At 44.6% G+C, this 57,229-nt stretch carries 58 protein-coding genes and 1 pseudogene (1 of these 59 only partly in view); 31 read left to right on the forward strand and 28 right to left on the reverse strand.

Translation table 11 applies throughout. The features are described 5' to 3' along the window. Positions 1-98: 98 nt before the first annotated feature. Positions 99-740: pseudogene (locus MJ612_RS09835) on the forward strand (DUF4238 domain-containing protein); the annotation flags it as partial. A 78-nt stretch (positions 741-818) separates the two neighbouring features. Here MJ612_RS09835 and MJ612_RS09840 read toward each other — a convergent pair. From MJ612_RS09840 to MJ612_RS09870, 7 genes are all read right to left on the reverse strand, one after another. Then, positions 819-2,120 (reverse strand): sensor histidine kinase, encoded by a 1,302-nt coding sequence (locus tag MJ612_RS09840; protein WP_187033307.1) that lies wholly within the window; start codon positions 2,118-2,120, stop codon positions 819-821. Further along, complete coding sequence (locus tag MJ612_RS09845; RefSeq protein ID WP_187033308.1) at positions 2,104-3,483, reverse strand: sigma-54-dependent transcriptional regulator; 1,380 nt, start codon at positions 3,481-3,483, stop codon at positions 2,104-2,106. The genes MJ612_RS09840 and MJ612_RS09845 overlap by 17 nt, the downstream gene beginning before the upstream one ends. A 126-nt stretch (positions 3,484-3,609) precedes the next feature. Further along, positions 3,610-4,791, reverse strand: a complete 1,182-nt coding sequence (locus tag MJ612_RS09850) for an ABC transporter permease (protein ID WP_187033309.1) — start codon at positions 4,789-4,791, stop codon at positions 3,610-3,612. Beyond that, positions 4,788-6,029, reverse strand: a complete 1,242-nt coding sequence (locus tag MJ612_RS09855; protein ID WP_187033310.1) for an ABC transporter permease — start codon at positions 6,027-6,029, stop codon at positions 4,788-4,790. The genes MJ612_RS09850 and MJ612_RS09855 overlap by 4 nt, the downstream gene beginning before the upstream one ends. Positions 6,030-6,033: 4 nt before the next feature. After that, a complete protein-coding gene (locus MJ612_RS09860; RefSeq protein ID WP_187033311.1) occupies positions 6,034-6,732 on the reverse strand; it encodes an ABC transporter ATP-binding protein in 699 nt (232 codons plus the stop codon). 26 nt (positions 6,733-6,758) lie between these two features. Then, on the reverse strand, positions 6,759-8,237 hold the full coding sequence (locus tag MJ612_RS09865) for a TolC family protein (protein ID WP_187033312.1): 1,479 nt from the start codon (positions 8,235-8,237) through the stop codon (positions 6,759-6,761). A gap of 39 nt (positions 8,238-8,276) precedes the next feature. Continuing rightward, positions 8,277-9,521, reverse strand: a complete 1,245-nt coding sequence (locus MJ612_RS09870) for an efflux RND transporter periplasmic adaptor subunit (RefSeq protein WP_187033313.1) — start codon at positions 9,519-9,521, stop codon at positions 8,277-8,279. 379 nt (positions 9,522-9,900) lie between these two features. On the opposite strand from MJ612_RS09870, the gene MJ612_RS09875 reads away from it, so the two are divergent. The 4 genes from MJ612_RS09875 to MJ612_RS09890 all read left to right on the forward strand — a co-directional run bounded on the left by MJ612_RS09875 (position 9,901) and on the right by MJ612_RS09890 (position 14,405). Then, a complete protein-coding gene (locus tag MJ612_RS09875) occupies positions 9,901-10,200 on the forward strand; it encodes a hypothetical protein (RefSeq protein WP_187033314.1) in 300 nt (99 codons plus the stop codon). Positions 10,201-10,294: 94 nt separating this feature from the next. After that, positions 10,295-10,798 carry a hypothetical protein gene (locus tag MJ612_RS09880; RefSeq protein WP_187033315.1) on the forward strand — a complete coding sequence of 168 codons (504 nt, stop codon included), beginning with the start codon at positions 10,295-10,297 and terminating at the stop codon, positions 10,796-10,798. A 366-nt stretch (positions 10,799-11,164) separates the two neighbouring features. After that, positions 11,165-12,757 carry a hypothetical protein gene (locus MJ612_RS09885; RefSeq protein ID WP_187033316.1) on the forward strand — a complete coding sequence of 531 codons (1,593 nt, stop codon included), beginning with the start codon at positions 11,165-11,167 and terminating at the stop codon, positions 12,755-12,757. Then, entirely contained in the window at positions 12,732-14,405 is a 1,674-nt protein-coding gene (locus MJ612_RS09890) for a hypothetical protein (RefSeq protein WP_187033317.1), read from the forward strand. Before MJ612_RS09885 ends, MJ612_RS09890 begins: the two co-directional genes overlap by 26 nt. Before the next feature lie 76 nt (positions 14,406-14,481). On the opposite strand, the gene MJ612_RS09895 is transcribed toward MJ612_RS09890, so the two are convergent. The 6 genes from MJ612_RS09895 to MJ612_RS09920 form a co-directional block, all read right to left on the reverse strand. Then, on the reverse strand, positions 14,482-14,838 hold the full coding sequence (locus MJ612_RS09895; RefSeq protein ID WP_187033318.1) for a hypothetical protein: 357 nt from the start codon (positions 14,836-14,838) through the stop codon (positions 14,482-14,484). 102 nt (positions 14,839-14,940) lie between these two features. Beyond that, positions 14,941-15,693: an SDR family NAD(P)-dependent oxidoreductase gene (locus MJ612_RS09900; protein ID WP_187033319.1), complete on the reverse strand. Its 753-nt coding sequence runs from the start codon at positions 15,691-15,693 to the stop codon at positions 14,941-14,943. A gap of 7 nt (positions 15,694-15,700) precedes the next feature. Then, positions 15,701-16,471, reverse strand: a complete 771-nt coding sequence (porT, locus tag MJ612_RS09905; protein ID WP_187033320.1) for a type IX secretion/gliding motility protein PorT/SprT — start codon at positions 16,469-16,471, stop codon at positions 15,701-15,703. Continuing rightward, positions 16,420-17,142: a bifunctional demethylmenaquinone methyltransferase/2-methoxy-6-polyprenyl-1,4-benzoquinol methylase UbiE gene (gene ubiE / locus MJ612_RS09910; protein ID WP_187033321.1), complete on the reverse strand. Its 723-nt coding sequence runs from the start codon at positions 17,140-17,142 to the stop codon at positions 16,420-16,422. Before ubiE ends, porT begins: the two co-directional genes overlap by 52 nt. Positions 17,143-17,275: 133 nt before the next feature. Next, positions 17,276-19,228, reverse strand: coding sequence for an OmpA family protein (locus MJ612_RS09915; protein ID WP_187033322.1), 1,953 nt, complete (start codon positions 19,226-19,228; stop codon positions 17,276-17,278). A 373-nt stretch (positions 19,229-19,601) separates the two neighbouring features. Next, a complete protein-coding gene (locus tag MJ612_RS09920) occupies positions 19,602-20,894 on the reverse strand; it encodes a tetratricopeptide repeat protein (protein WP_187033323.1) in 1,293 nt (430 codons plus the stop codon). Between the two features lie 110 nt (positions 20,895-21,004). Here MJ612_RS09920 and yihA point away from each other — a divergent pair, with 110 nt between their 5' ends. The 4 genes from yihA (at position 21,005) to MJ612_RS09940 (ending at position 22,919) form a co-directional block, all read left to right on the forward strand. After that, the gene (gene yihA / locus MJ612_RS09925) at positions 21,005-21,607 is read left to right on the forward strand and encodes a ribosome biogenesis GTP-binding protein YihA/YsxC (RefSeq protein ID WP_187033324.1); all 603 of its coding nucleotides are present in this window, start codon (positions 21,005-21,007) and stop codon (positions 21,605-21,607) included. 37 nt (positions 21,608-21,644) lie between these two features. Continuing rightward, positions 21,645-22,049 (forward strand): energy transducer TonB, encoded by a 405-nt coding sequence (locus MJ612_RS09930; RefSeq protein WP_187033325.1) that lies wholly within the window; start codon positions 21,645-21,647, stop codon positions 22,047-22,049. A gap of 21 nt (positions 22,050-22,070) precedes the next feature. After that, positions 22,071-22,544 (forward strand): DUF5606 family protein, encoded by a 474-nt coding sequence (locus MJ612_RS09935; RefSeq protein WP_187033326.1) that lies wholly within the window; start codon positions 22,071-22,073, stop codon positions 22,542-22,544. A gap of 63 nt (positions 22,545-22,607) precedes the next feature. Further along, positions 22,608-22,919 (forward strand): hypothetical protein, encoded by a 312-nt coding sequence (locus MJ612_RS09940; RefSeq protein ID WP_187033327.1) that lies wholly within the window; start codon positions 22,608-22,610, stop codon positions 22,917-22,919. A 9-nt stretch (positions 22,920-22,928) separates the two neighbouring features. Here MJ612_RS09940 and fbp read toward each other — a convergent pair whose 3' ends face one another. Further along, complete coding sequence (gene fbp, locus MJ612_RS09945; RefSeq protein ID WP_187033328.1) at positions 22,929-23,933, reverse strand: class 1 fructose-bisphosphatase; 1,005 nt, start codon at positions 23,931-23,933, stop codon at positions 22,929-22,931. A gap of 100 nt (positions 23,934-24,033) precedes the next feature. Here fbp and MJ612_RS09950 point away from each other — a divergent pair, with 100 nt between their 5' ends. The 5 genes from MJ612_RS09950 to MJ612_RS09970 all read left to right on the forward strand — a co-directional run bounded on the left by MJ612_RS09950 (position 24,034) and on the right by MJ612_RS09970 (position 28,012). After that, positions 24,034-25,293 carry an aspartate kinase gene (locus MJ612_RS09950; protein WP_187033329.1) on the forward strand — a complete coding sequence of 420 codons (1,260 nt, stop codon included), beginning with the start codon at positions 24,034-24,036 and terminating at the stop codon, positions 25,291-25,293. 206 nt (positions 25,294-25,499) lie between these two features. After that, the gene (locus tag MJ612_RS09955; RefSeq protein WP_187033330.1) at positions 25,500-25,655 is read left to right on the forward strand and encodes a hypothetical protein; all 156 of its coding nucleotides are present in this window, start codon (positions 25,500-25,502) and stop codon (positions 25,653-25,655) included. Positions 25,656-25,745: 90 nt separating this feature from the next. Continuing rightward, on the forward strand, positions 25,746-26,519 hold the full coding sequence (locus MJ612_RS09960) for an enoyl-CoA hydratase-related protein (protein WP_187033331.1): 774 nt from the start codon (positions 25,746-25,748) through the stop codon (positions 26,517-26,519). 334 nt (positions 26,520-26,853) lie between these two features. Further along, positions 26,854-27,348, forward strand: a complete 495-nt coding sequence (locus MJ612_RS09965) for a Fur family transcriptional regulator (protein WP_250419114.1) — start codon at positions 26,854-26,856, stop codon at positions 27,346-27,348. Positions 27,349-27,382: 34 nt separating this feature from the next. After that, positions 27,383-28,012: a peroxiredoxin gene (locus MJ612_RS09970; RefSeq protein WP_187033332.1), complete on the forward strand. Its 630-nt coding sequence runs from the start codon at positions 27,383-27,385 to the stop codon at positions 28,010-28,012. Between the two features lie 80 nt (positions 28,013-28,092). Here the strand turns inward: MJ612_RS09970 and crcB are convergent, their stop codons facing one another. The 3 genes from crcB to MJ612_RS09985 form a co-directional block, all read right to left on the reverse strand. Further along, entirely contained in the window at positions 28,093-28,464 is a 372-nt protein-coding gene (crcB, locus tag MJ612_RS09975) for a fluoride efflux transporter CrcB (RefSeq protein WP_187033333.1), read from the reverse strand. A gap of 15 nt (positions 28,465-28,479) precedes the next feature. Further along, complete coding sequence (locus MJ612_RS09980) at positions 28,480-28,911, reverse strand: VOC family protein (protein WP_187033334.1); 432 nt, start codon at positions 28,909-28,911, stop codon at positions 28,480-28,482. Between the two features lie 98 nt (positions 28,912-29,009). Further along, complete coding sequence (locus MJ612_RS09985; protein WP_187033335.1) at positions 29,010-29,633, reverse strand: HAD family hydrolase; 624 nt, start codon at positions 29,631-29,633, stop codon at positions 29,010-29,012. Between the two features lie 116 nt (positions 29,634-29,749). On the opposite strand from MJ612_RS09985, the gene MJ612_RS09990 reads away from it, so the two are divergent. Together MJ612_RS09990 and rsgA are read left to right on the forward strand one after the other, a co-directional pair. Continuing rightward, positions 29,750-30,994, forward strand: a complete 1,245-nt coding sequence (locus MJ612_RS09990) for a 3-deoxy-D-manno-octulosonic acid transferase (protein ID WP_187033336.1) — start codon at positions 29,750-29,752, stop codon at positions 30,992-30,994. A 1-nt stretch (position 30,995) separates the two neighbouring features. Next, positions 30,996-31,919 (forward strand): ribosome small subunit-dependent GTPase A, encoded by a 924-nt coding sequence (gene rsgA, locus MJ612_RS09995; RefSeq protein WP_187033337.1) that lies wholly within the window; start codon positions 30,996-30,998, stop codon positions 31,917-31,919. A gap of 26 nt (positions 31,920-31,945) precedes the next feature. Here the strand turns inward: rsgA and MJ612_RS10000 are convergent, their stop codons facing one another. Next, positions 31,946-32,371: a hypothetical protein gene (locus MJ612_RS10000; protein WP_187033338.1), complete on the reverse strand. Its 426-nt coding sequence runs from the start codon at positions 32,369-32,371 to the stop codon at positions 31,946-31,948. A 194-nt stretch (positions 32,372-32,565) separates the two neighbouring features. Here MJ612_RS10000 and MJ612_RS10005 point away from each other — a divergent pair, with 194 nt between their 5' ends. Next, on the forward strand, positions 32,566-33,267 hold the full coding sequence (locus tag MJ612_RS10005) for an SDR family oxidoreductase (RefSeq protein ID WP_187033339.1): 702 nt from the start codon (positions 32,566-32,568) through the stop codon (positions 33,265-33,267). 7 nt (positions 33,268-33,274) lie between these two features. Here MJ612_RS10005 and MJ612_RS10010 read toward each other — a convergent pair whose 3' ends face one another. Then, on the reverse strand, positions 33,275-33,937 hold the full coding sequence (locus tag MJ612_RS10010; RefSeq protein WP_187033340.1) for a fasciclin domain-containing protein: 663 nt from the start codon (positions 33,935-33,937) through the stop codon (positions 33,275-33,277). A 129-nt stretch (positions 33,938-34,066) separates the two neighbouring features. Between MJ612_RS10010 and MJ612_RS10015 the strand changes: the two genes are divergently transcribed. Then, positions 34,067-34,525 (forward strand): peptidylprolyl isomerase, encoded by a 459-nt coding sequence (locus tag MJ612_RS10015; protein ID WP_187033341.1) that lies wholly within the window; start codon positions 34,067-34,069, stop codon positions 34,523-34,525. Positions 34,526-34,612: 87 nt separating this feature from the next. On the opposite strand, the gene MJ612_RS10020 is transcribed toward MJ612_RS10015, so the two are convergent. Next, positions 34,613-35,344 (reverse strand): hypothetical protein, encoded by a 732-nt coding sequence (locus tag MJ612_RS10020; RefSeq protein ID WP_187033342.1) that lies wholly within the window; start codon positions 35,342-35,344, stop codon positions 34,613-34,615. Between the two features lie 209 nt (positions 35,345-35,553). On the opposite strand from MJ612_RS10020, the gene MJ612_RS10025 reads away from it, so the two are divergent. The 5 genes from MJ612_RS10025 (at position 35,554) to MJ612_RS10045 (ending at position 39,318) form a co-directional block, all read left to right on the forward strand. After that, positions 35,554-35,949 (forward strand): hypothetical protein, encoded by a 396-nt coding sequence (locus MJ612_RS10025; RefSeq protein ID WP_187033343.1) that lies wholly within the window; start codon positions 35,554-35,556, stop codon positions 35,947-35,949. Between the two features lie 412 nt (positions 35,950-36,361). Then, entirely contained in the window at positions 36,362-37,426 is a 1,065-nt protein-coding gene (locus MJ612_RS10030; protein WP_187033344.1) for an alpha/beta fold hydrolase, read from the forward strand. A 138-nt stretch (positions 37,427-37,564) separates the two neighbouring features. After that, complete coding sequence (locus MJ612_RS10035) at positions 37,565-38,071, forward strand: GNAT family N-acetyltransferase (RefSeq protein ID WP_187033345.1); 507 nt, start codon at positions 37,565-37,567, stop codon at positions 38,069-38,071. A 41-nt stretch (positions 38,072-38,112) separates the two neighbouring features. Beyond that, complete coding sequence (locus tag MJ612_RS10040) at positions 38,113-38,916, forward strand: class I SAM-dependent methyltransferase (RefSeq protein WP_187033346.1); 804 nt, start codon at positions 38,113-38,115, stop codon at positions 38,914-38,916. A gap of 3 nt (positions 38,917-38,919) precedes the next feature. Continuing rightward, entirely contained in the window at positions 38,920-39,318 is a 399-nt protein-coding gene (locus MJ612_RS10045; protein ID WP_187033347.1) for an NUDIX hydrolase, read from the forward strand. Positions 39,319-39,376: 58 nt separating this feature from the next. Here the strand turns inward: MJ612_RS10045 and MJ612_RS10050 are convergent, their stop codons facing one another. From MJ612_RS10050 to MJ612_RS10075, 6 genes are all read right to left on the reverse strand, one after another. Then, positions 39,377-40,900: a sigma 54-interacting transcriptional regulator gene (locus MJ612_RS10050; protein WP_187033348.1), complete on the reverse strand. Its 1,524-nt coding sequence runs from the start codon at positions 40,898-40,900 to the stop codon at positions 39,377-39,379. A 157-nt stretch (positions 40,901-41,057) separates the two neighbouring features. After that, positions 41,058-42,158 carry a vWA domain-containing protein gene (locus MJ612_RS10055; RefSeq protein WP_187033349.1) on the reverse strand — a complete coding sequence of 367 codons (1,101 nt, stop codon included), beginning with the start codon at positions 42,156-42,158 and terminating at the stop codon, positions 41,058-41,060. Positions 42,159-42,306: 148 nt separating this feature from the next. Further along, complete coding sequence (locus tag MJ612_RS10060; protein ID WP_187033350.1) at positions 42,307-43,287, reverse strand: acyl-ACP desaturase; 981 nt, start codon at positions 43,285-43,287, stop codon at positions 42,307-42,309. Between the two features lie 193 nt (positions 43,288-43,480). Further along, positions 43,481-44,425: a glycosyltransferase family 2 protein gene (locus tag MJ612_RS10065; protein WP_187033351.1), complete on the reverse strand. Its 945-nt coding sequence runs from the start codon at positions 44,423-44,425 to the stop codon at positions 43,481-43,483. An 880-nt stretch (positions 44,426-45,305) separates the two neighbouring features. After that, positions 45,306-46,412, reverse strand: a complete 1,107-nt coding sequence (locus MJ612_RS10070; protein WP_187033352.1) for a DegT/DnrJ/EryC1/StrS family aminotransferase — start codon at positions 46,410-46,412, stop codon at positions 45,306-45,308. A 2-nt stretch (positions 46,413-46,414) separates the two neighbouring features. After that, positions 46,415-46,849 (reverse strand): sugar 3,4-ketoisomerase, encoded by a 435-nt coding sequence (locus MJ612_RS10075; protein ID WP_250419115.1) that lies wholly within the window; start codon positions 46,847-46,849, stop codon positions 46,415-46,417. A 21-nt stretch (positions 46,850-46,870) separates the two neighbouring features. Between MJ612_RS10075 and MJ612_RS10080 the strand changes: the two genes are divergently transcribed. Further along, on the forward strand, positions 46,871-47,854 hold the full coding sequence (locus MJ612_RS10080) for a hypothetical protein (RefSeq protein ID WP_250419116.1): 984 nt from the start codon (positions 46,871-46,873) through the stop codon (positions 47,852-47,854). Between the two features lie 2 nt (positions 47,855-47,856). Beyond that, complete coding sequence (locus MJ612_RS10085; RefSeq protein ID WP_187033552.1) at positions 47,857-48,459, forward strand: IMPACT family protein; 603 nt, start codon at positions 47,857-47,859, stop codon at positions 48,457-48,459. 12 nt (positions 48,460-48,471) lie between these two features. On the opposite strand, the gene MJ612_RS10090 is transcribed toward MJ612_RS10085, so the two are convergent. Further along, positions 48,472-51,177 (reverse strand): hypothetical protein, encoded by a 2,706-nt coding sequence (locus MJ612_RS10090; protein ID WP_187033353.1) that lies wholly within the window; start codon positions 51,175-51,177, stop codon positions 48,472-48,474. Positions 51,178-51,320: 143 nt separating this feature from the next. Here MJ612_RS10090 and MJ612_RS10095 point away from each other — a divergent pair, with 143 nt between their 5' ends. Further along, a complete protein-coding gene (locus MJ612_RS10095) occupies positions 51,321-52,199 on the forward strand; it encodes a universal stress protein (protein WP_187033354.1) in 879 nt (292 codons plus the stop codon). Between the two features lies 1 nt (position 52,200). Here the strand turns inward: MJ612_RS10095 and MJ612_RS10100 are convergent, their stop codons facing one another. Next, positions 52,201-53,082, reverse strand: a complete 882-nt coding sequence (locus MJ612_RS10100) for an ATP-grasp domain-containing protein (RefSeq protein WP_250419117.1) — start codon at positions 53,080-53,082, stop codon at positions 52,201-52,203. A gap of 133 nt (positions 53,083-53,215) precedes the next feature. Between MJ612_RS10100 and MJ612_RS10105 the strand changes: the two genes are divergently transcribed. The 5 genes from MJ612_RS10105 to MJ612_RS10125 all read left to right on the forward strand — a co-directional run. Beyond that, a complete protein-coding gene (locus tag MJ612_RS10105; RefSeq protein ID WP_187033355.1) occupies positions 53,216-53,848 on the forward strand; it encodes a hypothetical protein in 633 nt (210 codons plus the stop codon). A gap of 126 nt (positions 53,849-53,974) precedes the next feature. After that, positions 53,975-54,427 (forward strand): D-aminoacyl-tRNA deacylase, encoded by a 453-nt coding sequence (gene dtd, locus MJ612_RS10110; RefSeq protein ID WP_187033356.1) that lies wholly within the window; start codon positions 53,975-53,977, stop codon positions 54,425-54,427. A 77-nt stretch (positions 54,428-54,504) separates the two neighbouring features. Next, positions 54,505-55,428 carry a hypothetical protein gene (locus MJ612_RS10115; protein ID WP_187033357.1) on the forward strand — a complete coding sequence of 308 codons (924 nt, stop codon included), beginning with the start codon at positions 54,505-54,507 and terminating at the stop codon, positions 55,426-55,428. 9 nt (positions 55,429-55,437) lie between these two features. Next, positions 55,438-55,764 (forward strand): nucleotide pyrophosphohydrolase, encoded by a 327-nt coding sequence (locus MJ612_RS10120; protein WP_187033358.1) that lies wholly within the window; start codon positions 55,438-55,440, stop codon positions 55,762-55,764. A gap of 328 nt (positions 55,765-56,092) precedes the next feature. Then, on the forward strand, positions 56,093-57,229 hold the 5' portion of the coding sequence (locus MJ612_RS10125; RefSeq protein ID WP_187033359.1) for a PD40 domain-containing protein. It continues 1,887 nt past the right edge of the window; the window shows 1,137 of its 3,024 coding nt (coding positions 1-1,137); the start codon lies at positions 56,093-56,095; its stop codon lies beyond the right edge, outside the window.

Below are 57,229 nucleotides of genomic sequence, written 5' to 3' on the forward strand. Positions count from 1 at the left end.
AAGTATAGCTTCTCCTGTTCATCTGGAAGTGGGGCTTTTTCTTTTGCTAGTAAAAATTACCTTTATGTCCCTGAAGTTGGAGGAGCAAGAAAACTAATGTTGAAGATTGGTTTAGTGGGATTGAATCTACATTGGCATCAGCTATAAATAGAATTGAGAAGGAAGATCAAGCTCCGCTTTTCAGAGAGACTGCAGATTTAATGAAGTTCATTTTTGCGATTATTTCATTCAAACATAGAAATGAATATAATCTTAACAATATCACAAAAAAGCTTGATGGTGATAAGGAACTTCAGTTTAAAGTCTCAGGTATACCAAATAGAGACTTAAATCTTATTGTCTTGGAAAACATGATTAATGCTTGTTATGAAGACTTTCATGAATACTCTCAATTTGAGCTAATTATATTTTCAACATCGAATGATAAGAGCCTTATTTACTGTGATCGACCCTTTATCGAAAATGTAGTAGATGGATATAGTTTTCTGCCATTAACAAATAAAAAGTTTATAGCTATAAGGCCAAGCCTCTATCAATCTACTTATACACGTGAAAAAAGTGGTGACCAATTCACGGATTCATTAAATTCTGCAATCGCAGGTCAATCGAGATATTGGATTCTGGCTGACAGTAGAGAGCTCTTGGAGAATTACATAGAAGAAGCTAAAAGTAGTTGTGCTGAGATTGAACCTGTTTATAAGCCTGTTAAATATTTGAGAGAAGGTAAGACATTAAAATAACTTCATACGAACACCTGTGTACCTCATACACTTGCTGCTCTTTGTACAAGTCTTCCCCAGCAATCAGTAAAAACACCCCTAAAACCTAACCATAAACGTAGTTAATCCCTTCTCCTGATCACTCTCCAGCGAAAACGGGAAACCGTGGTTTACCAGTATCTCCCGCACCATTGTTAAGCCTATACCTTGTCCGTATTCTTTAGTGCTGAAGAAGGGTGTGAACAGTGAAGCTCTTATATTTTCAGGGATGCCGGAGCCAGTATCTGTAATAGTAAGCTGGGCTGGGTTTGTCTGTGTATTTATAGTTATCTCCCCGCTCTCTCCTATCGCTTCCATCGCATTTTTTAGCACATTGAGTAATACTTGTTCCATCTGCTGCTGATCCAGAAGTATAATCAATGGTTGCGATGCTAACTGGAGTTTACAACAGATGCTGCGGCGCTGGAACTCTGGTTGCATCAGCAGGGCAAGGTTACGGAGCATTTCGTGCAAATCAGTTCGTACCTTTTTAGGCTGCGGTATGCGCACCACATTAGCGAAGTTGGCCATAAAGCGGCTCAGGTTGGTATTTCGGTCGATGGCTACCTGCAGGGCATTATCAAAGTCTTCGCGGTGGTCTGTGGCAAGTTGCGGGGCATAATACTGCAGCGAACCAAGTATAGAATTTACCGCACCCGCCGAATTATTCACCTCATGCGACATCATCCGGATCACCTTTTCGTAAGCCTGCCGCTCGTTCTGAAGTATAGCTTCGGTCAGTTCCTCAATCAATACAAAGTAATGCTGAAAGCCTCGGTCCAGGAAATGTGCGCGATGGCAGCGATACGTACGGATGCCATTTACCCGGAACGTAATGGAGCTGCCTGTTTGAAGCTGTGTAAGCTGCTCTGCCCATACTTTCGGTAACTGGCTTACGTGTTTGCCGATAAGATTAGACGCTGGTTGCTGTAAGTATAGTTCAGCAGCAGGGTTTATGTGTTCTACCTGGTTATCAAAGCCTAGTAAAATAATACCAGCCGGAGATGCCTGAATGAGTTTTTCGAGAAAGTAATGCTTTTCGGCCTGGGCTACACGCTCGTGCCGAAGCTGGTCTATCATGCGGTTATACACGTTTATCAGCTCGTCCAGCTCCTTCTGCCCCACTCCCATAAACTTTGTCGAGAAGTCTTTGTCCTTGATAGACTGGATACCGGCACGAATAAGGCTGAGCGGCTTAAAAAAAGTACTGTATAGTTGCGCCGTGATAAAGATGGAAACAAGTATAAGCACCTCCATCCCCAGGAACAGGTATACATTCTCCTTCAGCAGGAAATACGCCATTACCGCAAGCAGCACATGTATAACCGTGGCAAAAAGTATAAACTTAGTCCTGAGGCTCATACGGGATGTTAAACTTCTCGAGGCGGCGGTAAAGGGCAGCCCGGCTCAGGCCAAGTGCACGGGCTACTTTACTGATGTTGTTATGATAATGGTCCATCGACTTCCGAATCATGCTGGCTTCCATCTCGTCTAAGGTCATGGCGCCTACGGCTGGCAGGGCTTTGTCGGCAGGTTTAGCGGCGCTGCGTTGTGCCTGGGCCTGAAAATCTTCTGCTTCCAGCACATCGTTATCGCTTACCAGCACGGTACGTTCTACCAGGTTTTTCAGCTCCCGAATGTTGCCCGGCAATGCCTGTTCTTTCAGCCACTGCAATGCACTTTTGCTTATACTTAACTCTGGCCGGTTATATACTTTCTTCAGATTTCCCAGGAAGTACTGCACCAGCAACGGTATGTCATCGGCACGCTCGCGCAGCGATGGCAGCTTAACTGTGATCAGGTTGATGCGGTAAAAAAGGTCTTCCCGGAATTTGCCTTCGGCTACCATTTCTTCGAGGTTGCGGTTAGTAGCGCATACCACGCGTATATCAAGTTTACGTGAACGGCTGTCGCCAAGCACTTCGTAGGTACGGTCCTGTAGTACGCGCAGCAGTTTTACCTGGCTGTTCATGTCCAGTTCACCTATCTCATCCAAGAAAATAGTGCCTTTGTTTGCCATCTCAAAACGACCTACTCTATCGCCTTTGGCATCGGTAAAAGCGCCGCGTTTATGGCCAAACATCTCACTCTCAAACAGACTGGCTGAAATACCACCCAAGTTAACTTTAACAAATGGCTGGTTACGGCGCGGGCTGTTCTGGTGTATGGCTTCGGCTATCAGCTCTTTACCGGTTCCGCTTTGGCCTTCTATTAAAACAGAAGCATCGGTAGCAGCTATCTGGCCTATCTTTTTGAGTACTTTCAGCAGGTCCGGGTCCTGACCTACAATGTTGCCGAAGTTATACTGCTGATCAAGTTTTTTGCGTGTCAGGGCTTCATCAGAAATTTTGCTCTGCTCCGACAGACTGAGCGCCGTACAAACAGATTGCAGCAGGTACTCATTGCTCCAAGGCTTTGTGATAAAATCGGCAGCACCCAGGCGCATACCTTCCACTGCAAGGCTGATAGAACCCCAACCCGTGATAAGTATAGCCGGAAGGTTTGGATATTGTTTCTTGAACTGTTCAAGCAACAGTAAACCATCATGGCCTGTGGTTTCAATAGAAAAGTTCATGTCCATGATCACCAGCTGAAAAGGGTGCTGCTCCGCCAACTGAAGCGCTTCTTTAGGAGAGGCTGCTTCTTTGGTTTTATAGCCATTCTGTTTCAGCATCAGGCTAAGCGAGGCCCGCACAGCAACATCATCGTCAACAATCAGGATCATGGAATTAAAACAGATTTGTAAGTATAAAGATAGCTGATAATATATAGCTGAACATACACCAACCGGAATTTATAGCTGCAAACTGTTTCACTGCTATAAACTCCGGCTAGGGTATGTCAGGGTATGTTAATCTTCGTGCAAGGCAATGGCCGGATGTATCGCCGCTGCTTGGCGGCTTGGATAAAGTGCACAAATGGTTGTTAGCACGTAAATAAGAACTACAGCCCCGGCAAGTGCTATAAAGTATACTTCTGACTCCACATCAAATACCTGCAGTAAAGGAAACTGGACAGCGAACAACACACCGAAAATCAGTCCGAATGTTGCCAGTACCAACACTTCCCCGATAAACTGGCGATAGATTTGCCCGGAAGCAGCACCAAGTGCGCGGCGAAGTCCAATCTCGCTGTTGCGGCGGCTAATGTTGTACCACAACACTCCAAAAAGTCCGAGCGCTACATTCAGTATCAGGAAGCCACAAACCAGGCCCAGCGCGATCATCGGAACCAGGGTAAGTTTGGATTTATTCTGCCGCATTTTTTCAAGCGTTGCAACTTCCATCGTCCATTCTTTGCCAATGCCGGAGATCTCTTTTACCATCTTCTCTTCGAAATCTATGCCTGTGCCAGGCTTTACCCGGATCAGCAGTTCGTTCTCATATTTATCAGGATTCTTTTGAAGGTTGATGCGGGTAAAAACCGCCGGAAATTCAGCAGCATACTCACTGCCTGCACGGAAGTAATCGGTTACGCCCACCACCTGGTAAGTAGTCGTATCATTTACATGAATTACTTTACCAACAGGGTCCTCCTCGCCAAACAGGCCCTGCTGAAATGCCTTGTTTATCACGATCGGCTCGTGATGAGAGGCATTATCTGAGGCGCTGAACCAGCGGCCCTTACTTACCTGCAGCTGCATTACATCCTTATACTCATCCTGCACTTCATAAACATCTGACTCAATGCGCTTTATTTTGCCATATGAGAAGTCGTTATTCATCCGGCTGAAAGAAAACGGGGCATTGCTTGACGTAAAAGACGCCTGCTCTACCTGCGGAAAAGCACGCACACGTTGAATCACCTGTTCCACTATCTGCCGATTTTGGGCAGTTGAATCTGTACTTGGGCGCATGGTCAGCAGCCATACATTTTCGTGCTTAAAACCCAGTGGTTTAGTATAGTTGCTCACATTGTACACAATGAAGCTCAGCACCCCGAACAGCACCAGGAAGCAAAAGAATATTTCGGTGATCAGCAGGAAGTTACTCTTCTTCCGGTTCCAGATCAGTTTAAACAAGTGGCGTATCATTTCGAACCTCCTTTCAGTGCCTCTACGGCTTGTAAGCGTGACATTTTATAGGCCGGGTAAACACCGGAAATCAATCCAAACACAAGGCAAAGCAGCATACCAATACCGAACACCCGCAGGTTAAGACCCAGGTTTGCGTATACAATCATGCCGCTGTCGTTGATGAGCCAGAGCACGCCTGCCGATAATAGCAAGCCCAGCAAACCACCAAGCAACGTCAGGAAAATGTTCTCGATTATGAACTGCCCGATGATGGTGGAAGAAGAGGCGCCAAAAGCTTTGCGCACCCCGATCTCTGAAGAACGCTCCATAATGCGGCTGATGTTGATGCTGACCAAGTTGATGGTAGGCAGCAGCATGAACAGCAGGATCAGCACTGTTAATATCCCGTAAAGTATACCAATTCCGGTTTCTTGACCCTGACCTAAAAAGGTGCGGGCAAAGCTTTCGAGAAAAGTATCCGGGAAAGAGAAAAGTTTTGAGCCTTTTGTTGGTTGCTGGCGCTCCACTTCCTGCATCATAGCCGCATACTCCGCTTTTATTTCAGGTATATCGGATGCCTCACGCGCCTTGATAGTAGCAAAGTAAGTACCTCTCAGCCCTGGTTTGGAAAAGTCCTGGCTCTTAAGTGAAACCGGCACCCACACATCAGCATAAGACTGCACGCGCAACACCGGCACGTTCTCCACTACCCCAACAACTTTATACTTTACCTGGTCTACAACAATGTACTTGCCTATGGCCTCTGCCTTTCCGAAATACTGCTCGCGGGTGTTCTGGTTGATTACAGCAACTCTGTTGGCGCTCTTTACATCCTGTTGGGTATAAGCATTGCCCTCCAAAAAATTAAAGTCGAGTATGTCCCAGAACTCACGGTCTGTATACTTAATATCGATTGCCAATTTGCGGTTGTTGATGTAGCTGTTCACTTGAAAAGGCATGGAGTTGATGGATACCTTTTCGGGTGTCTTCATGGTGCGTACGTGGCGGTCAAAGAAACTGTAGCTGGCGGGCCCGCTGTTCGTATAGCCCTCTTTTACCTGCTCGCGAATCTGGTTAACAAACAGGATACGGTCCGTTTCACGCTCCGGCATTTGAGGCCCAAAGGTATGGTCAAAAAGGGAGGTCGCCACCATCAGCACCATCAGGGTAAAGCTGATGCCGAAGAGACTGATGAAGGTAAAGAACTTGCGACGCAAGAGCACCTTCCAGGCAATTTTAAAATAATTCTTTAGCATGGCTCTACGCGTTTTGGTAGTCAAATACTTTTGAGTCTGATACCTGCTGCCCATCGAAGAAGCGAACCAGGCGCTCTGTTTTATGCGCCATGTTCTCGTCGTGCGTTACCATAACTATAGTTGTTCCATCCAGCCGGTTCAGGTCCAGCAGAATGTTCATTACTTCCTCTCCCATCACTGAGTCCAGGTTACCAGTAGGCTCATCGGCAAGTATAATTTCCGGATTACCAACCAGTGCACGGGCAATGGCCACTCGCTGGCGCTGCCCACCTGACAGCTGATTCGGAAAATGTTTTGTGCGGGCGCTAAGGCCTACTTTCTCTAAAGCAGCTTTGGCTCTTTTGGTGCGCTCCGAACCCGAAATACCACTACGATACAGCAATGGCAGCTCTACATTGTCTAACACGCTCAGGTCGTTTACAAGGTGGTAGCTCTGGAATACAAAACCGATCTTTTCGTTGCGGATGTGTGCCAGTTCTTTATCCTTGTAAGTCTTGATAGGCTGACCATCTATAGTTACAATGCCAGAAGTAGGTATATCCAGCAAGCCCATAATGTTAAGTAAGGTTGATTTTCCGCAGCCCGATGGCCCCATAATAGAAAGGAACTCCCCTTTTGGTACTGTCAGGTTTACGTTCTGCAAAGCCACCGTTTCGATGGATTTGGTCTGGTAAACTTTTTCGATGTCTGATAGCGTGATCATAGTTTTAAATTTATGTCTTTTGTGAGTCAGTTTTTATAGTTAGTGTTTATCTCTGATACAATCGGTTGATGTTTTTCAAAATCATAAAGTGTTAACTGCCTTAAACTATAGTGTGCTGCCCAAAACTGGCTGAGCGAAGAAATGTAAGCGCGGCGAGCCTGATCTTTTTCCGCTAAGGCAATGTTCAGGTCTGTAATGCTGATGCGGCCAACTATAAAAATGTTCTTCGTGATCTCGTAGCGCTCCTGTGCAATGGCATCGGCATCGGCAGTGGTAGCAAGTCTGCGTTTTAAGGTAATGTACTGGTTTGCCTGCGCCAGCACAGCCTGCTCAAAAGTAGCTTCTTCCTGAGCTATGGTATGCTGCACCAGTTGCCTGTTCAGGTCAGCCACTTTATAGCTGGAGCGTTGCCGGCCCCAATCCATAAGCGGCATACTAAAACCTACCCTGGCCCGCTGCAGGTTTTCAGGCTGCAGGTACACATCCGTAAAGTTGTTCGCACTGTTCGACAACCCGAAGGTGGCAAAAACATTCATGTTCAATCCATTGTCGCCTTTGGCTTTGGCAACTATACTTTCGGCTTCCAGTAACCTGCGTTTAAAACTAATTTCCTCTTTTCGGTTCTTCTTTGCTTCCGCCAGGGCCATCTCCGCTGATACTACAGCTTCAGGAATGGCATCAGGTATAGTTAATTGCAAAGCGTCAGTATCTTTTAAGCCTACAAATGTTTTCAGGGCTAGTGTGGCATTCTGTTCATCCAGTGTTGCCTGGTCCTGATCAAGGGTAGCATTAAGCACCGCCAGGCGAAGTTGTAGCAGGTCGTTTTTAGAAAGGCGGCCCAGTTTATACTTCTCTTCTGCTATCTGGTACAGCGTATCGTTGTTAGCTAAATTCTGGATGGCAATGCGTTGGTTTACCTGCGCCAGCAAAAGGTCAAAGTACAGCTTGGTCGCTTCTACCGCTATGTCTTCCTTGTCCTCCAGGTACTGGCGCTGCGACTCCTGGTAACGCAACGGCTCTACTTTTTTAGCCCAGGCAAAAGGGTTGTAGGCAAACAGCGGCTGCTCCACGCCAATTATAGCCGGGTTACCGTTGTAGCGTGTAATGTCTCGGTCAAAATCGTCGAAACGCTGCATCAGCGATGTTACAAAAATGCTACCGCCGGTTGGGCCAATTAACTGGCGAAGCGTAAGGCCGGCATCGGCATTGTTGATAGTTACCGGTTTAAAATCTGTGGTACCGTCAGGCTGGATAACTGGTGTGTAGGTGCTGCTGAAATCTGCTAATGTACCGTTCATGCTCAGTTGCGGGCGGTAATCCGATTTGTAGCTGCGCCATTGCCAATAACTGCTTTCCTGGCTTACTTCGGCCTGCTTTGCTGCTGCAGACTGCTGTTGTGCCAATGTAATAACCTCCTGCAAACCTAAAGTTCGGGCGGGCTGGGCTATACTTTGTGCACAACAGAGCAGCAATACAAACACTAAACAGGTATAAATACTTTTCATAGATTTATTTTATACTTCGGTAGCTTTATTGATCTTAACCTACTTTATCTTTAGCTTCTGCACGTGCTCGTACTCCTTCATATCCGAGATCACGATCACATCGCCGGGCTGCACACCATTTTCCAGTTCCACAAAATCCACGTTACTCACGCCAACAGTTACTTCTTTTTTAATGGCCGCATCGCCCTGCACCACGAACACATGCTGCCCGGAATAATTAGTGAAGTATGGCCCGTTCTTTACCCGTAGCACATCGCTCCTGGAGGCTGTATTTACATACACATCGGCACGCAGGCTTGGGCGAAGTAACTGGTGGGCCTTATCCTGAAGCGCTACATAAAATGTGACAATGCCATTTGTAACAGTTGGCTCTACAGATGAAATAGTACCTTGTAAGTCTATCTCGTTAATGCGAACGGTGGCGCTGCTGCCTACCTTCAGCTGATCGGCATAAGTATCGGAAATGGTAGCTTTAATTTTATAGCTGCTGAGATCGGCAAGGCGGGCAATTACATCTCCTGCATTTACAGTGCTGCCTGTTTCGTTCTTTACCCAGGTTATCACTCCTTTATGCGTGGCCCTCACTTCGGCCTGTTCCATTTTGCGCTGCAGCTCTTCTATCGATCTGCCCTGCATCGCCAATGTATAACCCAGCTCCTGCTCGTCGGCTTTCAGTAGCTCGCGCTCGGTAGCCATGTCGTGTTGTATCTCGGTCAGTTCCTGCTGCGCTATTTTCAGATTCAGTTCTGCCTGCTTCACGCTTTCCTGGGTGGTGCCGCCAATTTTAAGCAGGTACTTTTCGTCTTCCAGCTGTGCCTGCAGGCTTTTTACTTTAAGTTGCTTTATGGCTAACTGCGATGCCAGGTTGTTCAGTGTTTTGCGAAGGTTTAGGCGCAGTTGCACGCTTTTATGCTGGTTCAGCTGCTGTTCGTCTTTCAGTTTATCGTAAGCCAATTGGGTAAAGGCCCTGTCGAGTAGCAGGATCTGGTCGCCGGGTTTAACGTGCTCTCCTGCTTTTAACAACACCTGCTCTATGCGCGCCTGTATCGGGCTGGTTATTACTAGTTCCTGCTCGGGCACCACCACTCCAGAAGCTGAAATAGTTGCCACAACCGGCCCACGCTCTACCACGGCCGTGCGCAGCACCTCATGGCTGATAGAGGGCGTGATCAGCGTCCGGAAACCCAGAACAGCAAAAACCAGAACGGCTAGTGCAATACCGATCTGCCAGTAGCGTCTGCGTTTGTTTGCTTGTTTTGTAGTGGCTGATAATTCGCGATCCATAGTTTTTTAAGTACTTATCACGAGAGCTATAGCCAACTTAAATGCCAGTTTTACATATTATTGATTTACAGGAAATTACACCAAAGGTTTATACTTTTTGAGCACTATAAGGTGTTCAATACTGAACAGGTGTGTTCAGTTTTAAGAGCTGTTTTTGAATGGTAACGAAAAGTATAGCTGAGGCTGAAATTGCAAGTATAAACTATAGTTGTTATACTTTACTTTTACTATATTACAGGAGCAAGCCAACCTATAGTTTTGCCTGATGCAAGAGTATAAGTCGGACTACGTATATAGTGCAGATAAGCGTATGTTGTGGATTATCTGGCAGTTGGCGGTAACTTTAAGTACAGAAAGAATTAAATAAAAGTATTTGTAAATGGGTTGGACAGTAATCTTGGAAGACTACAGGGGAAATGAAATAAAGAAGCTCTCCAAAGAGTTTACACCTACTTCATTTGCTCATCTTGAATCTGATAAGTTCAAGACTCTAAGGTATATTGACCCTTATGACGATACCACATTTAACTCTATTATGTGCAAGGAGTTGGTTTCTGACCTTAAAGAACTGTGGAAGGACGAATCAGCAGATGTAAGAAAACAGATAGAAGAGATACTTGAGTTAATATCTGCATGTATGGACGAGCCGCATACTTATGTGAAGTTCTATGGCGATTAAGAATAACTTCCGCCAACAATGTACACAAGTTACTCTCGGCTTCGCCTCAATCACCTTATGTACCAGCCGTTGCATGGCATTAATTGGATAGAACTTGAATATTGAAATAGATAACAAGGAGGTCATTCCATTAAGAGACTTTAAGTTGACTTGGAGATGGGAGAAAACTCATAACCCTGAAATCACTGAAACCGAGAAAGTACAGATAGAACCAGTTAGCGAAGCAGAATCAAAGAGGCTTAATAAGATTATTGACTTCTTTGAAAAGGAAGACAATTTGAATATGAGTTTTATTCCAACTGATTGGATAAGTGCAAGCTCTGAAAATAATGAGAAAATTGAGCAGTTCCGAAGCAAACTTACCTCAATCATTGAGCAATGGGATGAAAGAGTAATTGTAACATGGGACAGAACAACAACCCTTAGAACTTCTAAAGAAATCTTTCTTAAATATTGGGATGACTTCTGCTACCCTAGTTCAGATGACGTGACAATTATTTCAGAGAAAACGAATTGGGTAATGTTTTATAATCATATTGGAATTGCAAAAATCTGGACTAAAGAAAAAAACGAACACACAACAAAACCTATAAGTTAGCTACGCTAGCTTACAACAGAGAATTTAGCGGCTAGTTTAACAAAGCAAATAATTAGCTGCTGAATCAACAATTTCTATATGCTACCTAAAATAAATAAAATGACTGTGGTTAACACTTATCAGGTTACAGAAGGTATTATAAATGATCTACAGAACTTTAAGTTTGCCCAGCACGATATTCAGTAGCGTTTTGATTACAACCCAGTAATATCTTTTCTTCAGATAGGTAAAGTATTCTATTATAGTCAGATTAATTTAACATTCCCTGGCCCCTATAAACTTCAGCCCGGTTATAGTTTAGCTTCACTTGTAAACATTATATCTGATTTACGTTAGATAGTGGCAAGATTATATTCTTGACTACCTATGAAACTGATATACCTGCAAGCATTGCTTGCATTGATAACTATAAGTATAAGCGGGTGCGCCCGGAAGAATTTTTACGCTAAGACCCCCGTCACTGATCCTGCTGTTTACAAGCAACTAGAGCAAAACCCACAGGCATTTGATAGTGTAACCGTACAGGCAGGAAAGCATTACAAACGTGGTTTTGTACACAGGCTTTTCTGGGGTACACATTATCGTCCGGTATGGGTGGCTCCTGTTACGCTTCCGGTTCTGGACTTGAAAAAGGAAAAAGGCGGGCTTAAGTTTGAGAAACTCGGCGGTGGTTTCCAGACCACCAGCATGACCCTTACCGACAGCACAGGCTTTACTTATGCACTTCGCTCCCTGGATAAAGACCCGATAAGCGTGGTACCTGGCATCTGGCGCAAAACCTTTGTAGCTAATATTCTCCGCGATCAGACATCAGCCATAAACCCTTACAGCTCTCTGGTAGTGGCTCCGTTGGCAAAGGCTGCCGACATTCCGCATTCTACCCCAAAGCTGTTTTACGTTACTCCCAACAATACCGCATTCGGAGAGCATGCCAAACGCTTCAGCGATAACGTATTTATGCTAGAAGAAAAGTATGATGGCAAAGAAGCCATTACGCCTGCCCTGGGCAATGCCGAAGATATAGTTGGCTCAGGTAATATGCTTCACAAGCGCTTTGAAGAAGACGACCATTTTATAGACCATCAGGCATTTGCCAAAGCCCGCCTCCTGGACCTGCTCATAAACGACTGGGACCGGCACGAAGGCCAATGGGACTGGGCAGTGTATAAAAAAGGCACCAACACTATTTACCGCCCTATCCCAAAAGACCGCGACAATGTTTTTTACCGTTTCCAGGATGGCATCATCCCCTGGATATTCAGCCGCAACTGGGCCATCCGTAAATTCGAGTCTTTTGATGATGATTACAACGATGTGTATGCTTTAACAATGAACTCTAAATTTCTGGATCAACGGGCACTGGCACAGGTTACACGGCAGCAGTTCGATTCGGTAGCAGTATTGTTGCAAAATGCGCTTACAGATGAGGTGATCGAAAATGCTGCAAAACAGTTTCCGGAGGAAGTATACAAACAGGAAGGCGAAACTACAGCCCGGAAGCTAAAAAGCCGCCGCGACAAATTACGAGAAGCAGCTGCAGAGTTTTACGAGATCTTAGCAAAAGCTCCCTTAGTTGTTGGCACCGACGAAGAAGATGAATTTGAAATAAAGCGCCTGAACAACGATGAAACACTGGTAACTATAACCCGCAAATCTGATGATGTGGTAACTTACCGCCGCACTTTTTACCGGAATGAAACAGATGAGATCAGGATTTATGGCCTTGCCGGTGACGATAAGTTTAAAGTAAGCGGTGAAGCAGACAGAGGTACAAAAGTGGTTATAGTGGGCGGCATGGGCGAAGATGAAATAAAAGACAAGTCTAAGGTAAAGAGCGGAGGCAAGAAGACATGGGTATACGACACAAAACGTGGTACTGAAATAGAAGCTGGCCCCGAAACCAAAGACAAAACAACACGCGATATAAGAGTACATGCGTTTGACAGAGAAGGATTCTGATTTGGAGCGTACACCAAGTATAATTCTACAGATGCAGTACTTACCTAAACTACTGGTGGGTATACTTTGCTTGGCATTTGCTGGTAGTTGCCAGCGTTACCCGCATACAGTTAAGCAGGTACCGGAAGCGCCTGCAAACGCAGCCTTAGTTACTAACTATACCGACAGCACTATACTACTGCCGGCAGGGGCACACTATAAGCGAGGGGCAATTCACACCTTCTTTTATGGCAAACACTACCGCCCGGCCTGGTATACCCCTATTAAGGTAAAGGTGCTTGATATAGGCACTGTAAATGGTGGATTAACACCCTTACAAATGGGAGGAAGTCGCCAGACCATAACCCTGAGGGCTGCAGCAGCAAACGGCACCGAATATGTATTGCGCTCAGTAGATAAAGAACCGGCTGGTGCTTTGTCACCCAAGTGGCAGAAAAGTTATGTAGCAAATATTGCCCGGGATGCTACTGCTGCCACACACCCTTATGCCGCACTGGCTTTACCGGGCATGGCCAAGGCTATTGGCATTTACCATACTACCCCGGAGCTATACTACGTGCCCCACGACCCCAGGCTTGGCAAGTATGCCGAAACTATAGGTGGCACCATGGTGCTACTGGAGCGACGCCCGGTTGGTAACCAGCAGGATAACCCGGATATGGGCAATGCGGAAAAGGTAAAAAGCAGCCGTTCTATGCTAACGGAGCGCTTGTCCGACAACGATACAAAAGTAGATGCCCGTAACTACCTGCGTGCCCGGCTTTTTGATATGCTGATCGGTGACTGGAGCCGACACGAAGACAACTGGCGCTGGGCGGAACTAGAGCCTGAAGAGAAAGCCTATACTTACCGCCCCATTCCCCGCGATCGTGATAATGTTTTTTATAAGCTGCATGATGCACCCATTCCCTGGCTCACACATCGTTTAAAGTATAAACCACATTTCAGAACGTACTATAAGCGGGTTGGTAACCTAAAAAAACTAAACTATAATGCCCGTAATTTAGATGCCCTTCTGCTTTCTGAACTGGAGCTGAAAGATTGGGAAGAGATTGCAGACAGCGTAAAAGTAGCTCTTACAGATGAAGTTATCGAGCAGTCCTTTAAAGCGATGCCTGATACGATACATCAATTAACAGCTGGCCCCATCATCTCCAAGCTTAAGGCTCACCGTAACAACATTCTTGAAACCGCCCGGGATTACTATGCTATACTTGCGGAAGAGGCGATTGTAGTTGGCACTGATAAACACGAGCAGTTTATAGTTAAAGCTTTAAACAAAGATGAAGTACAGGTACAGGTATATAAACTGACCAAAGACGCAGAAGTAAAAAATCTGTTGTTCGAACGTACTTACAAATCAAGCCACACAGACAAACTTATACTTTATGGTTTGAGCGGCGATGATCGTTTTGTACTGCAGGGCGTTGCACCACCTGGTATTAAGATCAGTATTTGGGGTGGCGACGGAGAAGACACTTATACTTCAGATTCAGAAAAGAGTGCAGGCAATAAAATCTGTATCATAGACAGTACCTATGGCAACAACTTTGTGACCGGGGACCGTGTTAAATTAAAACTGGATGATAATATACGGGCTAAAGATTTTTCAGGAGCCGGCTTTTTACTCCACTTCTACCTGGACTAACTATATCTGTATAATTGGATAAACAAAAAGAGCCGCACCAGATCAGGTGCGGCTCTTTTTGTTTCTAGCTTGTCAATCAGCGTGTTTTCTTATTTGTGTTCTGTCCGCTGTCGCTGCCGCTTCGGTTGTTAGGATCTTTAGCACTCTTAAGTCCCTGCCCCTGCTGTTGGCTGGCTGTTGCTCTTGTTCCGCCCTGACCCGTATCTACAGCACCTTTAGAGTTAGCTGTATTAGAGTCAGGTTGATTTAAATCGGCACTTCGACTATCTGTATTACGCTGCGAAGTATCTGTTCTGCTGATGTTTTGTCCTTTGGGCTGGTTCTGGTTGCCTTCCTGCTGTTTTCTTAGCTGTTCCTGGCTGCCACGCGGTTCCATGTTGCCTTCGCCCTGCTGGTTCTTATTTGTATTCGGATTGTTTCCTTGGTTTTTCATAGCTTGGAAATTTAAATTCTAAAAGTAAAAAGGGTGCCTGTAATTTTTACAGGCACCCTTTAAAGTACGACCATTCCCGTAGCGGGTTTATATCTTACAGCATTATAGTTGCTTGTTCACCACCGTAGCCGATGCCTGTGCTGTCGGAAGTATAAGCACTTCAGCCAGGTTTACGTGTGGCGGGCGTGTAACTATAAATGAGATCAGTTCAGCTACATCTTCAGCTTGTAAGGGTTGATATCCCTGGTAAACACTGGCAGCACGTTCCTTATCTCCTTTAAAGCGAACCTCTGAAAATTCCGTTTCAACCAGCCCCGGGTTAACTTCCGATACTTTTATACCTGTCTGCACCAGGTCGATGCGCATAGCCTTGGAAAGAGCATCCACCGCAAATTTTGAGGCACAATACACATTACCATTAGCGTACACTTCCTTACCCGCAATAGAGCCGATGTTGATGATATGGCCTCTGCCTTGTTGCTGCATTAACGGAATTACTGCGTTGCTTACGTAAAGCAAGCCTTTTACATTGATATCCAGCATCGCGTCCCAATCTTCCAGTGAGCCTTCATGAAACGGAGACAGCCCATGCGCATTACCTGCATTGTTTACCAGTACATCTATCTGCTGCCATTCCGGTGGCAAAGAGGCAATAGCATACTGCACAGCTTCTTTACTGCGTACATCAAATAATAGAGGCAGCACAGTGGTTATACCTGCCAATTCCTGCTGCAGTTCTTCCAGGCGCTCTTTACGGCGACCTGTGGCAATAATACGGAAACCTTGCTTTGCCAGCGCAACAGCTGTAGCGCGGCCTATACCGGATGTAGCCCCGGTTACAAGTGCGATCTTCATTGGTGAGTTATTCAAAGAAAAGGATAAGCGATATGTTATGGTTTGTCTGCTTCTGCAGCAAGCGGCTATACTCGCTTTGCGTTAACTTGTGCTGGTTAATAAGGCCATGCGAAAAACGTATCTCTGGTGCAAACTTAAAGAACGGGTAGAACATGTCTACACCAAATCCATACTCCAACGCCAGGTCAAATTTTTCAACAGCCAGCCCTTTGTCCGGGTTCTCGTCGCTTTTGCCGCTGCCCAGGTCTATGCCCGGCTTTATACCACCAACCAGATACATACGTGCATTTGATCGGCGCTTCGCTTTATACTTCAGCAGTAAGGGCAGTTCTACCATAGTAGAGCTAATTGTTTTATCAACAGTCTGTACTTCGCCTGTCTCCTGTGGCATATTGGTAAACTCGATCTTACGGCTGTAAAACCCTACTCCAGGTACAAAGCGTGCATCCAGGTAATCAGCAAGGCGCACATTGAGCACCAGGCCGGTGTAAAAGCCCGGACTGAATTTAGCGTTTACTGTTATAACCCCGCCACCTGATGGATCAGTTGCCAATTGATCGGCATACTCCTGCGAATGCTGTATACTATACCTTGTTAAGGGCGCTGCCAGATAAAATCCGTAATGTATGGGTTTGTTATCGTAGTCGGCTTTGTTAAGCGTGTTGATCTTTTTCTGGGCCTGCGCTGCCGGGGCAGCAACAAGTATAGCCAGTAAAACAAACAGGGTTATTTTCGTCCGGTGTAGATAGAGCTTATGCCAAATGTAAGAGAATGCCATTTTGTAGATTTAAAACCAACCTTTTCATAGATGTTAAGAAATGCGCGCCCGTCCGGGAAAGCCTGCACCGACTCGGGCAGATACGTATAAGCGGCATTGTCCTTAGAAACGAACTTACCTATCATAGGTAGTATATTTCGGGAATAAAAATGGTACAATTGTTTCATCGGGAAGCTGCGTGGGTTAGAGAACTCTAGCACCACGGCCATGCCGCCCGGTTTAAGTACCCGGTACATTTCCGATAATCCTTTTTCAAGGTTCTCGAAGTTGCGCACACCAAAGGCTACGGTAATTGCATCAAAGGAGTTATCAGCAAAAGGTAGATTTTCAGAATCACCGTAAAGCAATTCTATTTTATTTGTCAGTCCTTTTTTAATTAATTTCTCACGGCCTACTGCCAGCATTCCTTCAGAAATATCCACCCCAGTAATTTTATCCGGGTTCAGGCGCAGGGTCTCAATAGCAAAATCGGCGGTGCCGGTGGCAATATCCAGTACCTGTTTCGGCTTAATGGGCTCCAGCATGCTTACGGCCTTTTTACGCCAGATGATGTCGATGCCAGCGCTCAGGAAGTGGTTCAGGAAATCGTATTTGCCGGCAATGTTGTTAAACATCTTCGCTACCTGCGATTTCTTGTCTCCGTTCTGGTCTTTATAAGGTACTACTGCCATAGTTACAATTAAAAGTATTCAGGCAAAAATACGCTACCTATACTTATAATACACTGTTTATATAAAAAAACAGGCCGGGTATATGCCCGGCCTGTTCTGTTATACTTCAGTTTATAGTTTAAAGCACTATAAATTATGGATTTGTCTGGTCAGCTCTAGGTATCACTCTGAACTCAGTTCTTCTGTTAAGCTGCATGTTTTCAGCAGATGTGTTTGGTACTGCAGGTCTGCGCTCGCCATAAGTTACAGTTACTAAACGTCTTTCAGAAATACCTTTGCTCTTCAGGTAATCATAAGCTGCATTAGCACGGTTCTCACCAAGTCTCAGGTTATACTCATCGCTGGCACGAGAGTCGCAGTGGCCTTCTATACTTACGTTAACCAGTGGGTTTGCTTTCAGGTAAGCAACTACTCTATCCAGTTCATTTACTGATTCCGGACGCAGGTTATACTCATCTGTATCGAAATAAATTGGCTTCATACCTGCAATAACGCCGGCACGTGTAGCAGTTGTATCAACGTAGTCGATGTAGAAGTTACGAACTATAGTAGTTGTATCGTTCAATGACATTGGCACTTCCAGTTCTTCTGTTGTGATCTGCTTACCATCTTTGGAAACCTGCACCTGGAAATTACGACCAGACAGAACATCTACCTGGTAGTAACCTGAGTCAGGTCTTGTTATATCGCGGTAAGAAATAGGGCGCTTATCAGCTGCCAGACCATTAAAGATCAGTTCTATACCTGGCAAAGCCGTGCTATCTACTTTAGAGAACACCTGGCCCTGCACGCGCACATTACGGATATAGTTGATCGTATAGATATCTTTCTCGCCGTAGCCACCAATTCTGTAAGACGACAGGTACGCGTAGCTACCATCCGGGCTTAAGCGGTAATAAGTATCATCATCTGGTGTGTTTACTGGGGCACCCATGTTAACAGGTTTCGCCCATCTTCTTGCAACTGAGTCATACTTAGAGGCAAAGATGTCGTAACCACCCATTGTGTTGTGGCCTGTAGAAGCAAAGTATAATGTACCGTTATCAGCAAAGTAAGGGCTGTCATCATCAAACGGTGTATTTATAGTACTACCAATGCTTCTTGGCGCTGCCCAGCTACCATCCTTGTTACGCTTAGCTACATAAATATCTAAGTCGCCGTTTTCTGAATAAGCACTTGTAGAGAAGAATAATGTCTGGCCATCTTTTGAAATGAAGGCATCAGATTCATAATCCTTTGTGTTTACTTTATCGCTGATGCTTTTTGGAGCACCCCATGTGCCATCCGCCTGACGCTCAGCTACCATTATATCACCGTTGTTATCGGCTCGGTAAAGCAACAGTTTAGTATCATTGTCAAAAAGCTGGATTGAGGCATCGTGACCTGTGCTGTTCAGAGCACCAGGTACTCTTTTAGTTGGAGCCCATTCATCTTCGCCGGTGCGGGTAGTTTCGAAAATATCTTCATAATATTCGCCATCCTGTGCTGGTGTACCACCGGTTGCTTCAGAGCTACGGGAAGTATAAAGCAGGTAGTTATCATCAGAAGAAATAACAGGGCTGTGCTCAGAGTAAGCTGAGTTAACAACACCTCCTAAATTCTTCACGAAAATATCTTTCGGGTTAGCCACTTCACGTTTAGCATTTCGCGCATGTTGTATCAGCATGGCAAGCTCTTCACGGCGCTCTTCATCACGACGACGAAGCTCTTTCTGCGCTGCCTGGAAGTGCTCAATTGCACTATCGAAACGGTAGTTGATGTGGTCTGCGCGGCCCAGCCAGTATTCCAGATCACGGTCTACGTTTGGCTTAACCTTTTGAGCGCGGTACAGGTAGTCTGCCGCTTTCTCTTTATCGAAGGTCATGTAGCTGATACCGGCATAATACAGTGCATCTGCATTGTTGGGATCATTGGCCAGTACCTGCTCATAAAAAGGAACGGCTGCACGATAGTTTTCTTTTGCGAAGAGTTTGTTTCCACTCCGAATCAGCTTTCTGTTGCTTTGTGCAGAAGCTGAAACAGCTAGCAGGCACAACAGGGCTAACAGCAAAGAAAATCGTGAAAACGATTTGGCTAATTGATTCATGTTGTAAAGGTTTGTTATACTTTTTGTTGGTTTGACTGGGTGTAAATTCGATAAGCGTTAGAAGGCGTAGTTCACCTTATATTTCGCATCTATACGAGCAATATTAAAATTGGTATATGTAAGTATATATTTATTTTACGCTTGCTAAAGATGACTTTAGTAAAGTATAGCCGGTGTTGTAACTCCTTATAAAGTATACGTAAAACAGCTAACAATTATAATATTACTTATAAACAATTGAATTAAGGCAAATATATAAAAAATATAGTATTTATATATGTTCAACTTTTGATTTGAAAAAAACAAAAAAACTGCCGACCTGGATTTAAGTCGGCAGTTACAGTATTTTGTTTGATTTAAATTATTGAGAGGCTTATTTCAGGAACAGTATCTGGTAAATATCCAGTGCGCCCATCCCATCAGGCCTGTCAGACGAAAAATAAGCTGACTGGCGGTTACGGTCTAATGTAAAGTATAAGTCATCGTGCGGCGAGTTGATCGGGAAACCAACATTTTGTACTTGCTGCCACGCGCCATCCAGCATCACAGCTTTAAAAATATCATATCCCCCCATGGTGTTATGCCCGCGCGAACTGAAGTATAATGTTTTGGTAGTAGCATCTACAAAGGCGGCATCTTCATCGTAAGGGGTGTTTATACTTGCGCCAAGGTTTATAGCTGCACTCCACGTTCCGTCCGGGAAGCGCTGGCTAACATACAGGTCAAGGCCGCCATAACCGCCTGGTCTGTCGCTGGAGAAGAAGGCAAATTCACCACTTTCAGTAATATGCACCGATGTTTCGTTTGCCAGCTGACTTAATGGTATAGGCATTGGCTTTGGGTTTACCCATGCTCCTTTTGCCTGGTCAAAACTACGGAGACCTTCTGCTGCTGCATAAGTATAAAGCTGGTTTCCGTTAGGAGAGATCGTTACAATTGAATGTCCCATTTTAGTATTGGTAGCCGGCAGAAATTCTTTTGATGCCTTCCACTCTCCTTTTACTTTTCTGGATATTCGAATCTGTTCAGGTCCTTCAGGCGCTTCGTGTGCTGTAAAAAGCAATGTAGAATCATTGCCTGTAAGTATAGGCACGAACTCTACTTCTTTTGAATTTATGGCCGCACCTAAGTTAACCACCTGGGCAACAGATGGCTGGGCTAACAAGGCCTGACCCGCATTACATTCTTCTAAACGCTTGCGTATTACTTCTACATAATTCCAGTCAGCGCGGCCGGTACTGTAAATCTCCTGCTGGTAGAATTTCTTCGCTTCCTCAAACTCATAGTTCTGGTGCAGGGCCTCAGCCAGGTTCACGATCACCTTCTCCCCGAAACGCGGATCCAGTTCAAAAACCTTAGCTAAGCAGAGTTTGGCTTTACGTGGCTCACGCATCTCCAGGTAACTTATTCCCAGCCTGTACATAGCCTGAAGGTTTTCAGGTTCTTTCTCCAGCACTTTCTGGTACCATTCTGCGGCTTCAGCAAAATCAGCTTTTGCATAAGCTTTGTCTGCCCGACGCATAGAGTTATCAGGATCAGGCATGGTCATACTGCTGCAAACAATTACAATCAGCAAAAACAAGGCTGCAGGCTTAAGACTATACCGTTTTATATGTTTTGGCGTTATACCTGCAACGCTCCACCAAGTAGAGGGTGAATACTTCATGTTTGGCAAATTAAATGTACCTTTGTTATCGCTTAAGTTAACGAAATTATACTTGCGTAAACTGCTATATTACAAATTTCAGTTATTCGCAGCAAATAAGAAGCATCAGAATGGTAATTAAGGAAGCAAAATTTTTAATGAGTAATACCCGCGTGGAAGAATGTCCTGCGCCTGACAAGCCGGAATATGCCTTTATAGGGCGTTCTAATGTAGGTAAGTCTTCGTTAATAAATATGCTTACTGAGCAGAAAGGGCTTGCTAAAACATCTGCATCGCCAGGTAAAACACAGCTCATAAATCACTTTCTGATAAACGACAACTGGTACTTAGTAGATTTGCCAGGGTATGGTTACGCTAAAGTAAGCAAGGGCTCACGCGACGACTGGCGCAAGATGATCAACTATTATTTCCAGAAACGTGAGAACCTGACTTGTGTATTTGTGCTTATTGACTCGCGGCATGAGCCGATGAAAACAGACCTTGATTTTATTAACCACTTGGGCCAATTGGGAGTACCATTTGTTCTTGTTTTTACGAAAGCTGATAAGCAGTCATCTGTAAAGACAGACTCAACCATAGCTGCCTACAAGCGTACATTGCTGCAAACCTGGGATGAACTTCCCCGCATTTTTGTTACCTCATCTGAGAAAAGAATAGGCCGTGACGAATTGCTTACATTTATAGATGAAGTAAATGCACAGGTGCAGCAATAACCCGGTTTAAAGTTGAAATTTTTAATCTTAATCCCTTATGAAAACTAAATTTTCGTTTTTGTTTCTTTTATTTGCCTTCGTGGCAATAACGGCTTCGGCCCAGACAGCATCTTCGCCAGCACAGAAAACCGAGAAGCCAGCTTACTGGATACCTGATAATGTGCTGCCGGCAGCGGAGCATTACGAAGGCGGCAAAGAAGCTATGTATGAGTTCATCGGCAAAGAAGTAAAGTACCCGGCTCTTGCTAAACGCAACCGCGTGCAGGGCGACTGCATTATTGGGTTCACGATAAATGAAGATGGCTCAACTTCGGGTTTTAAAGTACTGCGCAACGCAGGTGCCGGCACTGGCGAAGAAGCAATGCGTGTAGCTAAGTTGCTTAAATTTAAAGCTCCAGGCTATGCCCTTAATGTGAGTATACCTATTAAGTTTAAACTATAATACAACGATTTATTCCTTACTATGCCTATTGACTTAAGACAAGTTGCAGCCATTTCCGGCATGAACGGACTTTACCGTGTGGTAGCTCCTACCCGCACCGGCGTAATTGTTGAATCTTTATCAGAGAAGCCGCAGCGCCTGGTTGCGCAGGCACGTCAGCGTATGTCTTTGCTGGATGAGATCTCTATTTATACTACAGATGAGGAAACAACTGTGCCCCTGGCAGAGGTATTTGACCGCATCAATGAAAAGTTTGGCGATAACCTGCCATTAAGCGAGAAGCCAGCAGACCATGAGTACAAAGCCTTTATGGAAGAAGTACTGCCTGACTTTGACGAAGAGCGCGTTTATGTTTCGGACATGAAGAAGCTGGCGAACTGGTATAAGATCGTAAAACAACATATCGGTTTTAAAGCCGCTGAAAAAGCTGAAACGGAAGCTACTGATGCGCAACCAGAGGCAGAAGAAGGAAAGAAAGCAAAGAAGAAAAAATAATTACCTATTAAAAAGGCCTTCTGAGATCAGAAGGCCTTTTTGTTTTTATTCATCCTTATAACAATGGAGTACGCAGCAGTTATACTTTCAGGGGCCACGCAGCAATTGCAGAAACTGTTTGGAACAGAAACATTACAGCATACCCATAACCTGCAGGACCTGCAGCAAAAATTAGCGCAGGCCGTGTTATACTTACTCCAAAAAGACCTGAACCGCCTGCTCAATATACTTTACCGGATTGATGTAGATGAGCGAAAAGTAAAGCAGGCTATGCTGGCACCAACCGAAGAGGAAGTAGCAGACCACATAGCCCAAATAATAATAAAGCGGGAACTGCAAAAGGCGCAGACCCGCTTTATCTATCGTTCTAATTAAAAGCTAAGCTTATACAGCTACTTCGCTTTTCATAAACTCTTCTACTTTATCAACCATCTCAGCAGAACCAATTACTAACGGGCAACGCTGATGCAGCTCTGTTGGCTCAATCTCCATGATACGGCGGCTACCATCTGTTGCCTTACCTCCTGCCTGCTCTACTATAAATGCCAGTGAGTTACACTCATACATCAGGCGCAGTTTACCATTTGGAGCTTTTGCGGTTGGCGGGTAAATATAGATACCACCTTTAAGCAGGTTACGATGGAAATCAGCTACCAATGAACCGATATAACGGGCAGAATAACCATTCTCCTTGCAATAGTTTAGGTATTGCTTCACTCCTTCCGGGAAACTGTTTACACCACCTTCGTTGCAGGAATAAATGGTACCTGTGGCTGGTGTTTTAATGTCAGGATGCGACAGGAAGAATTCTCCTAATGAAGGATCGTACGTAAAGCCGTTTACGCCATGCCCTGTTGTATAAACCAGCATCGTTGATGATCCATAGATCACATAGCCAGCTGCTACCTGCTGCGTACCATTCTGCAAACAATCCTCTATAGTTCCTTCGCAACCGGTATCAGATTTTCTTCTGTAAATAGAGAAGATTGTGCCGATTGAAACGTTTACATCGATGTTAGAAGATCCATCCAGCGGGTCCATGGCTACAATATATTTGCCTTTGGTATTGCCCGTATGGATTACTTCATCTTCCTCTTCAGAAATAATGGCACATACTTCGCCGCCGTTACGTAGGGCACGCACAAAACGGATATTAGCAATCACATCCAGCTTCTGCTGTTCTTCACCCTGCACATTCTGCTGACCGTAAGCACCAGTTACATCAAGCAGGCCTGCACGGTTAATTTCGCGGTTTACAATTTTAGCTGCCAATGCGATATCGCGCAGCAACTGGGAAAGCTCACCCGTAGCAAACGGGAAGTCTTCCTGTTTTCTCATAATAAACCTGTCAAGTGTGGTTCCTACAGGTAATGCCAGATTAAAGTTCATGATAGAAGAAGTTATTATCTAAATATAGTAGTACAAAAATATCATTTTTTGATTCATAAACGAAGGCTACCTATTTTTACGAGGTATTATCCCTAAATGAATGAAAGTATACAAATTTGGAGGTGCATCCGTTAAGAATGCCGACGCTTTCCGAAATCTGGCTCAGATCGTGCAAAACCATGGTGGCTCCCGCCAGTTACTTATAGTTGTATCGGCTATGGGCAAAACAACCAACGCCCTGGAGCATGTTTTTAATACGGCTTATGCACAACAAGATTACAACCAGGCATTGCAGGAAAGTCAGGATTACCACCAGGAGACCGTACAGGCTTTGTTCCCTGATGCAAGTCACCCTGTATACGAAGAGTTGGAGCACCTGTTCTCTAAATTAGACGCTACGCTTCAAAACCTGAACCGGCAGACTAACTACGATCAGCTGTATGACCAGGTAGTAAGCTTTGGTGAGTTATTAGCCTCCACTATACTTCATCATTTTTTGCAGTTACAGCACCTTACTAACACCTTCATAGACAGCCGCAAGTATATCCAGACTGATACAACCTGGCGCGAAGCCAAAATAGACTGGGACTGGACCGAGCGACTGATAAAGCGTGACCTGCCTGCTATACTGGAACAGCAACTTATAGTTACACAAGGTTTTTTAGGCGGCACCAACAACGGGCTTACCACCACACTTGGCCGTGAAGGTTCAGATTTTAGTGCCGCTATCTTTGCGTATTGCCTGCACGCAGATGCTATGTACATCTGGAAAGATGTGGAAGGCTTACTGAATGCTGATCCTAAATATTTTTCCGATACGGTTCGCTATGCTGAGATATCGTACCAGGAAACGGTAGAAATGGCTTACTATGGGGCATCGGTAATACACCCTAAAACTATAAAGCCACTGGCCAACAGGCTGATCCCGCTTTATGTTAAATCTTTCCTGAACCCAACCGGCGAAGGCACAAAGATCTGCGATTGCAGGTATCAGAAACTGGCACCAGCCTATATTATTAAGGAGAATCAATGCTTAATTTCCTTTAGTGCCAAGGACTTTACTTTTATATCTGAAAAAAACCTGGGTACTATATTTAATGCTTTATCTGAACTGCGACTTAAGATTAACCTGATGCAGAACTCAGCTATCTCTTTCTCTATCTGTACCGATTGTAACGAAGAGCGACTGCAGAAGCTATTGAAAACCCTTCAGGACCAATTTGTAATTCATTATAACACAGGGCTTATACTTTATACCATTAAAAATTACGACACCGAAAGTATAAATAAAGTAGTTGCAAACAAGGAAGTGTTACTGGAACAACGTACCAGAACAACTTTTCAATTTGTTTGTAAATAATTGCATGTATTTTAGATATTACATTTATCTTTACAGATAAAATAGCAGATGATCCTTGTTAAATACTGTAACATTATATAGTCTATACAGTATACATGGTGTCTCATCTCAGCTAAATTATCTGCAGTATGCAACCAGTTGAAAAAATTGATAGGTTATTTTTAACAAAATTACTCTTGCTTTCAGGCTTGCTTTACATAGGCTTTGTGGCAAAGGTACCTCCTTTCCTTAAATCTGCTGAAGCTAGACCACTGGAACAGTTTGCATCGCCCGAAGATGAGCAACACCCCAAACAGATAAAGAAGTTATACTACCGGCTGGTATCCGATCAGGAACAAGAACCGGAAGAGATCGCCATTTAAGATAGATAGCCTGCTACCCCGCAGGCTTTTTTATGGCCTTGCCACAAAAAGCTTTAATTTAGCCGGTACATTAATCAAGATTTTATAACTATGGAATTTATACTTGTTACCCCACAGGCACGTCCACATATTGCCCTTATCCAACTAAACCGCCCAAAAGAACTAAACGCCCTGAACCTGCAACTAATGGGTGAACTGCGCGATGCTTTAAAACAATTGGACGAAGATGAAAGTGTACGTGCTATCATAATAACAGGGAACGAACGTGCTTTTGCAGCAGGTGCCGATATTAAACAAATGGCCGGGAAAACTGCTATTGATATGCTCAACATCGATCAGTTCTCTACCTGGGACCAAATCCGCAAAACAAAAAAACCGATTATAGCAGCCGTTTCAGGATTTGCATTGGGTGGTGGCTGCGAACTGGCTATGACCTGCGACATGATTATTGCTTCGGAGACTGCCATGTTTGGCCAGCCTGAAATTAAGATTGGAGTAATGCCAGGTGCCGGTGGTACACAGCGCCTGACCAAAGCAATAGGTAAAGCCAAAGCAATGGAAATGGTTTTAACCGGTAAGTTTATGCCAGCCGAAGAAGCCGAAAAGCAAGGCCTGATTAACCGTGTGGTACCGGTAGAGCTATACCTGGAAGAAGCTTTTAAACTGGCAGGTGAGATTGCCCAAATGTCGCCGGTGGCGGTGAAACTGGCTAAAGAATCTGTAAATCGTGCTTTTGAAACACAACTGGATGAAGGCTTATACTTTGAGCGTAAGAACTTCTACCTCTGCTTTGCCTCCGAAGACCAGACCGAAGGTATGAATGCTTTTGTTGAAAAGCGCAGACCTGAGTTTAAGGGAAGGTAGGTATAGTTTAGGAGTTAGAGACATAGGATCAAACCACCCCTGCCCCTCCTTATCCAAGGAGAGGAGCTTTACCCTTAGAACTTTTTTAATTTATAGTTTATGGTTAATGATTTTTAAACTACACAGAAATTATGCACTATAGAACCCAAGTTCTTGGATTTAACAATAGCAGAACTCCCCTCCTTGGATAAGGAGGGGCAGGGGTGGTTTGATTTTCACTCCTTAAAGCAAACTATTAAACTACAACCTCTAAATCATCTTTACCCTTCAAGTTCCCCTATTCACGAACAACTTTTACCCTTTCACTTTTAACTTTTAACTATAAGCCCTACCTTTGCAGGAACTTTTACTAGTTAAGAATCATTCTTATCTGGACATGCAAAACCTGAACCGAAACGACTTACGACAGCGACTGACAGCGTGCGGCTTAAAAGCCACACATCAGCGTATTGTGGTGCTTGAAGCGGTAACAGAATTGCACGGGCACCACCCGACAGCCGAAGAAGTTTACCAGAAACTTAAGCCTGCAAATCCCAGCATCTCCCTTGGCACAGTTTATAAAACGCTGGATACGTTTGCAGAAGCAGAGTTGATCAAGCGTGTACTGACTGAGGAAGGCGGGAAACGTTTCGATACCAATAGCTCCACGCACAGCCACATTTATTGTAGTAACACCCGCGAGATCATCGATTTTGAAGATCCTGAACTGGAGGTTTTGCTAAAGGAATTTTTCAGCAAAAAGCAGGTACAGAACTTCGAGATAAAAAGCTTTGCGGTGCAGTTAACGGGCAAAAAACTGGAGCCAGATAAACAAATCAGAATTCATTAATTAATAATTTTCAAACTAAATAAATACTATAAACATGGCAGTATTAGTAGGTAAAAAAGCACCTTCTTTTAAAGCAATGGCCGTTGAAAACGGTGAGTTCGTAGAGAACTTCTCATTGGATCAGTATATCGGTAAAAAACACGTGATTTTCTATTTTTACCCAATGGATTTCACATTCGTTTGCCCTACCGAGATCATCGCGTTCCAAGACAGAATGGAGGAGTTTGAGCGTAAGAACGTTGCTGTAGTAGGTTGCTCTACTGACACACATTTCTCTCACTTTGCATGGCTGAACACACCACGCAACCAAGGTGGTATCGAGGGTGTAAATTACCCGTTAGTAGCTGATGCTTCTAAAACTATTTCTCAGAACTACGACGTACTGGCTGGCCACTACGAGTATAACGAAGAAGGTCAGGTAGAATTTGTTGGTGAGCCGATTGCTTACCGCGGCCTGTTCCTTATCGACAAAGAAGGTGTAGTTCGTCACCAGGTTGTTAACGACCTGCCACTTGGCCGTTCTATCGACGAGGCACTGCGTATGGTTGATGCTCTGCAGTACTTTGAAGAGAAAGGCGAAGTTTGCCCAGCAAACTGGTCTGAAGGCAAAGAAGCGATGCAGGCTACTAAAGAAGGTGTGTCAAGCTACTTAGCGAAACACTAAGTTTTAGCAGTTCAAGTATAAAACAAAAGCCCCTGCCTATGCCGGGGCTTTTTTATTTCAGAGGCCTTTTTATTTTGTAGTTACACTATGCGCATAAGCCACAAACCTGCAAAGGTAGCCAACAGCCCAAGCAGTACACTTACCGAAATATAAAGTATAGCTTGCCCAAACTGGTTGTTCTGTAGCATATGCACTGTCTCGTAAGAAAAAGCCGAAAAGGTGGTAAAGCCACCCAGTATACCTGTAGCCAGAAACAAACGCCACTCCGGAGTTATAGTACCTTTTGAGGCAAAGCCAAAAACCAACCCGATAAGGAAGCAGCCAACTATGTTTATTGTAAGCGTAGCTAATGGGAAAGCAAGTGTGGATCGCGACTGAATAAACAAAGCCAGCAGGTACCTGCTGGCTCCGCCTATAAAACTGCCTGCTCCTATGGCCAAAAGTAGCTTCACCTGCTAAAGTATAAGTTAGTGTTTCTGCTCGTAATCATAATTCACCATCCACTGAATGCCAAACTTATCAGTGAACATGCCAAACAGCGCACCCCAGAAAGTTTTGTTCAGGGCCATTGTTACCTTACCACCGGCAGATAAACCATCAAATAAACGCTTGGCTTCGTCTTCGTTGTCGGCGTTGATAGAGATCGAAAAGTTATTACCCATAACAGTCGCATGCCCGAAAGCTTCTGAAGAGTCGCTGCCCATTAAAGTAGTTTCTTTGCTGATCGGGAGAGAAATGTGCATGATCTTGTTACCTTCAGATTCAGGAATTGGGTGCTCCGAAGGCATATCCTTAAAGCGGCCTACGTACGGAAAATCGCCGCCGAAAACAGATTTGTAAAAATTAAAAGCTTCTTCGCAGTTGCCTGCAAATGTCAGGTAAGGACTAATTGATGCCATTTTATAGTTATAGTTTAAGAAGTTACAGACCTATTATATATCAAATATAAAGTATTTAGTATACATCCCAACCACGGCCACACACTCAACCTAAAAAACTACGATTTATATGGCTTGAGCTCCCCATCTTTCACCAGCCAGGCTTTTTCGGCTTCATCCAGGATTTCCTCTTTATCATCAGAGTAGGCCTCCACAATCTTATACTTCCGGCCTTTAAAGTGTTCGTCTAGGCGGGCAATTTTCTCTTCTGCTTTGCAGGCTTTGCCGTCTACTAAGTAAGTACCATCAGTATAGTTAGCCTTCGTTCCGAAAAAGCCATCAATCTTATAAAGGTCAAAAAGTGGTTCCACATATAACTCCAGCCCACCGGTAGCACAAAATATCTGTACCCCATCCTTCTTTAGTTTATCCAGTCTGTCTTTTACTTCTTTGTTAAAGTTGTCCGGGTATTCCTGCTCCCAGAATTCTTTGGCGTAAGTCTTTACCTGGTCCGGCGGAAGATTATCCAGGTAATTAAAGAAGTTCTCTTTAAATTCTGTCTGCCTGATCTGGTGCATTTTCAGCAACATTTTATAGTACAGCATCTGGAAGTAGTAGGCTACTTTATGAGGCTTTTTTGCACTAATAAATTTAAAGAACTCGTCTTTGGAGCTCTTGTTATAAAAGGTCTTGTTCAGGTCAAAAACTGCTATTCTTACTTCTTCTTCCGTACTTTTTATCATAGTTGCCTCTGCTGCTTAGGGTAAGTGTAGTACGCAACTATAGATGCCAGAGATGAACAATTGCACACAATTCAACACCTAAACTGCTATATTTGCAGCCAAACAGCAGTACAAATTTGAAACTACTCTACGACATCGGCTTAAAAGCTTATAATGGATTACTGGCAGTGGCTGCACCTTTTAACCAGAAAGCAAAGCTGATGCTGCAGGGCCGTGAAAGAGAGTTTGAGCGGCTACAACAGGCACTTTCAGGAAATACAGCGCCGGTAGTTTGGTTTCATTGTGCTTCGCTGGGAGAGTTTGAGCAGGGCCGACCGGTTATAGAAGCTTTCAAGACACAGTTCCCGGAGTATAAAATAATGCTCACGTTCTTCTCCCCTTCCGGCTACGAAGTGCGCAAAAATTATAGTGGTGCCGATTTTATATTTTACCTGCCTTTAGATAGCGCTGCCAATGCCCGTAAGTTTATAAAGATTGTGCAGCCAAAGCTGGCCGTTTTTGTAAAGTATGAGTTCTGGCATTACTACTTACAGGAACTGGAACAGCGACAAATTCCTATACTTTCCATCTCAGCTATTTTCCGGCCAGAGCAGGTGTTCTTTAAACCTTACGGAGAGTTTAACCGCAACATGCTGCGCCGTTTCACTCATATTTATACTCAAAACAAACAATCGGTAGAGCTGCTGCAAAGTATAGGTATAACCAGAGCAAGTATAGCTGGCGACACCCGCTTCGACAGAGTACTACAGACTGCCGCAAGTATAAAACCGATTCCGCTGGTAGAGGCTTTTGTAAGTGGTAGCGACGTATTTATGGTTGGCAGCAGTTGGCCCGCGGATGTAGAGGTTCTGCTTCCGCTCATTCAGAAGTACAGGTCAACTATAAAATTCATTATCGCGCCGCATGAGATCCACGAAAATGGTATCGCTACTCTTATTACGCAGTTAGGCGATGGGGCTGTTCGCTTCTCTCAGGCTGATCTGCAAAGTATAGCCACGTACAATGTGCTGGTGATCGATAATATCGGGATGTTGTCTGCCCTTTATAGTTATGGTACGTATGCTTATATCGGTGGTGCTTTTGGTAAGGGCTTGCACAATACCCTGGAAGCTGCCGTGTTTGGGTTACCGCTGTTTTTCGGGCCGAAGTATGAGAAGTTTCAGGAAGCAGTGGACCTGGTAAACCTGGGCTGCGCGATGCCTGTAAACAATGCTGATGAACTATTAGCTGCTTTTGAGAAAGTACATACCACACCCGGAGCCCGCCAACGTATAACCGACACCGAAAAACAATACGTACAACAGCAGGCAGGCGCCACCACAAAAATTATGGCCGACATACAGCGCCTGTTAAAGAGATAAGATGAAAGGAGTTGTAGTAAAATCTACGGGATCGTGGTACCTTGTTCGGGATGCCGAGGGAAAGCTGCACCGGGCACGTCTGCGTGGCAAGTTCAAGATAAAAGGCTTAAAGGTAAGTAACCCGCTGGCTGTTGGCGACCGTGTTGAGTTTGAAGTGGAAACGACCGGCGAAGATACCGCTGTTATCCATAAGATTGAAGACCGGGAAAATTACATCATCCGCCAGAGCACGCACAAAACTGCTTACTCGCACATAATTGCTGCCAACATAGACCAAGCACTACTTATAGTTACTCTGGTTTCGCCCCGCACATCCTTCGGCTTTATGGATCGTTTTCTGGTTACTGCCGAAGCCTATGACATCCCGACTATACTTGTATTTAACAAGACCGACCTGTACGACGACGAGATGCGCGACTACCAGCGCCAGATCAGCCACATGTACCAGCAGATCGGGTACAGCAGCATGACGGTTTCTGCAAAAACCAACGAAGGCATAGAAGAGATGGGTAAGCTCCTGCAGGGCAAAACCACATTGCTTTCAGGTCACTCAGGTGTCGGAAAATCTACACTTATCAATTTGATAGTTCCAGACCTGGAGCTGAAAACTTCTGAAATTTCCGATTTCTCTGATAAAGGGGTACATACCACCACGTTCGCTGAGATGTTTGAAATCAACAATACGACCTTCATTATCGATACCCCAGGTATAAAAGAACTTGGTATAGTAGATATTCCTAAAAACCAGTTGGGGCATTTCTTCCCGGAGATGCGCGAGCGCCTGAACCAGTGCCGCTTTAACAACTGCACCCATTTTAACGAACCCGGCTGTGCCATTATAGAAGCCGTCCGCCACAACGAAATTTCATTAACCCGCTACGAAAGCTATCTGAGCATGCTGATGGGCGAAGACAACCGGAAGTAACCCTGAAATTTTATGCTATAGTTTGCTTAGCTGCTGCGCTCACCGTTTTGCTGCAGCCATTGTATCGCAATTGTTTCGTCCTGAAATTCCTGGTATACAACGTTTGCTTCAGGCAATGCCTGCACATCTTCTGCAAGCTCCTGAACAAAGTTTTCGCGGTTGGTGTTGGTGGTACCCAATCTGGCTACCCTCTGTAGGCGTGTACTTGCTAAATTCTGCGCAAAGGTCATGTTAATTTCAACATATTCTTCGTCAGTAATGCCAATTACGTCTTCCCGTGCATCAATCAGTAAATTTTTTATATCATAACTGCGGATCTTATCTACAAGCAGCTTCATGGTATAGCTCAATTCAGAACTGGAGGATGTTTTGCTGGCAAGCCACTTAACCACTAAAATATCTGATGCTACATCATAATCCATCAGTATCAGGCCGTCTTTATGCAGAATCATTTGGGTTGTAAAGTATAGGTAAAGCTATTTCGAAGTTGTAATTTAAATGATTTTTCTATAAAAATTCAAAAGTTTCTATCATGCCTGCCCATTACGTTAGCTTATACTGGGTTTAGCAGTAACTGCTTTGTTAAAGTTGCTCACATCTTAACTTCTTTCCTGTCGTTAATAATTTATACTTTAAGCCTGCAGCTATGAAACTTGATAATGCTAATATCCTGATAACAGGTGGCACGCTCGGTATTGGACATGCAACTGCTGAACTGCTGATCAGACACGGCGCAAATGTTGCTATTACCGGTCGTGACGAAAAGCGGACACACAGAGCAGCCCGCTCATTGGGCGCGCTGCCTATCACAGCCGATGTTGCAGATTTTGGCGACGTAAAACACACCTTCTCCACTTTCCTGAATGAGTTTGGCCGGCTTGATGCCCTGATTAACAACGCCGGTATCGGGATGTATAAGCCGCTTGATGAGCTAACCTTGGAGGATTTTGAGCAGGTTTACCGGGTAAATGTATTTGGTGCAGCCATGATGGCCGCCGCAGCTGCCAGTATTTTTAAAACACAGAAGTATGGCAACATCATTAATATAGGTTCTACGGCTGCTACCAAAGGCTACGAAGGCGGCTCCGTGTATGCATCATCTAAAGCCGCACTGCGCAGCATGACCCAAAGCTGGCAGGCAGAACTACGCAGGTATAATGTACGGGTTATGCTGATAAACCCCAGCGAAGTTACCACAGCTTTTGGCCGGGAAGACAGGAAAGAACGTCATCCTGAGCCACACAAACTGCGTGGCCAGGAAATAGCCTGGGCAATTAAAAGCGCCCTGGAAATGGATAACCGCGGCTTTATACCTGAGTTGGCTGTCTGGGCTACAAATCCGTTCTAACTTATACTTACTTCTTGTTTTCAGATACCACCAGCACCTTATCTATGATATGGATGACACCGTTGCTGCTAGGAATATTTTCTTTGTTTACTTCAGCACCATTGATCATTATCATATCTCCTTTTTTAGAGATCTGTAATTGATTGTTGCCTAATGTTTTTACACTGGAACCTGTCTGAAGTGCAGCGCCATCCAGTTTGCCTGCTACCACGTGGTTGTTCAACAGGTCGGTGAGCTGTTTCTTGTTTTCAGGCTTCATCAGGTCTTCCAGCGTACCACCCGGTAAAGCATTAAAAGCTTCGTTTGATGGAGCAAACACTGTATAAGGACCCGTACCATTCAGGGTATTTAGTAAGCCGGCTGCTTTAACAGCTGAAATAAATGTAGAAAGGTCAGTGGTGGATTCCGCATTTTCGGGGATAGACTGAGATGGTGTAGTTTCATAGCCACCGATCTGGGGGTTTACCGGGCCGTCACCTTCTCCGGTCTGCCGGCCATCTGTTGTAGGTTCAGTATTTTTAGCTTCCTGCTGAGAGCCCGGATTTGGCTCCATGCTCTGCTCCTGCATTTCGTTCTCCTGGTGCTTTTCTTCATCGCTGCCGCAGCCAACCAACAAGGAAGCACTGCACAACAGGCCCAGGCCATAAAGCATTATATTCACTTTTTTCATAGTATTAATAAGTATCAAATTTATGGTTCGGTTTCGAAAGCTGCCATTACAGGAGCTTTGTAGTCATGTAAACTATAAAATGTGTACTTTTGTTTTTAGATCATGTTTAACAATTAAACAGCAAAACGCATGAAAACCGCAGAAATACATACTGGCAAAGGAGTAATGAAAGTAGAATTCTACGAAAAAGACGCTCCTAAAACAGTTGATAATTTTATATCGCTTGCTAAAAAAGGCTTTTACGATGGCCTTACTTTTCACCGTGTAATTCCTGATTTCGTGATACAGGGTGGTTGCCCTAACTCCCGCGAAGGTGCTAAAGGCGTACCGGGAACAGGTGGCCCGGGCTACAAGATTGATTGCGAACTTACCGGCGAAAACCAATACCACGACCGTGGTGTGTTAAGTATGGCGCACGCTGGCCGTAACACTGGTGGCTCACAATTCTTTATCTGCCACAGCCGCAAAAACACTGCACACTTAGATCGTAACCACACTTGCTTTGGTAAAGTAGTGGAAGGCCTGGATGTGATTGACCAGATCAAAGCAAACGACAAAATAGAGAAGATTGTAGTGAACGAAGCATAAGCGTTTGTTTACTTCTCATAAAAAAGCCGCTCTGTACCAGAGCGGCTTTTTTATGGTTTATACTTTCTGAAATCGGTTTAAAGAATTTTATAAAGAGAGCAGTAGTATAGCGTACAGAAAAGCACCGGCCGCGAAGGCCCAGTAACGGCTTTCACGGTCCTCGGGAAGTTCTTCTTTGAGTACATTCAGGATAATGCCGCCCCCAACAAAAGCTACCACCATAACCAGCACCACTTCCGGCAACTCTACCACAAACCCGACACTCCAGCCAAGCAGCAAAGCTATTACCAGCACCCAACGACCAACCTTTCGGTACGTATCCTGGTGATGCTCCTGCAAACCATAATCGTTAACTATAAAATGGAGTGCCATGGCAATAGCAAAAAGCAACATCCACTTTATACTTCCTTCTTCCCGCTGAAACAGCACATACCCGATTAGCGCATTGTAAATAGCAAATGAGACAATATGTACCCAGAATAAGCCAGCTCTGGCTTTCTCTTTATCTGCTTTTTTAAGTAGCTCCCGCTTCTCGTGCACCACAGCCCGCTCCAGACCATAAAATACGGCCAGGCCAAACAAACTCATCAGGTACACATGGTGGTTCAGAAACTCTTCGGCCCAGCTCAGGTTCTCTACGTGCTCCTGCCCTTTGCTCAGTTCCGGAAACAGGTGCAGAAATACATAGGCCACCGACACACCACCTGCCGCCGAAAGCCAGATACTGCGTGGCACACCCGCCAGAAACCGCAGCCGGCTACCAAACAAATGTACAAACGCCAGCCCCAGTATTGGCCAAACCGAAATATGCTGCTCCATAAGTATAGGCTACTTTAAATGTAGCCATATGGTTTTAGTAAGTGTTTTAGATAAAGTATGGCAGAATGAGTAGCAAGTATATAAATTTTACTATTTTAGCTTGGAATTACCTATAGTTGCTGGTAGATATGAGATGATGTAACTATAGTTATAGGGTAGATAAGCGTATGTTTTCGTTTATACTGTAGTTGGGTAAAATAGCAATTAATATGAATTTAGAATCTTTACTAACGAACCACTTTCTTCGTTTCATTTTTCCTTTTGTTATACTCATTGTGTTTTGGGTGTTTATCAAGCCATTGATTTCAACTAACACAAGGGAAAATGCAGATAAAGAACGTTGCGAGACTGCAGCTTTGATAAAGGAAAAAAGTATTATAGGTGTAGTGATTGCGAAGTACAGAGACAAAAGGGATCTCAGGCATTTTGCTTACCGAAGGGGGAAAGTCAGAGTAGACAATAGTTTCTTCGTTTTAGAAGGTAGTGACACCTATGATCATATCCAGGTAGGAGATTCTATCATAAAGGAAAAAGGATCTTTTGTAGTAAAACTCATTCGGCAGGATTCAGTTTATACCCACACCCTGGACTATGGATGCAAGTAACATTCATGCACTGCTTTTCGGTTTATTTATCGTTGTAGAAGCACTAATTGCTCTCTATCTGAATATAATCATCTTCAAAATCAAAGCGGAGCTGCGAACGCATGGCTACCAGGTAACTTGGTTTTATGGAACTTTCTTTGATTTGATCCTTCTATACCGCCTGTATTTAAAAACTAGAAACCAAGTCTATCTTAATTGGCTAATCAAATTAGAGATATTGCTTATATTATTTATCTCTCTATTTGTAATAATGATAAGGTAGCCATTAACACAATTGAAACAACTTTACCCAACACAGTTCAGCCTTAACCCTTGCTATGCTAAGGGCTTAGGCTGCACCAGTAACGTTAAGTCAATTTATATAATACATTAATCATTACCCATACTTATCTCTTCCAATCCTAAACACAATATGAAGTATACATTCTTACTGATTCTGTTTCTTTCCTTAATTTCAGGCAGGCTAGTCGCACAGACAAAATCCGTTAACGAGGAAAAATTTATTTCTATTGGAGGTATAGAGCAGTGGGTAACCATTAGCGGGGAAGATAAAACGAAACCCGTTATCCTGTTTCTGCATGGTGGGCCGGGCAGTACCATGAGTCAGTACGACGACGCAATATATGGCCATTGGAAAAAGGACTTTGTATTGGTGTATTGGGACCAGCGGGGGGCCGGAAGAACTTTTGGCCGTAATGCCCCTGCAGAAGTAACGGAAGACTATTGGATCGAGAACCCACTCACCGTAGAGCAAATGACCGCTGATGGCATAGAGCTTTCTGAATACCTGATCAAACACCTCGGCAAGCAGAAAATCATTCTTATCGGAACCTCTTGGGGATCGATACTCGGCGCTAAAATGGCTCTTGCCCGCCCGGATCTTTTTGCTGCCTATATAGGCCACGCCCAGGTAGTAAATTTTTCTGAAGGAATGGCGCATGCTTATACTTCAGTATCTAAAATGGCACAGGATGCCAACGATCAGGAGTCTGTAGACAAGCTGAAAGCCTTAGGCCCGCCACCCTATGAGGATGCCAGAAAAGAAGGCCAGCTCATGCGCATCATCAAAAAGTATGAAAAGCAAAATTCTGTACCTGCCCCTGCCTCGTGGTGGAAACTGGCAAGCGCATACGACAATGAAAAAGATGCCCAGGACAGGTATAACGGGGATGATTATTCTTTCCTATACTTTGCCGGCCATAAACAAATGGGAATCAAAGCGATGGGGGCTGGAGTAAATTTCATGAAGGATGGTTTGCACTATAAAATTCCGGTGTACTTTATTCAGGGCGAGGAAGATATCTTAACCCCTAAAGAGCTTACGAAAGCATATTTCGATAAGGTGAGAGCTCCGAAGAAAGAGTTCGTGCTTGTGCCGGGTGCCGCACATGGCCATAACCAGGCTGTAGTTGATGCACAGTATAAAGTTGTAAAAGAGCACCTGGCTTCAACTAAAAAAGCAGCAAACAGAAAATAGAAGATAGCTATAAGAGCACGTAAAGCTGAGAATTTGTATATACTAAACTTAAGTTTATTGTCTTACCTTTAGTCTGTTTCCAAGCTGCATTTCATCGCTCTGACTACCAACACTAAACTATAACCAATTATACCCTGCATGCACTACATTCTCGAAACAGACAGGCTAAAGCTACGGGAATTTACCCCAGATGACACTGAGTTTATACTTGAGCTTTTGAACAGCCCGGGGTGGTTGCAGTACATCGGCGACAGAAATATAAAAACAGAGGAGCAGGCGAAGAATTATCTTTTAAACGGACCAATTAAAAGCTACCGGGAAAATGGCTATGGCTTGTGGCTCGTAGAAAAAAAGGATGATCTGAAGGCCATAGGTATGTGCGGAATCATTAACCGTGACACTCTGGATAACCCGGACATTGGCTTTGCATTTTTGCCCGAACACAATGGTAAAGGTTATGCATTTGAGGTTGCCAGTGCAACTATGGCTTATGCCAAAGAAGTGCTTAAGCTGCCAACTATAGCTGCCATCACCGTTCCTGACAACCAACGGTCTATAAAGCTGCTGGAGAAGATAGGCCTGCAATACGTAAAAACATTTTGCTTAGCAAACAGCCAAGAAGAGCTGCTATTATACAGTAACTGATTTCAAAAATCGAATTTCAAAATACACATAATTATAGCCTGATGCCGGAAAATTACCTTGACGTAAACAGAGCGCTTTGGGATACCCGTACCGCTACGCATGTTAATTCGGAGTTTTACGATGTAGCTTCCTTTAAAGCAGGTCGCAACTCACTTAACGAGATCGAGCTGGCGTTGCTGGGCGATGTGCGCGGAAAGAAGATATTGCACCTGCAATGCCATTTTGGTCAGGATACGCTCTCCTTGGCACGCATGGGTGCAGACGTAACCGGCGCAGATCTGTCGGAAGTAGCTATTGCACAGGCTAAGCAACTGGCAGGCGAGCTACAGGTAAATGCGCGCTTTATCTGCTGCAATGTGCTGGAACTTGATAAATACCTGGACGATCAGTTTGATATTGTTTTCTGTTCTTACGGCGTTATTGGCTGGCACCCCGACCTGAACGCGTTTACAAGTATAGTGAGCAGGTTTTTAAAACCCGGAGGCGAGTTTTATCTTATAGAGTTTCATCCTTTTATCTGGATGTATGACAACAACCAGGAAAAAATTGCTTACGCTTACTTTAACCGTGGCCCGATTGTGGAAGTTGAAGAAGGCACGTACGCAGACAGAAACGCACCAATCAAAAACAACTCTTATACCTGGAACCATCCACTCAGCGACACTATCAGCTCACTGTTAAACAATGGCCTTGAGTTAACTGATTTCCAGGAATATGATTACTCCCCTTACAACATCTTTAAAAACATGACACAGGAGGGTAGTAAGTACAGGCTGAAAGGTCTGGAAGGAATGCTGCCACTGGTATTTTCGGTGAAGGCAGTTAAAAAACAAATGTATACTTAGTACATGCAGATAATTGATAAACTGGCCTGGATCGAGATTCAGGACAAACAGATTTTAAGTACAAGAAGCCGCGGAAAAGACACATTTTACATACCGGGTGGTAAAAGAGAGCCCGGAGAAACAGATGCGCAAACACTTATCAGGGAAATAAAAGAAGAATTAAGTATAGACCTGGTCGCATCAACTATAAATTACCTTGGCACTTTTGAAGCACAGGCACATGGTCATGCCGTGGGTGTGCTTGTGAAGATGCAATGCTATACTTCTGCTTATACCGGTACTATTCAGGCGGCCTCCGAAATTGAGGAAGTAGCCTGGCTAACATCTGCAGATAAACCAAAAGTATCGCCTGTAGATAAGATCATCTTCGACTGGCTGAAATCGCATGGGCAGCTGTTATAACGTATAAAGGCAGGATTCTTTATTTCCTGCCTTTATACGTTAACATCTCAGCTATACTTTAAAACCGGTCATCATCTTCGTCTTCTTCCCCAAACTTAGGCATCGTAAACATCCCACTTAGCAGGTCTTTAAACTGCAGTCCGGTACTAAGTCTACTTTTGCTCAGTTGGCTATGCTCCGCCAAACCGTGCAGAGCAAATTCCATCATAAACAACTTTTCTTCGCCTTTCACATCGGGTTGCTGTTTCTCAATCAATTCTTCCAGGCCAGGTACCCGTTTCAAAGCTTTTTTGTAGTCTGCCGAAGCAGCATCGTTTAAGATATCTACTGTGTTTCCATCGCCAAACCAATCAGTTATTGTTTTATAAGGATTGGGTTGTTTGCTTTTTTTCACCTTATCCGGGTCAGGAAAATACTTCAGGAACTGCGTACGGATAGCCTTGCCCATAAGTACCTGCGCCACATGCCCGGCTCCCTCCTGCTCACCTTCATAGACCAACTCTACTTTACCAGTTACAGAAGGTATAGTATTCAGAAAATCAGCAATACGTATGTAAGTAGATTTCTCCCCGTTCAGTAGCGCTCGGCGCTCAGCAGCACTCAGCAAGTTCTCAAAAGCAGATATGGTTAAACGTGCCGACACACCACTCTTCGGATCCACATACTCACTTTCTCGGGCTTCAAACGCAACCTGTTCTATCAGGTCACCTATAATGTCGTTTGTTTTAACCAGTTGGTTCTGCTCCTCTTTTACATGGGCTTCCTGCTGGGTTATCTTCTTACCTACTTCAATGGTTTTAGGATAGTGCGTAATGATTTGCGAATCAATTCGGTCTTTGAGCGGTGTAACAATAGAGCCACGGTTGGTATAGTCCTCAGGGTTAGCCGTAAACACAAACTGAATATCCAGCGGCATCCGTACTTTAAAGCCACGAATCTGAATATCGCCTTCCTGCAAAATATTAAAGAGCGCCACCTGTATACGTGCCTGCAAATCGGGCAACTCGTTGATCACAAAAATCCCTCTATGCGAGCGCGGTATCAACCCGAAATGTATAACACGTTCATCGGAATAAGGCAGCTTTAAGGTAGCAGCTTTAATAGGGTCCGCATCACCGATCAGATCTGCTACAGATACATCGGGTGTGGCCAGCTTTTCAGTATAACGCTCGTCACGGTGCAGCCAGCTTACAGGAGTATCGTCGCCGTGTTCGTGTATCAGGTCTTTGGCGTATCTGGAAAGTGGCTGCAGCGGGTCGTCGTTCAGTTCTGAGCCTTGCACTACCGGAATATACTCATCCAGCAGATCCACCATCTGGCGGGCAATACGTGTTTTGGCCTGCCCGCGCAAGCCTAGCAGGTTAATGTGGTGCATCGAAAGTATAGCTCGCTGCATATCCGGAATCACAGTTTCTTCATAACCCCAGATGCCCGGAAAAACTTCTTCTTTTTGCTGGAGCTTTTTTATCAGGTTTTGGCGCAGCTCCTGCTTTACGGACTGTGGTTCATAACCAGTTGCCTTTAGCTGGCCCAGTGTTTTAATCTTCAGTAAGTTCTCTGCCGGTATGTCTTTATAATTCATTTTTATAGTTATCAGTTAACACTTATCAGTAACCAGTTTTAATGGCTAGATAGCTGAATTGTTAAATTGTTGATCTTTTTGTGTAAACCCACCCCTAGCCCCTCCGGGGAGGGGAATTTATACTTTGAGAGTTCTTAAACTCTCTAACTCCTAAACTTTAAAAGCTTTTCTTACGATTGCGGCCGTAGTCGCGGAAAACCAGGTGTCCGAGTCCTTTCAGCGAACTATAGTAAGCCTGCCCGTTATTTACCTTCGTGAACTCTTCTACGAACTGTTGCAGGTATGGGTCTGATGCGATCATAAAGGTAGTGATCGGGATCTTGAGGCGGCGGCATTGGGCAGCCAGGTTCAGGGTTTTATTCACCACTTTCCGATCCAGCCCGAAGCTGTTCTTATAGTAGTTTAGGCCAATCTTCAGGCAGGTTGGTTTTCCGTCAGTAATCATGAAGATCTGCTTGTTCGGCGTTTTCCGTTTCCGCAGTATATCCATTGCCAGCTCTAGGCCGGCTACGGTGTTGGTATGGTAGGGTCCCACTTCCAGGTATGGCAGGTCCTTTACTTCTATCTGCCAGGCGTCATTCCCAAACACAATTATATCAAGGGTATCTTTGGGATATTTCTGTTTAATAAGCTCGGCCAAGGCCATGGCTACTTTTTTGGCTGGCGTAATGCGGTCTTCGCCGTACAGGATCATGGAGTGCGATATATCTATCATCAGTACCGTAGATGCCTGCGTTTTATGCTCGGTTTCGGTTACCTCCAGGTCCTGCTCTGTAAGCCTGAACTCACCCAACCCATGATTTACCTGTGCATTTCGGATAGACTCGGTCATAGAGATCTGTTCCAGTGCATCACCGAAGCGGTATTCGCGCTGGTCGGTGCTGGCTTCGTCGCCAATGCCGGTATGCGGCGTAGCATGACTGCCTTGTGTCCCTTTCTTCAGTTTCCCGAAAATTTCTTCCAGGGCACTGCGTCTTATACTTTGTTCACTTTTGGCACTTAAGCTAAAGCTGCCGCGCTCCTGCGGGTTTTCATCCAGATAACCTTTCCGTTTCAGGTCCTCAATAAAATCGCCTATACCGTATTCGTCGCTGGTAAGGTTATACTGTTTATCTAACGAACTTAGCCACGAAAGCGCTTCGGCCACATCGCCGGAACTTATAGTTACCAACTGCAGAAACAGCTTGAGCAGTGTTTCAAAGTTTGGCTTGCTATCTTCCGGCGGAATGTATTCTGCAAATCTGTATCCTAAAGCCATAATTTGTACTATCTGTGTTCTATAACAACGCTGTGAGTGTTTTGTTCTTGTTCAGGTTGCGGCGTTATAGCTTGTACGTAAACCAGCAGAAAACACAAAGGGCAGGCTGCTGCTGCAACCTGCCCTTCTTTTATAGTTTATTAGCTTATTAGCTAGCTATCCAACGGAATTTGTACTCCAGTTCTGGTATACGCATACGCTCAGCTACACGCTTCAAACGCGCAGGCAGTGCCATCACGTAATCACGGGCACGCTCACCTGCTTCGTTCAGGCCTGTAAGTGCTTCAATTTTCCACTCCTGTATCAGACCTTCCAGTATGTCAGTATAATCAGCAGAAGTATAAACACCTATACGCTGCGCTGCATCTGTAAAGTGACCGAATGTTTTACCCATATCCACACCAAGTTCGCGCATGTAGTGAGCCGGCATAACAATCTTTTTGCGCATCATATCTTCAAAGGCCAGCATCATTTCGTTAGGGTCGGCTTCAAATATTTTACCTACAAACGATTTATATGCTTTAGCATGGCGTGCTTCGTCGGCAGCTACGTGGCCACAAAGTTTAGCAAGCACTGCATCACCTTCGCGCTTCGCGATCTGAGCAACACGGCGGTGCGAAATGTTGGTAGCAGTCTCCTGGAAAGAAGTATATACAAATGAGCGGTAAGGGTCATTATCTGTCATCAGGTCAAAACCGTCTGCAATCAGGTATTGTGTTGATGCTTCCATTTCCCGCATATTGATGCGGCCACTTAAGTATAGGTAACGGTTCAGCGCATCGCCATGACGGTTCTCTTCTGCTGTCCAGGCACGGTTCCAGCGCATCCAAGGTCCGTTAGGGTCCTGAGGCAAACCGTCAATGGTCATCAGCCAGCTTTCATAAGTAGGAAGTGCTTCTTCAGTAATGGTGTCGCCTACCAAAACAGCAAGCAAATCATAAGATAAATCCTTAGCGCGTTCACGCAGCAATTTTATCTCGTTCAGGAAATTATCAAGTGTAGCGTCTGGTAAAAGGTCGGCAGGCTGCCAGCTATCTTCCACAGTCTTTAAAAGTTCTGTGATCTTTTCGCTGACAAAATCTTCCATCCATTTTATCACTTCCACACGTGAGGCGAGTGCTGTTATCATACTTAAGTGCTTATATTAAAGGTCAAATATACTGATTAATGCCAAAAAATGGCAGGCGACTTAACATTTAGTTAATCAGGGAGTAAGCTTACCCTCTGCCTCCGTAAAATGTCTACGAAAAAAAAGAAAAGAGTTTAACGTAGGAATCCCATAAAAAATAGAACACTATATATAATCTTTTAATTCATTGCGGTTAATTCCTATACCTGAGCCTGAAGTATAAATCTCTTATTCCACTCAATTTTATTTTCCTTTTGTTCAACAGTTTGATGATTGTATAAAGTAAGCCCGGATAAGGCTGCTGTTGCTGAAGCAGCTTCAGGAACTGTGCAGTTTCAATAAAATGGTTGGTTAGGTAGGCATGCCTGATCTCATACTTTAAACGCTTCACCAGTGCCTTTTTCTCTGATGCATCTGCCACCAGGCCTGCTGCTTTTTCACACACTTTTATGGTTGATTGCATCATACGGCCTTCTGAGGTATAATACTTCTGCGACAGTGAATACTGATGTAAACGGCGTTGTGTGGTAACATAATCAAGGTAGCTATACTTCCAGTTCCGGGCAGACCTTACCCAAAAGTCGAAGTCTTCATAGGCCAATGTTTCGTCGTAGCCTCCAAGTTCTTCCAACACACTCCTGCGCATCATCATAGTTGGCGGGCAGATAAAATAACGTTCCAGCACTTCTCTGAATACATTGCCATCAGGGGCTGGTTTATAGTTCTCGCTGTGGTAATACAGGTGTTCTGACTCATCATTAATATACTCTGCATTGGAGTAAATTACACCATAGGTCTGATCAAGTTCAGCAATAGCCTGAACCTGTTTCTCAACTCTGTCCGGCAACAGTACATCGTCGGTAGCAAAATCAATGATCAGTTCACCTCTGGAGGCTCGCCAGCCTAAATTAAAAGCCTTGGTATTTCCTAAATTCTGTCCGGTGCTGATGTAGGTAAGTTGCGGGAATCTGCGGCAGTAATCTTCTATGATAGCTGTACTGTTATCTGTACTGCTGTCATCTACTACAATCAGTTCCAGGTTAGAGTAGGTCTGTGCCAGTACCGAATCGAGAGCCTCTTTTATGAAACGCTCATGGTTATAGCATAAGCAGATGATGGAGACGAGTGGTTGTGGCATGGCTTTGTAGTGGCATCTAAATTAAGCATAAGTTTTATAGTTGCCTAAATGTTATTAAGATGGTTTTTATTAAATCTGAATGTATTTTGAGGCTAATTCAATTGGTTGGTATGACTATTAAACTTCATTGCGCACCTAGCTCCTACAAATTGTCTTTCTCTTGTCTTGTCATCCCGAGCGTCAGCCGAGAGATCTTATATGTTCTATAGTTGAAGTTTATACTTTTTGAACCAAGCTGTCCTTTCATAGTTGCTCTTCATCCTGGGAGCTTTACTTGTCTATCGTTTTATAGCTAGCTTTGGTGCGCTCAGGGCCGCGGGGCCCCGTCTTCGGGCATCGCGCTGCTGATTTGAAGCTGCCTCCGCTCTGCTCGGGTTGCCTTCGGCACCGCAACAAATCAAAGGCGCTCAACCTAAAGACTGAAATCAGTTCGATAGCTATAGTTCTTACTGCTTGAGATACTATAGTTGTATAGCTTTTCCTGCAATGTAGTTCCGTAGGGACAGGTCGTGACTTATCCGCCCTAAGGTTGTAACTATAAACTATAGCTGAAGAATTAGCAGCAGCAGAACAGTTCCCTTGAGGACAAGTGAAAACGGGAGTTCGAAACTTACGACCGCAGGTCACAAGGGTGTTAATACTGCAATTATAAAACTATAGCTTATACTAAAGCAAAGACATTTAAAGCTCCCCTCCTTAGATAAGGAGGGGCAGGGGTGGTTGGATCAACAGCAACGATAAAACTAAATCAGACGCTCGCAGGAACTGCGCACGCTGCGAGGTCAGGAAATCCTGCAAAACCTTCTTATCAGCCTTAATCATTAGTTCAAACACAAAAGACGTCTATTGCTATTTCGACAATGGCTTAAAGGGGAAATTCTTACTTACTAAAAAACGCCTTCATACAACGCACTACCTGCTCCTGCTCAGCTTCCGTCATACCGGGGAAGAGTGGCAGACTTAAGCTGGTATTCGCTAATTCTTCAGTTACAGGAAGATCCCCATGCTTATAATTCAGGTAACTATAAGCCTGCTGCAAATGAATGGGAACCGGATAATGTATACCTGTAAGTATATTTTGTTGCTGCAGGTATGTTTTCAGTTCATCGCGGCGCTGCGTGCGGATATTGAAGATATGGTATATGTGGCCGCAATGGTCTGCTGCGTACGGAAGTATAAGATCGCCTGTATTTTGCAGTTCCTTCAGGTATATTTCTGCCAGTCTAGTCCGCTCCTTGTTCTGCTTTTGCAGGTGTTGTAGTTTTACACGTAGCACTGCAGCCTGCAACGCATCTAGACGGGAGTTTATACCTACCAGCTGATTATGGTATTTTTCTTTCTGGCCATAGTTATGGTAGCTGCTAACATATTCAGCCAGTTCAGGATCTGACGTCACTACAGCACCGGCGTCGCCCAAGGCTCCCAGGTTCTTTGTCGGGTAAAAACTAAAGGCGGCAGCAGCACCAAAAGTACCGGCAAACTGGTTTTTATACCTGGCACCGTGTGCCTGCGCAGCGTCTTCCACAAGCTTTAAATTATAGCTTCTGCAGAGTTGCTGCAATTCTTCCATCTGGCAGGTTTGGCCGTAAAGATGTACCGGAAGTATAGCTTTGGTTTTAGCTGTAATGAGCTTCTCCGCCGTAGATGCTGTTAAGTTATAAGTGCGTTTATCAGGTTCGGCAAGTACAGGTATGGCACCCAATTGCACCACAGCATTGGCAGTAGCTATGAAAGTATTAGCCGGCAAGATCACTTCATCGCCGGGGCCAACACCAACTGCTTTCAAGGCAAGTACCAATGCATCAAAACCATTGCCTACTCCTATTACAAACTCTGCTCCTAGGAACTTGGCAAAGGCATCCTCAAAAGCTTTTACATCAGGCCCAAGTATAAAATGCTGCTCATGCAATACGCGCAGCACCTCCTGCTCTACCTGCTGTGTTATACCTGCCGGCCAATCCCTGAATGCGAAGTATGGTACCTGCATAACTATACTTTCCCGATCAGCTGTTTATACTTTTCATAATCCCGCAGGTAATCCTGTTCATCATAGTCTGTGGATGCCAGGCACAGTGCTATGGTTTCTTCTGAAAAAGTAAGTTCGGTCCAACATAAGGCGGGTATATACAGTCCTTTATCTGCAGACGAAAGTATAAATTCGCTTGTGCCGGCACTAGTCTCTGCTTTTACTTTTATACTTCCTGCAAGGGCAACCAGTACTTCTTGGGTGGTTTTATTGGCATGGTGCCCGCGTACTATTTCCGGTGGCATTCCTTGTATCCAGAACACGCGCTTAACGGCAAAAGGTAGTTTATCTGCATACTGTGTAGATGTAAGCACCCCTTCGGCAGTACTACCAACCTGTTCAAAAGAAATTAAGTAAGGAGATTCAGCCAACGTATCGTGGTTTAAGTATTTCTGCAAATAAATCTAAATTAGCCAATTTTGCTAATACTTGTAGTGGGTGCTTTGCTGTGCTTCTTCTACATTTGTAACACATCTGATTTAACCATACCTATGCTTTACCTGCTGCTCAGTATACTTGCCAGTACTTCCCTGGTCTTCATTTTTAAGCTGTTCCAGCGGTACAACGTGCACACGTTCCAGGCAATTGTTATGAACTACCTGACGTGCGTACTGGTAGGCTTCCTGTTTTCTGGGGGGAGCAATGCTGTGCAGCCAGCAGTGTTGGAACAGAGTTGGGTACTATATGCGCTGGTGCTGGGTACTATTTTTATCGGCACGTTTTACCTGATCGCGCTTACCACGCACTCGGTTGGCGTTACGGCAGCTTCGGTAGCTACTAAAATCTCGCTGGTTATTCCGGTATTGTTTAGTTTGCTGGTACTAAAGAACAGCCTGAAAGATTATACTTTCGTGAACTACACAGGTATGTTTGCAGCCTTAGTGGCTATTGTTCTTTCATCTATCCGGCCACGTAACCACGAAGGCGAGGGTAGTACCTCTCCTATACTTGCTTTCCTGTTGCCGTTCATCATTTTCCTCAACAGTGGGGTTGCCGACTCGCTTATTAACTATACCAACCAATATCACCTGCAGCAAAAGGAGGCCAGCCAGTTTACCATGCTCACTTTCTCCGCTTCGGCTATGGTTGGTTTGCTGGTGTTGCTATACTTGCTCTTATCAGGCAAAACCACCTTTTACCGCAAGAGCATACTGGCGGGTATCCTGCTGGGTATTCCAAATTATTTCTCAATCTACTTTCTTATTAAAGCGCTCTCAGCTTTTGGTAACGACGGTGCATTTCTGTACCCTGTCAACAACATCGGGATTATACTTGCCGGTGCACTGGGCGCTGTTATTTTCTTTAATGAGAAGCTTACCAAAGTTAATCTAATTGGTTTAGGAATGGCTGTTCTGGCACTTATACTTATCTCGTACCAGGAAATAGTTGCTAACTTGTTTTGATGATGCAGGATACGTACCGAACTATAGCCGCACCTACCGAAAGCATTTACAAGGAAAAAGGAAGTAAGTTCCTGGCGTTTGCATACCCGGTTTATTCTGAAGAAGAGATAAAAGAACACCTGGCGGAGCTACGCAAAAAGTACTTCGATGCCCGGCACCATTGCTATGCTTATACTTTAGGGGCAAACAAAAGCCGCTATCGTGCCAACGACGATGGCGAACCAAATCACTCTGCCGGTGATCCTATACTTGGCCAGATACGCTCTGCTGATTTAAGCAATGTGCTGGTAGTGGTAGTGCGTTATTTTGGCGGCACCAAGCTAGGCGTGAGTGGTCTTATAAATGCTTACAAAACCGCTACTGCCGATGCTCTTTCCGAAGCTACCATCATAGAAAAACACGAAACAACACTGCTGCTGGTACACTTTGAATACCCGCACATGAACGACGTGATGAGCCTTATTAAGGAGTATAACCTGGAGGTGCGCAATCAGCAATTTGAGCTTACCTGCACCTTAACGATAGAAGTAAGAAAGCAACTGCAGGAAGAAGTAACTGCCAAACTCGAAAGTATAGATGGCGTTGTAGTAGAGGTAAAAAATTAACTTACCAAGTACTTACCTCTTTAGCCTGAAGTTCACTTTCTGCAATTCTCTTCGGTATACTTTAAAGAGCGAGAAATTATTTTCGGCTTCGTTGTGATAAATAGTAACCGGTTGGCTGCTGTCTAATGGCTGGCCGCCAATTAATCTGCCAGTAGTATCATACAGGTATGTTTTCTGGGGCCCGGTTTCTGTTATGGAGTATATAATATTGTCGCCACCAAAATTAAAGTACTGTACCAGCTTAGGAGCTGATGTTACAAAACGCTTCTCGAACAGCTTCTTCTGCTCCTGGTCGAAAACAACGACCCTTCCCTGCTCCTGCATCACGTATACATAAGACTTATTATCGTTGCTTTCCTGCACCAGTTCAAACATGGCGCGCTTGCTTGGCCTTGGCAACTTCTCGCGGCGCAGCACGCGGCCCTGCAGGTTAAAGGTAATTACTTCTCCGTACCTAGTCACTGTTTTCAGCTCTGTTCTGCGTAGATCAGCCCCGATTTTGGCCACTGCACCAGACGTAACCGGGGACTTTAAACTGAACGGAAAGCCCTGATAGGTTTCCCCGTTTTTGTTAAGCGCATATACATAGCCGTTATCCAGCATTACCAGTATTACATCGCGGGTACCTACGCGCAAATGTTGCGGGTCGGCAGCAAGTTTATGGTCCAGGCTACGGGGCTGCCAGCCTTGTATAGCGTTGCCCCGGATGTCATACATATACAGGTTACCCAGGTCATCATCTACCAACAAGTTATAGTTACCGCTCCGGTTATAGTCAAAAATAGTCAGCCGTTGTATGTTCAGAGAATCGGCCAGGTTAAACGGAAAGTTCTCCAACGGCTGGCCCTGGTTATCGGTAGCGTGTATGCGATTGGTAGTAGCAAACAAATAGCGTAGCCTGTTCTCAGGCCCTAATGGTAACTGTTTTATACTTCCGCGCAGCGTACTGCCAATACTATCTGTCCAGGTATGTTTGCCTTCAGCAGTAATGTTATGCAGTGTGTAGCTTGAGTCCTGTACCACCACTTCCCGGCTTTTATCCACCACATTCTGCACCGGGAATGGCCGCGATATCAGCCTACTGTTAAATGGCACTGAGAACTCCACCTGGAAACTGCTTTCTGCCTGGTTGCTGCTTTCCTGCTTACGGAAAACCACACTTGTATAATACTGGCCCTCTACTTTAGCATACTGTATACTTACCTGGTTAAATTTCTTGATGAACGATGATGCCTGCAGCAGGCTTTCGCGCTCGTTTTCGGAAGTATAACGGTTTAGAATATACCAGGCATTTACTGTATTGATGAATAAGCTGAAGTTTGCTTCCTGCAGGGTTTCGCCTTGCAGGGCTTGTTGCACAGGAGATTTGCTCCACACTTTCTCTGCCAGAACATCATCGATCAGGGCATGCGCAGTGCTCAGCTCATCTGTAAACAACATATAGTTATCAAGCTCAACCAGGTATAACTGTTCAAAACCCAAAAAAAGATCTCCGAAAAGTTTGGCAGGAAGCTCCGGCACTGCCAGCTGCTGAATTCTGTATCCGCCGTACGTACCTGTGTACGTTTTGCTCTTCTGCGCAGCCTGTGTGTTCAGCTTATACAGCAGATTAAGCGTCTGCTGTTTATTTCCTGATAAGGCATAGATAACCTTTTCGGGGCGGGTACGGATGCTGTTAGACTCCAGGTAAGCCAGTACAAGTTCCTGTTTAAAGGTATTGGCCAGGCTATCTATAGCTGCGTTATTGTCGGCTGATTTATTCTGTTGTTTGATCCGGGCAATTTGTTGTATCCCAAAATGCAGCATTACAGCAGTACGGGTTGGCAGATATTCTTTTACAAGTATAGGCTTGGGCTGAACAGCTACCATGTTATTATGCAGCGAACCTTTCAGCGGTTCCGGGTTAGAGAACCCGTTAAGAGATATCTTATTTTCTTCCAGCTTTAATTGCAACATACCGCTACGGCAAAGGCTGCTCAGGTATTGCACCTGCGGCATTACATCTTCTTTCAGAAACAGGTTTAGCAGGGCTGGAATTTCCCGGTTATTCAGGTATACATTGGCATATACATCAGGCTGCTCCAGGTAATCTGCACTTTTATACTCGGCTGCCACCGATGCAGGGTTATCCAGTGTAGCGCGGCGCACTACTTCTTCTATCAGTGCCGGCGAGGCACTTAAAATCATGTTGTTATGGTAGGAAAAGTAAGTATAGCGAAGGTTTAGCGGTTTATACGTTACTTCTGTCAGCAGCACTCCCTTGTACTGCCGTGAGTTCTGCTCAAAATCAGGGTTTTTAGTTATGTTCTCGGTTAAAGTTCGCAGAAAGCGGTGCTCGCCTACAGAGTTAACTGGTAAATAAAATATAAAATTGAGAGTGTTCTTTCCGGTAACATGTACCGAGGTAAGAATATTCTTTTTATCAAAGAAGCGGTTCAGGCGCTGCTTGCTCGGCGATATGCTGTCCAGCAGGGCCAGGTGATCCTGAAACTGCTGCATGATCGGCAGTGTTTCCAGGTTCTGCCAGAGCTCAGTTTTATTTAAGTGACTGGCGAGTGCCTGGTGGTTGTTAGTCTCAACTACAATTGCAGCACTTTCCGGCACAATTGCCCATAGGTCTACCTTCTCCCTACTGGCCTGCCAACGGCTAAAGCCATAGAACGCCAGCGATGCCAGCACTACAAATCCTATAAAGTAGAATAAAAGGCGTTTCAGCATGAAAAGCGTTATCTGAGCACAAAAATAACTTAAATTTTTAAACCACCGGATTTTGATACTTTATGTTGTTAACAGCAACCTGTAACATAACTTATCCGGAGGCGCCGCACGTATACTTTAACCCAAACCCAAACTTAAATAGCATGTTCAGAATACTGGTACCAGTCGATCTTACGGAGAGTTCTTACAAGGCCTGTAACTTTGCACTTACATTTGCCAACCTGGCACCGGAAGCCACTGTAGTGCTACTCCACTGCTACCAGGATTATTTAGCCGAGCCTGAGGTCGAGGATATATTCTCAACAAACCCTACCCCCTCAGAAGTGATCACCGACCATGTGCTGCGCCGCAACCAGACCGATGCACAGGATAAGCTGGATGAACTCTACCAACATACTTTAACAAGAGTGGCCAAAGATCAGCGTGTGCAGCTGGAGCGGGTATTTATGTATGGTATGCCCGAAGACCTGATACCTGAAGAAGTGCAGCGTTTTAAACCGGATTTATTGGTAATGGCTACTAAAGGCGAGTCTAATCTTGCCCGTACCTTTTTTGGCACCATCTCTACCAACATAGCCCAGGAGATTACAGTACCTATACTTACCATACCGGAAACCTATGAGGGCACAAGTATAAAGCGCGTACTTTATGCTACTGATTTCGATAAAGCAGATACTCAGGTACTGGAAGCACTGCAACAACTTCTACAGCCTTTCGGCCCTGTTATAGAGTGTGTGCACGTAGCAGATGAACCGTCTCAAAAAGATAACAAAAAGCTGGAAGAGCTCCGTAGCGCCTTACAGCAGACAGCTACCACTAACTTAACTTATACTTTCCTGGAAGGCAACGATGTAGCGAACGCGCTGCAGAAGTTTGTTTCGGAACAAGCTATTGACCTGATTGCCCTTACTACACGCTCGCGCACGCTGCTTGGCTCCCTGCTAAACCCCAGCTTAACCAAACGAATGGTGCTGGAGTCGCAGGTGCCGCTGCTGATTTTTCACAGTTCAGATAAAGTATAGCTTACTGTAGTTGCGCCATCAGTGCCTGGTAATATCGTTCCAGGCTGCCTGGTGATGTGCCAAGGAAGAGGAACGGCTCGATCAGCTCCAACTCCATCAGTACCAGTTTGCTGTTGAGTGCTACGCCATCCACACGGGCATACAGGCAGTCTTTCGCAAATTTATCTACAATGTGCTGTGCGCTGGCCAGCAGCGTTGCCGGTGGTGTTGGGGTGTGTATGGTACCTCCGAAAAAGTGCTGTACTCTAAAGTCGCCGGGTTTGGCAGTTTTTAATACCGTGTGGCTATAGTTGCCGTTAAAGAAAATAAACGACCACTCACCGGCTGTTTTAATTTCTTCTATAAACGGTTGCGCCAAAAATGGCTCCTGCTGCAGCAGTTGGTTTATTTGTTCTGTTTTCTCTACCGCTTCTTCTTGAGTTAAAGCAAACGTATTTTTTGCCCCACCGCTAACACGAGGCTTCACTATTATTTTCTCACTTCCTAACTGAGCAAAGGCGGCAGCAGCATTAAACTCTTCTCCCTGCTCCAGCCACACAGTTGGCACTATCGTTACGCCCTGCGCTTCCAGGTCTTTAAAGTATATTTTATCAGCGTTCCAGCGGACAGTTTTTACAGGGTTCAGTACTTTACAGCCTGCTGCTTCCACTTTATCCAGCCAGGTATAAAATGCATCAATCTTATCAAAGTAATCCCACGGCGATTTAATGATCAGGGCATCAAACTGGCTCCAGTCTACGTTTTCATCATCCCATACCTGCCACGAAACAGTCAGCCCTTTTTCTTTCAGAAACTGGTATAAACGCTCGTCTTCTGAGTCGGCGTTGGCAGTGTAGCTACCCAGGCTTTCACAAGTTATCAGCGCTATTTGTTGTATTTGCATAATTGTATCATATTTGCTGCGAAATTATACTTTGGGCAGCGCAGAAACTATAGTAGCAGGCACTTTTAGTAAAACTTTTAAGCGCCTGGTTCTCGTATGTGAGGTATAAATCTTACCCTATTCCCCTGATACCATGTTTACCCTGCTCTGCAACAGCTTTAACTATAAGTACGCCCTACGCATACGGCTGCTTGCGCTGTTGTTTTTTGTGCATTCTGTTGCCACAGCCTGTACAACGGAGCAACCTCATGAAGATAACGCCTCCCCTGTTTCACGTGAACCAATAGATACTACTTCTGTTCGTGCGCCACGCCGTGCTTCTGCAACTATAGAGTTTCTGGGTAATCCTTTTATTGCCAGTGTGACGCAAAGCAATTCGCTTAGCGCTTATTTTGATAAAATTCAGGATGATTTCTCAGTGGATGCAGATGCGATTGAGAACCGTCATCGACCGGATATAACCGACACCATTTACACGATCCATTTTGGTAACTCCATGATGGAGCTTTACGCACCAACGCAATCTGGTAAGTTACTGCTGCAGGTAGCTGATATCCGGAACAGCAGTATAACACTGCGCAACAACCTGCGCGTAGGCATGACCCAACAGGAACTAACCGGCAGGCTAAAAGCTCAGAACGTAAACATTCAGCAATCTCCGGATAAAATTGTAGCCTCTACCAAAGATGGTGCGCCTATCTCGCTATACTTCTTCCTGAAGAATGGTAAAGTTTCCCGTATCCTGTACGAAGGTTATGTAGACTGATTTCAGTTAGCAGTTAACAGTTACCATTTGTTAATCTCTCAAATCTTCATTTCCAAATTTCCACATCTTCAGATTTTCAAATCTGCTATCTTTGCCAGCAATCAGTAATTAACAACCAGCAATCAAATGCGTGTAGTGGTTCAGCGGGTAACGCAGGCATCCGTAACTATAAACAACCAAATAAAAGGTGAGATTGGGTTAGGGCTTTTAGTTTTAGCCGGTTTTACCCCCACCGATACCGACGAAGACCTGAAATGGACAGCTGGCAAGGTGGCCCAACTCCGTATATTCAGTGATGCAGACGACAAAATGAACCTGAGCTTACAGGATGTGCAGGGCGATATGTTGGTGATCAGCCAGTTTACCCTATTTGCCAATACTAAAAAAGGAAACCGGCCTTCTTACATTAATGCCGCCCCGCCAGCCATTGCTATCCCCCTTTACGAACAGTTTATAGTTTTTCTGGAGGCTGCCTTAGGCAAGAAAGTACAGACCGGTGAGTTTGGCGCCGACATGAAAGTTGCTTTGCTTAATGATGGCCCGGTAACGATAACTATAGATTCCCAGAACAAAGAATAAATATAATTTAATATCCTTATTATTTAATTTTGCAGGATACGTATATTCAGCTATAGTTATACTTTAGCTGTCTGTATATGAGCACTTTTGCTGCTGTTATCCGCCAATCTATACTTACCTGCAGCTTTATAGTGCTGGTAAGTATAGCTTCCCCGCTATTCGCACAAACCGATACTACCAAAGCCCAAGCACCTGCTCCTCAGCGCTGGCTTGTCGAGACCAAAGACGGCTCGGTTTACCAGGGTATATTTCTGGGGCAGGATGAAAAAGGGATACGCCTGCGAACAGCAAGTGCAGGTGAAATAACCATCCCGATGGACCAGGTAAAAAGCACCCGCATACTGGATGAACGCAACTTTAAGAACGGAGAATACTGGTTTGAGAACCCAAATGCTACCCGTTATCTTTTCGGGCCATCAGCCTATAGTTTACGGAAGGGCGAAGCGTATTACCAGAACACTTACCTGGTGCTAAACTCTTTCAACTATGGCGTTACCAATAACTTTACCATTGGCGGCGGCTTCGAACTTATATCTACTTTTACCGGAGAACCTACCTTTTTTATTACTCCTAAATATGCATTCCCGATTGCCGAAAAATGGCGGGCGGGCGCAGGCGTACTTTACCTGACCACCACCCTCGGCGATGATGAGTCTGAAGATGACTTTTCAGGTATGGGTATTGGCTATAGTGTTCTAACTTACGGCAATACAGATAACAATGCTACTATAGGCTTAGGTTATGGATTTGTAGACAGCGAACTGGCTGACAGACCAGTAATTACGATAAGTGGCATGACACGATTGAGCCGCAGGTTCGGTTTGGTATCAGAGAACTGGATAGTACCGGAAGAAAGTATTGGTGGCGTGTTTTCTTACGGTATCCGCCACATGGGCGAACGCATTACCGTAGATCTTGCCTTTATCAATAACCGGGAAATAGCCGAAAGTATAGCTATAGGTATACCTTATGTGGATTTTGTAGTTAAATTCGGGAAATAAAATCTCCCGATGACCATACAGGAAGCCCAACAGGTAGTTGATAACTGGATAAAAGAAAACGGTGTGCGCTATTTCAGCGAACTAACCAATATGGCCATACTTACCGAAGAAGTAGGCGAAGTAGCCCGCATCATCTCTCGTCAGTACGGTGAGCAATCGTTCAAGAAAAGCGATGAAGGCAAACAACTAGGCGATGAGTTGGCCGACGTACTTTTTGTACTGATCTGCCTTGCAAACCAGACAGGTATTAACTTAACAGAGGCACTGCAGAAGAACCTCGAAAAGAAGACCTCCCGCGACAGCCAGCGCCATAAACAAAACGATAAACTAAAGTAAGCTTCCCCAACTGCTGATAACCGCCAAAGCTAAAAGTTATACCTGCTGAAAGTATAACTGTGTATTTCTGTGCCTTGCCTATACTTAAAATAAAAACTGCTCCCCCAAAATCCTACCACTCTACATACAAAAAATACTGCGTTATACGTATATAATTTATATGCTAAACTGTATTATCTGCTGTTAAAAAACAGGCAGTTATTTCTCTTTTGTTGGATTGTTTTTGGGACGATGCTGCTATCGGAAAAACACATTACCAAACACCGATGCAGCTCTTATTTTAAGAGAATGTATGTATAAGAGTTATTTACAAATAGGTGTATGGGTTTTGATATTTCTGCTTCTTGGGGCAGAGCCAATGCAGGCACAATATTTCGGGCGTAACAAACCCATTTACAAAGACCTTGATTTTAAGGTGCTCGAAAGTCCGCACTTCCGGTTATACCACTACTTCCAGGACCAGGAGGATGCATCCAGAGTTATCCAGGACTCTGAGCGTTGGTACAAGCTACACTATCAGGTTCTGAAGAGTTCTTTTCTGGAGCCAAACCCGCTTATCATCTATAAAAACCACGCTGACTTTCAGGCCACTACAGCCATAACCGGCGAAATCGGTATTGGTACAGGAGGTGTTACCGAGGGTATGAAGAACCGTGTGGTTATGCCGGTCACATTGTCGAACAAACAGACAGACCACGTGCTGGGGCACGAAATGGTGCATGCTTTCCAGTATAATTTGCTCCGCACCGGCGACTCCACTTCAATATCATCTGTTCGTAACCTGCCCCTCTGGATGGTTGAAGGCCTGGCAGAGTACATGTCGATTGGTAGTACAGACCCTAACACGGCTATGTGGATGCGGGATGCAGTACTGAATAAAGATATACCCACTCTTAGGGATCTTACGCGAAAGCCGGAATACTTTCCTTACCGTTGGGGTCAGGCTTTCTGGTCGTTTGTGGCAGGCACCTGGGGCGATGGCGTAATCAGACCTCTGTTTATGGCAACAGCAATCTATGGATATGAAGAGGCCATAGAACTTGTATTGAGAACAGATGCCAAGACACTAGGCAGTATGTGGAGGAAACAGCTGGAGGACTACTATGCGCCATATATGGCTAAAGCGCAGAAGAGCATGACAGGCACAAAGCTGCTCCACCGGGAAAATGCCGGCGAAATGAACATTAGCCCAATGCTGAGCCCGAATGGCAAGTACATTGCTTATCTCTCGGAACAGGATGTAATTTCGCTGGAATTGTTTCTGGCCGATGCTAAAACCGGAAAAAAAATCAAACGACTATCCAAGAGAATACAGCAAGGAGATATAGATAACATTAATTTTCTTGAATCGGCAGGAACATGGTCTCCTTTTGGAGAACACTTTGCATTTAGTGTTTACAGTAAAGGTCGTAACCAGTTAGCTATTTTAGATGTAGCAAAAGCAAAGATTATCGATGAGTTCGAC

It is taken from the genome of Pontibacter deserti, from assembly GCF_023630255.1.
Classification (GTDB): Bacteria; Bacteroidota; Bacteroidia; order Cytophagales; family Hymenobacteraceae; genus Pontibacter; species Pontibacter deserti.

What these genes read in the sequence shown, in the direction of transcription:
- MJ612_RS09840 (WP_187033307.1), bottom strand. Translation starts at nt 2,120, where the DNA reads ATGAGCCTCAGGACTAAGTTTATACTTTTTGCCACGGTTATACATGTG.
- MJ612_RS09845 (WP_187033308.1), bottom strand. Translation starts at nt 3,483, where the DNA reads ATGATCCTGATTGTTGACGATGATGTTGCTGTGCGGGCCTCGCTTAGC.
- MJ612_RS09850 (WP_187033309.1), bottom strand. Translation starts at nt 4,791, where the DNA reads ATGATACGCCACTTGTTTAAACTGATCTGGAACCGGAAGAAGAGTAAC.
- MJ612_RS09855 (WP_187033310.1), bottom strand. Translation starts at nt 6,029, where the DNA reads ATGCTAAAGAATTATTTTAAAATTGCCTGGAAGGTGCTCTTGCGTCGC.
- MJ612_RS09860 (WP_187033311.1), bottom strand. Translation starts at nt 6,732, where the DNA reads ATGATCACGCTATCAGACATCGAAAAAGTTTACCAGACCAAATCCATC.
- MJ612_RS09865 (WP_187033312.1), bottom strand. Translation starts at nt 8,237, where the DNA reads ATGAAAAGTATTTATACCTGTTTAGTGTTTGTATTGCTGCTCTGTTGT.
- MJ612_RS09870 (WP_187033313.1), bottom strand. Translation starts at nt 9,521, where the DNA reads ATGGATCGCGAATTATCAGCCACTACAAAACAAGCAAACAAACGCAGA.
- MJ612_RS09875 (WP_187033314.1), top strand. Translation starts at nt 9,901, where the DNA reads ATGGGTTGGACAGTAATCTTGGAAGACTACAGGGGAAATGAAATAAAG.
- MJ612_RS09885 (WP_187033316.1), top strand. Translation starts at nt 11,165, where the DNA reads ATGAAACTGATATACCTGCAAGCATTGCTTGCATTGATAACTATAAGT.
- MJ612_RS09890 (WP_187033317.1), top strand. Translation starts at nt 12,732, where the DNA reads ATGCGTTTGACAGAGAAGGATTCTGATTTGGAGCGTACACCAAGTATA.
- MJ612_RS09895 (WP_187033318.1), bottom strand. Translation starts at nt 14,838, where the DNA reads ATGAAAAACCAAGGAAACAATCCGAATACAAATAAGAACCAGCAGGGC.
- MJ612_RS09900 (WP_187033319.1), bottom strand. Translation starts at nt 15,693, where the DNA reads ATGAAGATCGCACTTGTAACCGGGGCTACATCCGGTATAGGCCGCGCT.
- porT (WP_187033320.1), bottom strand. Translation starts at nt 16,471, where the DNA reads ATGGCATTCTCTTACATTTGGCATAAGCTCTATCTACACCGGACGAAA.
- ubiE (WP_187033321.1), bottom strand. Translation starts at nt 17,142, where the DNA reads ATGGCAGTAGTACCTTATAAAGACCAGAACGGAGACAAGAAATCGCAG.
- MJ612_RS09915 (WP_187033322.1), bottom strand. Translation starts at nt 19,228, where the DNA reads ATGAATCAATTAGCCAAATCGTTTTCACGATTTTCTTTGCTGTTAGCC.
- MJ612_RS09920 (WP_187033323.1), bottom strand. Translation starts at nt 20,894, where the DNA reads ATGAAGTATTCACCCTCTACTTGGTGGAGCGTTGCAGGTATAACGCCA.
- yihA (WP_187033324.1), top strand. Translation starts at nt 21,005, where the DNA reads ATGGTAATTAAGGAAGCAAAATTTTTAATGAGTAATACCCGCGTGGAA.
- MJ612_RS09930 (WP_187033325.1), top strand. Translation starts at nt 21,645, where the DNA reads ATGAAAACTAAATTTTCGTTTTTGTTTCTTTTATTTGCCTTCGTGGCA.
- MJ612_RS09935 (WP_187033326.1), top strand. Translation starts at nt 22,071, where the DNA reads ATGCCTATTGACTTAAGACAAGTTGCAGCCATTTCCGGCATGAACGGA.
- MJ612_RS09940 (WP_187033327.1), top strand. Translation starts at nt 22,608, where the DNA reads ATGGAGTACGCAGCAGTTATACTTTCAGGGGCCACGCAGCAATTGCAG.
- fbp (WP_187033328.1), bottom strand. Translation starts at nt 23,933, where the DNA reads ATGAACTTTAATCTGGCATTACCTGTAGGAACCACACTTGACAGGTTT.
- MJ612_RS09950 (WP_187033329.1), top strand. Translation starts at nt 24,034, where the DNA reads ATGAAAGTATACAAATTTGGAGGTGCATCCGTTAAGAATGCCGACGCT.
- MJ612_RS09960 (WP_187033331.1), top strand. Translation starts at nt 25,746, where the DNA reads ATGGAATTTATACTTGTTACCCCACAGGCACGTCCACATATTGCCCTT.
- MJ612_RS09970 (WP_187033332.1), top strand. Translation starts at nt 27,383, where the DNA reads ATGGCAGTATTAGTAGGTAAAAAAGCACCTTCTTTTAAAGCAATGGCC.
- MJ612_RS09980 (WP_187033334.1), bottom strand. Translation starts at nt 28,911, where the DNA reads ATGGCATCAATTAGTCCTTACCTGACATTTGCAGGCAACTGCGAAGAA.
- MJ612_RS09985 (WP_187033335.1), bottom strand. Translation starts at nt 29,633, where the DNA reads ATGATAAAAAGTACGGAAGAAGAAGTAAGAATAGCAGTTTTTGACCTG.
- rsgA (WP_187033337.1), top strand. Translation starts at nt 30,996, where the DNA reads ATGAAAGGAGTTGTAGTAAAATCTACGGGATCGTGGTACCTTGTTCGG.
- MJ612_RS10000 (WP_187033338.1), bottom strand. Translation starts at nt 32,371, where the DNA reads ATGATTCTGCATAAAGACGGCCTGATACTGATGGATTATGATGTAGCA.
- MJ612_RS10005 (WP_187033339.1), top strand. Translation starts at nt 32,566, where the DNA reads ATGAAACTTGATAATGCTAATATCCTGATAACAGGTGGCACGCTCGGT.
- MJ612_RS10010 (WP_187033340.1), bottom strand. Translation starts at nt 33,937, where the DNA reads ATGAAAAAAGTGAATATAATGCTTTATGGCCTGGGCCTGTTGTGCAGT.
- MJ612_RS10015 (WP_187033341.1), top strand. Translation starts at nt 34,067, where the DNA reads ATGAAAACCGCAGAAATACATACTGGCAAAGGAGTAATGAAAGTAGAA.
- MJ612_RS10020 (WP_187033342.1), bottom strand. Translation starts at nt 35,344, where the DNA reads ATGGAGCAGCATATTTCGGTTTGGCCAATACTGGGGCTGGCGTTTGTA.
- MJ612_RS10025 (WP_187033343.1), top strand. Translation starts at nt 35,554, where the DNA reads ATGAATTTAGAATCTTTACTAACGAACCACTTTCTTCGTTTCATTTTT.
- MJ612_RS10030 (WP_187033344.1), top strand. Translation starts at nt 36,362, where the DNA reads ATGAAGTATACATTCTTACTGATTCTGTTTCTTTCCTTAATTTCAGGC.
- MJ612_RS10035 (WP_187033345.1), top strand. Translation starts at nt 37,565, where the DNA reads ATGCACTACATTCTCGAAACAGACAGGCTAAAGCTACGGGAATTTACC.
- MJ612_RS10040 (WP_187033346.1), top strand. Translation starts at nt 38,113, where the DNA reads ATGCCGGAAAATTACCTTGACGTAAACAGAGCGCTTTGGGATACCCGT.
- MJ612_RS10045 (WP_187033347.1), top strand. Translation starts at nt 38,920, where the DNA reads ATGCAGATAATTGATAAACTGGCCTGGATCGAGATTCAGGACAAACAG.
- MJ612_RS10050 (WP_187033348.1), bottom strand. Translation starts at nt 40,900, where the DNA reads ATGAATTATAAAGACATACCGGCAGAGAACTTACTGAAGATTAAAACA.
- MJ612_RS10055 (WP_187033349.1), bottom strand. Translation starts at nt 42,158, where the DNA reads ATGGCTTTAGGATACAGATTTGCAGAATACATTCCGCCGGAAGATAGC.
- MJ612_RS10060 (WP_187033350.1), bottom strand. Translation starts at nt 43,287, where the DNA reads ATGATAACAGCACTCGCCTCACGTGTGGAAGTGATAAAATGGATGGAA.
- MJ612_RS10065 (WP_187033351.1), bottom strand. Translation starts at nt 44,425, where the DNA reads ATGCCACAACCACTCGTCTCCATCATCTGCTTATGCTATAACCATGAG.
- MJ612_RS10070 (WP_187033352.1), bottom strand. Translation starts at nt 46,412, where the DNA reads ATGCAGGTACCATACTTCGCATTCAGGGATTGGCCGGCAGGTATAACA.
- MJ612_RS10085 (WP_187033552.1), top strand. Translation starts at nt 47,857, where the DNA reads ATGCAGGATACGTACCGAACTATAGCCGCACCTACCGAAAGCATTTAC.
- MJ612_RS10090 (WP_187033353.1), bottom strand. Translation starts at nt 51,177, where the DNA reads ATGCTGAAACGCCTTTTATTCTACTTTATAGGATTTGTAGTGCTGGCA.
- MJ612_RS10095 (WP_187033354.1), top strand. Translation starts at nt 51,321, where the DNA reads ATGTTCAGAATACTGGTACCAGTCGATCTTACGGAGAGTTCTTACAAG.
- MJ612_RS10100 (WP_250419117.1), bottom strand. Translation starts at nt 53,082, where the DNA reads ATGCAAATACAACAAATAGCGCTGATAACTTGTGAAAGCCTGGGTAGC.
- MJ612_RS10105 (WP_187033355.1), top strand. Translation starts at nt 53,216, where the DNA reads ATGTTTACCCTGCTCTGCAACAGCTTTAACTATAAGTACGCCCTACGC.
- dtd (WP_187033356.1), top strand. Translation starts at nt 53,975, where the DNA reads ATGCGTGTAGTGGTTCAGCGGGTAACGCAGGCATCCGTAACTATAAAC.
- MJ612_RS10115 (WP_187033357.1), top strand. Translation starts at nt 54,505, where the DNA reads ATGAGCACTTTTGCTGCTGTTATCCGCCAATCTATACTTACCTGCAGC.
- MJ612_RS10120 (WP_187033358.1), top strand. Translation starts at nt 55,438, where the DNA reads ATGACCATACAGGAAGCCCAACAGGTAGTTGATAACTGGATAAAAGAA.